The sequence below is a fragment of the Arthrobacter sp. Leaf141 genome (assembly GCF_001424565.1).
In the GTDB taxonomy this organism is placed as follows: Bacteria; Actinomycetota; Actinomycetes; order Actinomycetales; family Micrococcaceae; genus Arthrobacter.
In genome coordinates this window covers 680,506-738,176 of sequence record NZ_LMOL01000005.1, presented here as the reverse complement: position 1 = coordinate 738,176, position 57,671 = coordinate 680,506, and the positions used below count along the sequence as shown (strand labels likewise).

General features: G+C 64.3%; 42 protein-coding genes and 2 pseudogenes (1 of these 44 running past the window's edge). 20 read left to right on the top strand and 24 right to left on the bottom strand.

Annotated features, from left to right (window positions below; all coding sequences use genetic code 11):
* The 3 genes in view from ASF72_RS05905 to ASF72_RS05895 are tightly spaced (each overlapping or abutting the next) and all read right to left on the bottom strand, a layout consistent with a single transcriptional unit that may run on beyond the window.
* Window positions 1-740 carry the 5' portion of a type II secretion system F family protein gene (locus ASF72_RS05905; protein ID WP_056597209.1) on the bottom strand. It extends 202 nt beyond the left edge of the window, so 740 of the gene's 942 nt are visible here — the first part of the coding sequence; the start codon lies at window positions 738-740; its stop codon lies beyond the left edge, outside the window.
* Window positions 737-1,591, bottom strand: a complete 855-nt coding sequence (locus ASF72_RS05900; RefSeq protein ID WP_056597482.1) for a type II secretion system F family protein — start codon at window positions 1,589-1,591, stop codon at window positions 737-739. The genes ASF72_RS05905 and ASF72_RS05900 overlap by 4 nt, the downstream gene beginning before the upstream one ends.
* Window positions 1,591-2,814 (bottom strand): CpaF family protein, encoded by a 1,224-nt coding sequence (locus tag ASF72_RS05895; protein ID WP_056597207.1) that lies wholly within the window; start codon window positions 2,812-2,814, stop codon window positions 1,591-1,593. Before ASF72_RS05895 ends, ASF72_RS05900 begins: the two co-directional genes overlap by 1 nt.
* 1,161 nt (window positions 2,815-3,975) lie before the next feature.
* Here ASF72_RS05895 and ASF72_RS05885 point away from each other — a divergent pair.
* Both ASF72_RS05885 and ASF72_RS05880 read left to right on the top strand, forming a co-directional pair.
* Window positions 3,976-6,045, top strand: a complete 2,070-nt coding sequence (locus tag ASF72_RS05885; RefSeq protein ID WP_162242790.1) for an alpha/beta hydrolase — start codon at window positions 3,976-3,978, stop codon at window positions 6,043-6,045.
* A gap of 91 nt (window positions 6,046-6,136) precedes the next feature.
* Window positions 6,137-6,655 (top strand): hypothetical protein, encoded by a 519-nt coding sequence (locus ASF72_RS05880; RefSeq protein ID WP_157370899.1) that lies wholly within the window; start codon window positions 6,137-6,139, stop codon window positions 6,653-6,655.
* Between the two features lie 27 nt (window positions 6,656-6,682).
* Here the strand turns inward: ASF72_RS05880 and ASF72_RS20940 are convergent.
* Window positions 6,683-6,832 (bottom strand): annotated as a pseudogene (locus ASF72_RS20940) (CpaF family protein); the annotation flags it as partial.
* Between the two features lie 326 nt (window positions 6,833-7,158).
* On the opposite strand from ASF72_RS20940, the gene ASF72_RS05875 reads away from it, so the two are divergent.
* Window positions 7,159-10,080 (top strand): GH25 family lysozyme, encoded by a 2,922-nt coding sequence (locus tag ASF72_RS05875; protein WP_235504662.1) that lies wholly within the window; start codon window positions 7,159-7,161, stop codon window positions 10,078-10,080.
* Window positions 10,081-10,240: 160 nt separating this feature from the next.
* On the opposite strand, the gene rfbA is transcribed toward ASF72_RS05875, so the two are convergent.
* Window positions 10,241-11,110 carry a glucose-1-phosphate thymidylyltransferase RfbA gene (gene rfbA / locus ASF72_RS05870; protein WP_050685628.1) on the bottom strand — a complete coding sequence of 290 codons (870 nt, stop codon included), beginning with the start codon at window positions 11,108-11,110 and terminating at the stop codon, window positions 10,241-10,243.
* Window positions 11,111-11,165: 55 nt separating this feature from the next.
* Between rfbA and rfbB the strand changes: the two genes are divergently transcribed.
* Genes rfbB through ASF72_RS05850 form a run of 4 tightly spaced genes read left to right on the top strand, consistent with a single transcriptional unit; the run spans window position 11,166 to window position 14,705 of the window.
* Window positions 11,166-12,164, top strand: a complete 999-nt coding sequence (gene rfbB, locus ASF72_RS05865) for a dTDP-glucose 4,6-dehydratase (protein WP_050685627.1) — start codon at window positions 11,166-11,168, stop codon at window positions 12,162-12,164.
* 3 nt (window positions 12,165-12,167) lie between these two features.
* Window positions 12,168-13,592 (top strand): sugar nucleotide-binding protein, encoded by a 1,425-nt coding sequence (locus tag ASF72_RS05860; RefSeq protein WP_056597201.1) that lies wholly within the window; start codon window positions 12,168-12,170, stop codon window positions 13,590-13,592.
* A gap of 23 nt (window positions 13,593-13,615) precedes the next feature.
* Window positions 13,616-14,308: a glycosyltransferase family 2 protein gene (locus ASF72_RS05855; protein ID WP_050685661.1), complete on the top strand. Its 693-nt coding sequence runs from the start codon at window positions 13,616-13,618 to the stop codon at window positions 14,306-14,308.
* A 10-nt stretch (window positions 14,309-14,318) separates the two neighbouring features.
* Complete coding sequence (locus tag ASF72_RS05850) at window positions 14,319-14,705, top strand: DUF2304 domain-containing protein (RefSeq protein WP_050685625.1); 387 nt, start codon at window positions 14,319-14,321, stop codon at window positions 14,703-14,705.
* Window positions 14,706-14,787: 82 nt separating this feature from the next.
* Here ASF72_RS05850 and ASF72_RS05845 read toward each other — a convergent pair whose 3' ends face one another.
* The gene (locus ASF72_RS05845; protein WP_050685624.1) at window positions 14,788-15,669 is read right to left on the bottom strand and encodes a glycosyltransferase family 2 protein; all 882 of its coding nucleotides are present in this window, start codon (window positions 15,667-15,669) and stop codon (window positions 14,788-14,790) included.
* A 167-nt stretch (window positions 15,670-15,836) separates the two neighbouring features.
* On the opposite strand from ASF72_RS05845, the gene ASF72_RS05840 reads away from it, so the two are divergent.
* The 7 genes from ASF72_RS05840 to ASF72_RS05810 all read left to right on the top strand — a co-directional run bounded on the left by ASF72_RS05840 (window position 15,837) and on the right by ASF72_RS05810 (window position 24,698).
* Window positions 15,837-16,592 carry a glycosyltransferase gene (locus ASF72_RS05840; RefSeq protein WP_056597199.1) on the top strand — a complete coding sequence of 252 codons (756 nt, stop codon included), beginning with the start codon at window positions 15,837-15,839 and terminating at the stop codon, window positions 16,590-16,592.
* A gap of 20 nt (window positions 16,593-16,612) precedes the next feature.
* Window positions 16,613-17,527, top strand: coding sequence for a glycosyltransferase (locus ASF72_RS05835; RefSeq protein ID WP_235504660.1), 915 nt, complete (start codon window positions 16,613-16,615; stop codon window positions 17,525-17,527).
* A gap of 61 nt (window positions 17,528-17,588) precedes the next feature.
* On the top strand, window positions 17,589-18,632 hold the full coding sequence (locus ASF72_RS05830; protein ID WP_056597195.1) for a hypothetical protein: 1,044 nt from the start codon (window positions 17,589-17,591) through the stop codon (window positions 18,630-18,632).
* 30 nt (window positions 18,633-18,662) lie between these two features.
* Window positions 18,663-19,892 carry a lipopolysaccharide biosynthesis protein gene (locus ASF72_RS05825; protein ID WP_050685618.1) on the top strand — a complete coding sequence of 410 codons (1,230 nt, stop codon included), beginning with the start codon at window positions 18,663-18,665 and terminating at the stop codon, window positions 19,890-19,892.
* Window positions 19,889-21,859: a DUF6541 family protein gene (locus tag ASF72_RS05820; RefSeq protein WP_056597194.1), complete on the top strand. Its 1,971-nt coding sequence runs from the start codon at window positions 19,889-19,891 to the stop codon at window positions 21,857-21,859. The genes ASF72_RS05825 and ASF72_RS05820 overlap by 4 nt, the downstream gene beginning before the upstream one ends.
* A 68-nt stretch (window positions 21,860-21,927) precedes the next feature.
* Window positions 21,928-22,992, top strand: coding sequence for a substrate-binding domain-containing protein (locus ASF72_RS05815; RefSeq protein ID WP_082178293.1), 1,065 nt, complete (start codon window positions 21,928-21,930; stop codon window positions 22,990-22,992).
* The gene (locus tag ASF72_RS05810; protein WP_056597192.1) at window positions 22,989-24,698 is read left to right on the top strand and encodes a DUF2142 domain-containing protein; all 1,710 of its coding nucleotides are present in this window, start codon (window positions 22,989-22,991) and stop codon (window positions 24,696-24,698) included. Before ASF72_RS05815 ends, ASF72_RS05810 begins: the two co-directional genes overlap by 4 nt.
* Window positions 24,699-24,791: 93 nt before the next feature.
* Here ASF72_RS05810 and ASF72_RS19965 read toward each other — a convergent pair whose 3' ends face one another.
* Complete coding sequence (locus tag ASF72_RS19965) at window positions 24,792-25,268, bottom strand: GtrA family protein (RefSeq protein WP_082484048.1); 477 nt, start codon at window positions 25,266-25,268, stop codon at window positions 24,792-24,794.
* 74 nt (window positions 25,269-25,342) lie between these two features.
* Here ASF72_RS19965 and ASF72_RS05795 point away from each other — a divergent pair, with 74 nt between their 5' ends.
* Entirely contained in the window at window positions 25,343-27,013 is a 1,671-nt protein-coding gene (locus ASF72_RS05795) for a DUF2142 domain-containing protein (RefSeq protein ID WP_082484046.1), read from the top strand.
* Here the strand turns inward: ASF72_RS05795 and ASF72_RS05790 are convergent.
* The 3 genes from ASF72_RS05790 to ASF72_RS05780 form a co-directional block, all read right to left on the bottom strand.
* On the bottom strand, window positions 26,923-28,914 hold the full coding sequence (locus ASF72_RS05790; RefSeq protein WP_056597188.1) for a glycosyltransferase: 1,992 nt from the start codon (window positions 28,912-28,914) through the stop codon (window positions 26,923-26,925). The genes ASF72_RS05795 and ASF72_RS05790 overlap by 91 nt on opposite strands.
* Window positions 28,911-30,098 carry a UDP-galactopyranose mutase gene (gene glf, locus ASF72_RS05785; RefSeq protein WP_050685607.1) on the bottom strand — a complete coding sequence of 396 codons (1,188 nt, stop codon included), beginning with the start codon at window positions 30,096-30,098 and terminating at the stop codon, window positions 28,911-28,913. The genes ASF72_RS05790 and glf overlap by 4 nt, the downstream gene beginning before the upstream one ends.
* Before the next feature lie 112 nt (window positions 30,099-30,210).
* A complete protein-coding gene (locus ASF72_RS05780; RefSeq protein ID WP_050685606.1) occupies window positions 30,211-30,795 on the bottom strand; it encodes an acyltransferase in 585 nt (194 codons plus the stop codon).
* 179 nt (window positions 30,796-30,974) lie between these two features.
* Here ASF72_RS05780 and ASF72_RS20935 point away from each other — a divergent pair.
* Window positions 30,975-33,194: pseudogene (locus ASF72_RS20935) on the top strand (FtsK/SpoIIIE domain-containing protein); the annotation flags it as partial.
* 1,806 nt (window positions 33,195-35,000) lie between these two features.
* Here the strand turns inward: ASF72_RS20935 and ASF72_RS20275 are convergent.
* On the bottom strand, window positions 35,001-35,489 hold the full coding sequence (locus ASF72_RS20275) for a hypothetical protein (protein ID WP_442854152.1): 489 nt from the start codon (window positions 35,487-35,489) through the stop codon (window positions 35,001-35,003).
* 230 nt (window positions 35,490-35,719) lie between these two features.
* On the opposite strand from ASF72_RS20275, the gene ASF72_RS05770 reads away from it, so the two are divergent.
* Window positions 35,720-35,968 (top strand): WhiB family transcriptional regulator, encoded by a 249-nt coding sequence (locus tag ASF72_RS05770; protein WP_015937605.1) that lies wholly within the window; start codon window positions 35,720-35,722, stop codon window positions 35,966-35,968.
* 112 nt (window positions 35,969-36,080) lie between these two features.
* Here the strand turns inward: ASF72_RS05770 and ASF72_RS05765 are convergent, their stop codons facing one another.
* From ASF72_RS05765 to ASF72_RS05750, 4 genes are read right to left on the bottom strand one after another with little or no spacing between them, the layout of a single operon-like run.
* Complete coding sequence (locus ASF72_RS05765) at window positions 36,081-37,547, bottom strand: sensor histidine kinase (protein ID WP_050685605.1); 1,467 nt, start codon at window positions 37,545-37,547, stop codon at window positions 36,081-36,083.
* A 27-nt stretch (window positions 37,548-37,574) separates the two neighbouring features.
* Window positions 37,575-42,428 (bottom strand): NAD-glutamate dehydrogenase, encoded by a 4,854-nt coding sequence (locus tag ASF72_RS05760; protein WP_056597186.1) that lies wholly within the window; start codon window positions 42,426-42,428, stop codon window positions 37,575-37,577.
* Window positions 42,429-42,485: 57 nt separating this feature from the next.
* Entirely contained in the window at window positions 42,486-43,793 is a 1,308-nt protein-coding gene (locus tag ASF72_RS05755; RefSeq protein ID WP_056597184.1) for an AAA family ATPase, read from the bottom strand.
* Window positions 43,790-44,434, bottom strand: coding sequence for a hypothetical protein (locus tag ASF72_RS05750; protein ID WP_050685602.1), 645 nt, complete (start codon window positions 44,432-44,434; stop codon window positions 43,790-43,792). The genes ASF72_RS05755 and ASF72_RS05750 overlap by 4 nt, the downstream gene beginning before the upstream one ends.
* Before the next feature lie 149 nt (window positions 44,435-44,583).
* On the opposite strand from ASF72_RS05750, the gene ASF72_RS05745 reads away from it, so the two are divergent.
* Complete coding sequence (locus tag ASF72_RS05745; protein WP_050685601.1) at window positions 44,584-44,799, top strand: helix-turn-helix domain-containing protein; 216 nt, start codon at window positions 44,584-44,586, stop codon at window positions 44,797-44,799.
* Window positions 44,800-44,858: 59 nt separating this feature from the next.
* On the opposite strand, the gene ASF72_RS05740 is transcribed toward ASF72_RS05745, so the two are convergent.
* Window positions 44,859-45,485: a hypothetical protein gene (locus tag ASF72_RS05740; RefSeq protein ID WP_327019591.1), complete on the bottom strand. Its 627-nt coding sequence runs from the start codon at window positions 45,483-45,485 to the stop codon at window positions 44,859-44,861.
* Window positions 45,486-45,563: 78 nt separating this feature from the next.
* Here ASF72_RS05740 and ASF72_RS05735 point away from each other — a divergent pair, with 78 nt between their 5' ends.
* Both ASF72_RS05735 and ASF72_RS05730 read left to right on the top strand, forming a co-directional pair.
* The gene (locus ASF72_RS05735; protein WP_056597182.1) at window positions 45,564-46,310 is read left to right on the top strand and encodes a LysM peptidoglycan-binding domain-containing protein; all 747 of its coding nucleotides are present in this window, start codon (window positions 45,564-45,566) and stop codon (window positions 46,308-46,310) included.
* Window positions 46,311-46,370: 60 nt separating this feature from the next.
* Window positions 46,371-46,898, top strand: a complete 528-nt coding sequence (locus ASF72_RS05730; RefSeq protein ID WP_056597181.1) for an Rv3235 family protein — start codon at window positions 46,371-46,373, stop codon at window positions 46,896-46,898.
* Between the two features lie 87 nt (window positions 46,899-46,985).
* Here ASF72_RS05730 and secA read toward each other — a convergent pair whose 3' ends face one another.
* The 8 genes from secA to ASF72_RS20930 form a co-directional block, all read right to left on the bottom strand.
* The gene (gene secA / locus ASF72_RS05725; RefSeq protein ID WP_056597179.1) at window positions 46,986-49,724 is read right to left on the bottom strand and encodes a preprotein translocase subunit SecA; all 2,739 of its coding nucleotides are present in this window, start codon (window positions 49,722-49,724) and stop codon (window positions 46,986-46,988) included.
* 93 nt (window positions 49,725-49,817) lie between these two features.
* Complete coding sequence (locus ASF72_RS05720) at window positions 49,818-51,032, bottom strand: winged helix-turn-helix domain-containing protein (RefSeq protein ID WP_056597177.1); 1,215 nt, start codon at window positions 51,030-51,032, stop codon at window positions 49,818-49,820.
* Between the two features lie 32 nt (window positions 51,033-51,064).
* Entirely contained in the window at window positions 51,065-51,790 is a 726-nt protein-coding gene (hpf, locus tag ASF72_RS05715) for a ribosome hibernation-promoting factor, HPF/YfiA family (RefSeq protein ID WP_050685658.1), read from the bottom strand.
* 144 nt (window positions 51,791-51,934) lie between these two features.
* A complete protein-coding gene (locus ASF72_RS05710) occupies window positions 51,935-52,846 on the bottom strand; it encodes a ComF family protein (RefSeq protein ID WP_056597175.1) in 912 nt (303 codons plus the stop codon).
* 90 nt (window positions 52,847-52,936) lie between these two features.
* Window positions 52,937-54,655, bottom strand: coding sequence for an LpqB family beta-propeller domain-containing protein (locus ASF72_RS05705; RefSeq protein ID WP_056597172.1), 1,719 nt, complete (start codon window positions 54,653-54,655; stop codon window positions 52,937-52,939).
* Window positions 54,652-56,424: an MtrAB system histidine kinase MtrB gene (gene mtrB / locus ASF72_RS05700; RefSeq protein WP_082484095.1), complete on the bottom strand. Its 1,773-nt coding sequence runs from the start codon at window positions 56,422-56,424 to the stop codon at window positions 54,652-54,654. The genes ASF72_RS05705 and mtrB overlap by 4 nt, the downstream gene beginning before the upstream one ends.
* A 154-nt stretch (window positions 56,425-56,578) precedes the next feature.
* A complete protein-coding gene (gene mtrA, locus ASF72_RS05695) occupies window positions 56,579-57,253 on the bottom strand; it encodes an MtrAB system response regulator MtrA (RefSeq protein ID WP_050687999.1) in 675 nt (224 codons plus the stop codon).
* Window positions 57,254-57,451: 198 nt separating this feature from the next.
* A partial coding sequence (locus tag ASF72_RS20930) for a hypothetical protein (protein WP_235504659.1) occupies window positions 57,452-57,671 on the bottom strand: 220 nt, incomplete at its 5' end.

The window sequence follows — 57,671 nt, the reverse complement described above, 5'->3', positions numbered from 1 at the left end:
ACGATGATTCCGTCAACGAACCTGGCCAAAGGTGCCAGGTCCGTGCGCGCGGAAAACTCCTGCAACGCCTGGACCAAAGGATTGCCTGACCGGGTCTCGGCAAGGATCATCGCAAACTCGCGGGCCAGCTCTCCCCGGGCAGTCCTGCAAATGCGGTCCAGGCTCCCGGTGGCGCTCTCACCGGCGCTGACCGCGAGCGCCATCAGCTCTGCGAGGCTGGGAAATTCTGCCAGCATACGGACCGCCCGCCGCCGGATTTGGACTCCCAGCCAGTAGTCCCGGCCGACGAACCCACCCACGGCGCCGGCTGCGACCAGGACGGCGGCCAGCACCGGACTGAGCCGCCCGGATGCTGACCCGGGTACCATGATGGCGAGGACTGCGATGAACCCGCAGGCTGCCCACACCAGTTGTTCCACGCGGAAGTCGAGGACCGATTTGGTGATGCCCGCCTGCGCCAGGCGGCGTGCCGCGCCACCGGCAGATGGGTTCAACCGGCCCAGGGCGGCCAGCGCGTCATGCAGTACAGGCCGAAGGATACCTGCCAGCGGGCCGAACGGAGCCGGGTGGGTATCGCCGGCGAGGAGCAACCGTGATGTGAGGTTCTGCGAGCGCAGTTGCGGTTCGATCCGCTGCGCGAGAGTGGTGGCCCGCATCAGCGGTGACCTGGCAACAACAAGCCACAGGCCAATGCCCAGCGAGAGCCCTACAACGATGCCCGCGGTGAGGATGCCGTTCATCGCAGTACCCGTTCTTCCTGGGGCAAGGCGCCGATCTTCAACATTATTGAATAGCAGGTAAGGGAGACCACCAGTCCACCCAGCAGCACGGCGGCCCCCATGGGGGTGTTGTAGGCATGGACGGCTTCGGGCCTGGTGGCGAGAAGCATCAGGACAATCCAGGGGGCGGCCACGGCCAGGCGTGCGGCATTGATGGTCCACGACTGGCGCGCTTCGAGCTCGCTGCGGGTACGAGCACTTTCGCGCAGGAATTCGGCGAGAGTCCCCAGTAACCGGCCCAGATCCGTTCCGCCCACCTCGCGGGTAAGCCGCAGCGCTTCGACGATCCGGTCGGCGACAGGGTCGGCGAGCCTGTCCTTCAGCCTGGTCAGTGATCCGTCGAACTGCCCTCCGGCCCGGTAGTCAGCCCCGAAGTCCCGGAACACCGGACGCAGCTCTTCTGGGCCCTTGGTGCCCAGCTGGATCAGGGCTTCCGGAAGGGGAAGGCCGGCGCGGATGGCGGAGCGGAGATGATCCACTACATCCGGCCAGAGCTGGCGCAGCATCATGCTCCGCTTCCGCGCCTGCCACCGCAGGATGGTGATGGGAAGCCCCAGGGCGAAAAGTCCGAAGCAAGCCGCGATGGGAACGGAACGACTGACGGCGAAAACCAGTGCGCCTACCGCCGCGCCAAGGCCCAGACACGAGCCAATCAGGCCTCCGACACTCACCCTTGCGACCCCCGAGGCGGCCAAAAGGTCGGCGAGCCGGTTGGGACGGCGGGGCCTCTTCCGTGCGGCCTGCGATTCCCAGCAGGACCACCAAACAAGGAGGAGCCCTGCACCCGCCGTCATGCCTGCCAAGGCGGCCATCATCGGGGATCCAGCAGGGCGGCTACGTCGTAGCCTGCCCGGGCAAATTTTTCGGCCTCCGGCATGGAGTTTGCCCTCGGCTGCAGTACGCCGTCCACGGTGGCGAACACCAGTGACGACTCGATGATCCCGTTCTCCACCCGGCGGCCCAGCGACAGGATTTCCGTCACTTCCCGCCTGCCGTTGGCCTGCCGGCAGCAATGGACCACCAGGTCGATGCACGAGGCGACCGTTGGCACCACAAACGCACTCGAAATATTCTCGCCCGCCAGTAGGGGCAGGGTGCAGATCTTGGTGACTGCGTCATGCGCCGAGTTGGCATGGACAGTGCACATCCCCGGCAGGCCGGAATTCAGGGCAATCAGCATGTCCAGGCATTCCGCTTCCCGGACCTCTCCGACCACCAGACGGTCCGGGCGCATCCTCAGCGCCTCCTTCACCAAACGACGCAAGGGTATTTCACCGTAGCCTTCGAGGTTTGGTTGCCGGCACTGGAGCCCCACCACATCCCGCAACGGGAACTGCAGCTCGAAGATTTCCTCCACGGTGATCACGCGCTCGCGGCTGCCGATGCCAGCGGCCAGGCAGTTCAACATGGTGGTTTTTCCTGCCTGCGTGGCGCCCGAGACCAGGATGTTCAGTCCGCTGGCAACTGCTGCCCCCAGAAATCTTGCGGCCTGTGGGGTCAGCGTTCCCAGTTCCACCAGGTGTTCCAGCCGGCTGGCCTTAACCACGAATTTCCGGATGTTTACTGCCCAATGCCGGCGGGTCACATCCGGTATCACCACGTGCAGCCTCGAGCCGTCGGGCAGGGACGCGTCCACGAAGGGTGAGGACACGTCCAGGCGCCGTCCTGAGCTCTTCAGCATCCGTTCCACGAGGTCGCGGACCTGCTGGTCGGTGAGGCTCAGCGAGGTCAGTTCCGACTCCCCGTTCCGCGCCACGTAGATCTCATACGGCGTGTTGAGCCAGATTTCCTCGATGCTGGGGTCATCCAGCAGGGGTTGCAGGACGCCGAACCCTGCCACCGCGTCAAAGAGGAACCTGCGCGCAGAATCCAAGGCTCCGATGGGCGGCAGGGTACCCAGCAGCGAGCGCTCGTCGTAATCGGTGACGGCAGCCTCCACCAGTCGGCGGACCTCGACGGCTTGCCGCAACGGATCAAGCCCGCGCCTGCGGATGAGCTCGCGGACCTCGTCCTCGACTATTCCCAGAGCATCCATGCGTACCCCTGTAGAACCTGCCACCTCCGTTGGAGGCAGTGCGAATGGGTCCAGCCTAGGGACCTGAGAGTGGGGTGCCAAGGCACCCGGCAGCGAATGTGGAAAACCCCTGCTTCCGGCGGAGCCAAAAGTCGGCGGCTTTCCCGCTACGGCGCCAGCAACCTGCAGAGATCCGTGACGGTCCCCGGCCCCGTGAGGCCCCCGTCAGGGTCGACGGGCCCATCCAGCGTCCAAGCCACCTGGCCTACTGTCAGGAACACGCCGCCCGGATATCCGGTGTGCTTTGGAACCGTGATCAAGTTCCGTCCGGTGGCTTTGTAAATAAAATCAGCGGTTCCAGGGTCCCAGGCAACGCGCACCGTTCCGTTGATGGACGAGCTGAAAACCTTCAAAGCGGGCGCTGGTCCCGAAAGGGTTAGCGTGGAAGCCGCGGCGACGTTGGTAAACAGGGTGACGGGCTTGGAACCGGCAAAGTGGAGGGAGTGGGGAATCACCTTTTCAGCTCCCGTGACCTGCGCAGATATGACGAAACCGGGGCAATCGAACTGCTGAACCGAGGGATCTGTGGGAGTTGGCGGGGCGGCTGTGGCAGTAACCGTTCCCGGTCCGGCCAAAAGTCCAATGGCCATCACCAGCGGGGCTGTTCTGCGTTTCATGAGGAGTCTCCTTGGCGGTCGCAACAAGTTCCCCCCAGGGGACGGGATAAATCCCTGACAACAGCGTTCGGGCATCTTATGCCCGGGCCGCAGCACCAGCAAGATCCCTGCCGTACCGGTACTTCCCGGGCGAACACTGTTACCGCATTAAGGGCCGCAGCCCGCCTCTTCCGGTAGGCAAGGAAAAATTGGGGATCCATTAACAACTCTAAAAACCCGGCTTTCAGCTGTAGCCATTGCCGGCGCTGCCCAGCACTTATATCGGTGCCGGCATCAGCCAGGCCTGGTGGAACACAGGCGGCCAAACCGGCGCTGCAACCCTGGTGAGGGTGAGCTGAAGTTCGGCTTCCTTGCCCCTGAATAGTTTATCAATTTATTGGAATTAATCGTCCATATTGGTAATGTAGCCAAAGTCCCGTCCCTTCCTCGCGGCATGATGCAGGGGCCGGGCGCCCAGGAACCAAGTCGTTCCTGCGCCGTTTTTCCTTTGGGGGGAGTAAACACCGTGGCTTTAGCGTTTGATGATGATGCTGCCACGTCTTTGGTCGGGGTTGCCAGGGATGTGGATGGGCGGCTTCGTGATGAGGGTGTGTTGCGTCGTGGCGCGGTGGAGACGGCGCTGGAGGATTTCGCCGGCGCGTACGCCGACCTGTTCAGGGAAGCTTCCTCCAGCGAGGCTGAAGATCGTGGAAAACTCGCCGCTGTACTTGACGGTCTTGCCGGACAGATCGAAGAAGCGCAGCAGAAGGCGCGGTCGGAACGCGAGCGCCAATCCCGTTTGGCAGCGTGGCAGGTGCGGGAAGCTGAACGTGAAAGCAGGCCCGAGAACTTCATCGGAGACATCGGCACCGCAGTGGAGGGGCTCTTTGATCCGAAACCCTCTGAGACCCCCATCGCGCCACCAACCATTTCAGCGGCCTTCTCCCCCAGCCAACGCAACCGCAGCGCGGGCTCTGGGTCCTCGGACGGGAAGAGTTCGGCCGTTCCCGACCATTTACGCACCTTCGTGGCCCAAGCCAGGGCAGGTAACACAGGCATGCGGCAAGACCTCATGCAGCTTCGCAACGCTTGGGCGTCATTTACCTCTTCCTGCTCGTGGGTGCTGCTCGGATCGAACTCTTTCCCAGGGGGCTTTGAGCGGCTGTTGGGCGAAAACGAGGCTGATGCGAAGTGGATTGAACATATCGCCGATGCGTTCGCCGCGGCCGGCGGCGGATCCATTTCAAATCCCGCACTCGATGTTGCCGCTGCTGCTGTCACGCCACTAAGCAATCGGGAACTCTTAGATTTGTTCTCGACCCTGTCGGCGAAAGAACTCGCTGCCACGATTGCGGCCTCTCCTGCCCTGCGGTCTCATCTTCAGCTGATGAACCCGGGCGAAATCCACACGTGGTGGACAGGCCTGAACCCGCCAACGGGTAGCAAAACCCCGTTCTCGGAACGGCAGGACCTATTGCTGACACAGTTTCCTACGGACTTCGGAAATCTGGAAGGAGTGCCTTATACGGCCCGGAATCAGGCCAACCAAACCGCGCTCAAGGCAGCGGTCGCCGATGCGGAGACCCGGATCGCGCAAATACAGGCTTTGATCTACGACACTCCCGCGGGCTTCGGCGCGGCGTCCCCGTTGGCGGCCGGATTGGAGCAAACGCTCAACAACTTTCAAAAGCAACTCGACGGGCTGCGCAACATCCAAAAGGCGCAATTCACGCCTGAGGGGTGGGAGAAACGGCAATTAGTTTCCTTCACCGAGGACAAGCCCCCGTTGGCTGCGGTGTCGGTCGGTGATCTCGATACGGCCGGCAGTGTCACCTACGCTGTTCCGGGGATGGGCACGACCAGCAATGACATGACGGGGTGGACGAAAGCAGCCCAAAACCTGCACGACCAGCTTCCCTCGGGGAGCGCCGTGGTGTCCTGGATCGGATATGAGACACCTCCCGTGCCGGCATTGGACAACAATCTCGACGTCGGCGTTCTTGATGTGAATCGAGCAGTCGCGGGTGGGCAGAAGCTGGCGGGAGCCCTCGGCGGCCTGGCTGCAGTCCGCGGTGAGAGCGCGCCGCAGCTCAATATTGTGGCGCACTCCTACGGAACGACCACCGCTGCGGTGGCCCTCACGCAGCCTGGAATCCGGGTGGATAACTTCGTCACCCTTGGCTCCGCAGGACTACCGGACAACGTCCATACCGCCGCTGACCTCAACGTCGGACACGTATACTCCGGACATGCGCGCGACAAGATACCTGGGGAAACCGAAAGCGGAGACCAGTGGGCCTGGACCGGCCGGGAAACCAGCCGCGATCACCACGTGAACCCGATCAAACCTGAGTTCGGTTCCCACGCCTTCGGCACTGACGCTGGCGGCGACGCCGGGAGGGCCGTAACAGACCATAGCGCGCTCATTGGTGACGACGGCGAACAAGCCGGATACTTCGACAAGAGGACTGAATCCCTGAAGAACACGGTCTGGGCAATCACAGGCGAAGCGGAAAAGATGAGCCCGTATGTGCCCCTGGGTCCGACGGATCTGCAGAAAGACTTACTGGAAGGGTTGTCCAATGCCGGCCGCTAAAAAACATATGAGGACACTCACTGCGGCCCTGGTCGGACTCGTGATGGGAATGACGGTATCCGCATGCGCTGAGAAGGAGCCAAACACCACAATGTCAGAGACTACGACACCGGAACAGACGGTCAGCGCCAGAGATGGACGGGACCGTGTGGTCGAGCTCGTCATCAACACCACCAAACAGCTCGACGTCACCGGGTGGTGGCCCCGCAACGGTGTAGCCGGGGCGCAGGAATGCGCCCTCGGAAAAGGTGTGGAGGGTGCCAACTACAGCTACGACCACTGGGCACCCCAGGGAACGGAACACGTTAAAGACGCCCAACGCGTCGCCGAATACTGGGAATCCCTGGGCATGACCGTACGCACCGTAAACCCGACAACACACCCGGTGGTCTTCGCAGAGGGCGGACCCGTCCTCCGGGCTGAATTCGATACTGATGCCGCTGACCAGTCCTACAGTATCGGCGCTACCGCCCCCTGCTCGCCGGGCGACGCATGGGAGCTGAATGTTGAGGATCAGGCCGAGCGGGATCAGGGCAAGGTGCTTCCCGGGGACGAAGGAGTAATCCCGAAACCCGATCCGCGGGACACCTCCACTCCGCCGTCCAAGTAAAGCTGTGCAGAGTAAAGCTGTGCAGACGAGGGACGCGTCCACGACGCGTGAGGGCCCGTCCAGGCGCCGTCCTGAGCTTTCGAGCATCCGTTCTACGACGCCGCGGACCTGCTGATCGCTCAGCGCGGACAGTTCCGACGCCCCGTTCCGCGCCACGTAAATCTCATACGGCGTGTTGGGCGGAGGAGCGCCAAGGTGTTCCCGCACGAATGTGGAAGACCTCCGCGCGCCGGTGTCTCCACGCGCCTTTCCGCCCGTTTCCGGCGCCGACTCTGCCCCGCAAAAGATGAGGATGCCGTGTGACTTCCGGCCCCTTGCGTCTGCCTGCATAATGGTCACATTGGAATCAACTGAAACACTGGTCACATTTAGCACATGGTGCTACGTTGGCCCAGCCAGTTGTCTCTGACATTCCCCTGCGGAATCCCGGATGTGTTGTTTGTCCGGGATCAGCAGATTCTGATGGCTCGCTTCTGGGGAGCGGCCCTATCACCGGAGTTCATATGAAGTCGCGCCCGTCGCCTGTCTCACGACCCTTTCTCAGCCTGATTGGCGCGGCCGCGCTGGCAGCGTCCCTGATAGCAGGGCCGGGCATCGCCTCGGCAGTAACGCCGCAGCCCACAGTCCCGCCCGTGTCCGGATCGGCGGTGGAAACCAGCAAGCCGGCAACCGGCACCGGCGCTCAGCAGACCACACCCGCCGCACCGGCCCCGTCGCCCTCCGCCACACCGACAGCTCCCGCCCCGGCACAGACCCTACCGGCGCCTGCGCCGGCCCCCGCAGCACCGTCACCTGAGCCAACCCTTAACGAATCCATGGCAGACGTGCTGGCGGCCGGCGGGGCCGAAATGGGTCAACGGTCAGCGCGGGTGACCGCCAAGAGTTCCTCAGCACGGTTACTCCGCTCCGAATCGCTGTCCGCCGAAGGCACGTGGATGCCCACCTTTGGCGTCCAGGGCCTGGATGTCAGCGGACACCAGCCAAGCGTGGACTGGAACCAGCAGTGGAACATGGGCGCGCGCTTCGCGTACGTCAAGGCCACCGAAGGCACGTACTACACAAATCCGTCCTACTCATCCCAGTACCAGGGTTCACGCAACGTCGGGATGATCCGCGGCGCCTACCACTTCGCCATCCCCAACAGGTCCTCCGGCGCCGAGCAGGCCCGGTACTTCGTCCGCAACGGCGGCGGCTGGTCAGCCGACGGCTCAACGCTGCCGCCTGTCCTGGACTTCGAGTTCAACCCCTACGAGGGCCGGACCATCGACGGGATCTACTACGGCAACACCTGCTACGACATGTCCGCCGCGCAGCTTGGCGCCTGGGTCAGGGACTTCGGCAACACCGTCAGGTCGCTGACAGGGCGCCTGCCCGCCATTTACACCAACACCTCATGGTGGAACCAGTGCCTCGGCAACCCGACAGGGTTCGGAGACTACCCCCTCTGGGTTGCCGCCTACCCCGGCGCCCCGACAAACAACGCCGGCGCCGTTCCCACCGGCAGCTGGAACACCTACAGCATCTGGCAGTACAGCAGCACCGGACCTCTGGCCGGCGACTCAAACGTGTGGAACGGTGACCTGGCAGGGCTGAAGGCCTTCGCGTCGAACAGCAACAACGTGGCGGCCGCGGCGCCCATCAATGCGCTGCGTGCCACGCTGCCCGCCCTCGGGGCTGCCACCAGCGACATCGTCTGCGGACTCCGGGATGGCGGCTGTTACCGCGTCTACCAGGGCGGCGCCATCATGTGGTCGCCTGACCTGGGCGCACAACCGAGCCTCAACGGACCCATCAGGGACGCCTGGCAGCGGAACGGCTTCGAAAACGGATCCCTGGGCTACCCCACATCAGGGGTGGTATGCGGGCTCAAGAAGGGTGGCTGCTTCCAGAACTACCAGGGCGGCTCCATCCTCTGGTCCCCTGCAACCGGCGCATCAGTCCTCGGCTTCGGCGCCATCCGGGATTACTGGGCGGCCAGGGGCTATGAGAACGGCGCCCTGGGCTACCCCACCAGCAACGCCGTGTGCGGCCTCAAAGCAGGCGGCTGCTTCCAGTTGTTCGAGGCCGGAACGGTCCTCTGGAGCCCAGCAACGGCTGCGAAGCTGGTCAAGGCCGGCCCCCTGCTGGACGCCTGGGGCCGTGCCGGCTATGAAAACGGCCTCCTGGGCTACCCTGCGGCGGAAGCCACCTGCGCAGCCTCCACCTGCCGCCAGAATTTCACGGGCGGAGTGGTGGCCTGGACCTCAACCACAGGCGCCTGGCCCATCTACCTGGGCATGGCTGACTCATGGAAGGCGGCACTGACCCGGGGCGAACCGATCGGCTACCCCATCGGCGGGGAAGTCTGCGGCATCCGGGCCGGCGGCTGCTACCAACTGTTCCAGAAGGGAACTCTCCTGTTCTCACCTGCCACCGGGGCATTCCCGGTCACCGGCAAACTGCTCTCCTACTGGCAGAGCACCGGTTTTGAAAACGGGAGCCTGGGCTACCCCACCGGCACTGCAACCTGCTCCGATGCGCAGACCCAGTGCCGGCAGCCGTTTGAAAAAGGCGTCGCCGCCTACTCCCGCGCCACTCCCCCTGCGACCGTTCCAGCCGGACCCATGGCTGCAGGATGGGCAACATCCGGCTGGGGCACCGGTACGCTGGGGTTCCCAACCTCAGGCCAGTACTGCGGACTCAAGGACGCAGGCTGCTTCCAGATGTTTGAGAAGGGAGCCCTGATGTACTCACCAAAGACCGGCGCCCAGCCCAGCATCAACGGCCCCATCCGCGACTTCTGGCAGAAGGCCGGATTCGAGAACAGCACCCTCGGCTACCCGGCATCCGGCGTTGTTTGTGGACTGGCGGGTGGCGGTTGCTTCCAGAACTACTCGGCCGGAACCGTCATGTGGTCCAAGGCCAGCGGCGCCAACGCCGTCATGTTTGGCCCCGTCCGGGACGCCTGGGCCGGTTCCGGCTTCGAAGGTGGAAAACTTGGCTACCCGGTCAGCGGGCAAATCTGCGGCCTGCAGAAAAACGGCTGTTTCCAGAACTTCACCAAGGGAACCGTCATGTACTCGCCCTCAACCGGGGCGCACGCTCTGACCTCGGCCCCCATCCGGGCCAGGTGGGCCACCTCCGGGTATGAGACCGGGTCCCTGGGCTACCCCACCAGCGGAACGACCTGCGGCCTGCGCAGCGGAGGGTGTTTCCAGAACTTCGAAAAGGGAACCATCATGTGGTCGCCCACCAGCGGCGCCCATCCCCTCACGCCAGGCCCCATCCAGCAAGCCTGGGCAACCCAGGGGTTCGAGGCGGGCCGGCTCGGCTTCCCCACGTCAAGCCAGACGTGCACGCCCGGCAACGGTTCCTGCAGCCAGAACTTCCAGGGCGGCCGGGTCAACTGGACCGCTTCACGCGGTGTCTGGACCACAGTGTCCTAGCACGCGGCACCAGCAGAAGGAGGGCCCGGACACGGTAACGCACCGTCGCCGGGCCCTTTTGTGTTGTTGACGCAATTAACGAAAATGCTCCCCGAACGCCGGACGGAATATCCGTCGGCATCCGGGGAGCAGTCCGCCGGCTCTGGAGTGTGCGGCGCGCCTAACGTCCGTGCTCGAGCAGGTTGATCAGGTACGCACCGTAGCCGCTCTTAACAAGGGGCTCAGCCAACTTGCGGAGTTCCTCATCTGACAGGAAGCCCAGCCGCCATGCGATTTCTTCGGGTGCGCCAATCTTCAATCCCTGGCGGTTCTCCGTGGTTCGGACAAAGTTGGACGCATCGTTGAGGTCGCTGAACGTTCCGGTGTCCAGCCATGCGGTGCCCCGGGGCAGGATTTCAACCTGCAGCTTGCCCCGGTCCAGGTAGGTGCGGTTTACATCGGTAATCTCGAGCTCGCCCCGGGCCGAAGGCTTGAGGTCCCTGGCAATTTCCACCACGTCATTGTCGTAGAAATACAAGCCGGGTACCGCGTAGTGGCTTTTGGGCTTTTCGGGTTTTTCTTCGAGGGAAATAGCCTTCCCCGCGGAGTCAAATTCCACCACGCCATAAGCCTTCGGGTCCGCCACCCAATACCCAAAGACGGCCCCGCCGTCGATATTTTCGAACCGGCGCAGCTGGGTGCCCATTCCCGGGCCGTAGAAGATGTTGTCGCCGAGGACCAGGGCCACGCTGTCGTCCCCGATGTGCTCTGCGCCAAGGACAAACGCCTGCGCCAAACCATCCGGGGACGGCTGCTCTTTGTACGTGATGGAGACGCCGAAGCGGGAGCCATCCCCCAGCAGCCGCTGGAACTGCTCGCTGTCGTGGGGCGTGGTGATAATGAGGATGTCACGGATGCCGGCGAGTATCAGGGTGGAAAGCGGGTAATAGATCATTGGCTTGTCGTAAACCGGGACCAACTGCTTGCTGATTCCCAATGTGATCGGGTGAAGCCTGGAGCCGGTACCGCCGGCAAGTATTATTCCGCGCATGCCACCATCTTTCCTCCCACTAAGTGCGTCGGCAAATCCGGTATCGTTGGGGACTATGTCGCGACTCCTCGTAACCGGCGGTGCCGGGTTCATTGGTTCAAATTTTGTCCACTACGTGCTGGAGCACACTGACCACACCGTGACGGTGCTGGATAAGCTCACCTACGCGGGCAACCTGGAGTCCCTCAAGGGCCTCCCTGCAGACCGTTTCAGTTTTGTGCAGGGGGATATCGCCGATTCCGGCCTGGTGGACGGCCTCGTCGCCGAGACCGATGTTGTGGTTCATTACGCGGCCGAATCACACAATGACAACTCCCTCCACGATCCGCGCCCCTTCCTGGACACCAACATCATCGGCACCTACGTGCTGATCGAAGCGGCCCGCAAGCACAACCGGCGCTTCCACCACATTTCCACGGATGAGGTTTACGGCGACCTGGAGCTGGATGACCCGGAGCGGTTCACCGAGCAGACCCCGTACAACCCGTCGAGCCCGTACTCGTCCACCAAGGCGGGCTCCGACCTGCTGGTCCGCGCCTGGGTCCGGTCCTTCGGGCTGCAGGCCACCATCAGCAACTGCTCCAACAACTACGGCCCGTACCAGCACGTGGAGAAGTTCATTCCGCGCCAGATCACCAACGTGATCGACGGAATCCGCCCGAAGCTGTATGGCAAAGGCGAGAACGTCCGCGACTGGATCCACGCCAATGACCACTCCTCCGCGGTGCTGGCCATCATCGACAAGGGCACCATCGGTGAGACGTACCTGATCGGCGCCGACGGCGAAAAGAACAACAAAGAGGTTGTGGAGCTGATCCTCAAGCACATGGGCCAGTCCCCGGACGCTTACGACCACGTGGTGGACCGGCCGGGCCATGACCTGCGCTACGCCATTGACTCCACCAGGCTCCGTGACGAGCTCGGCTGGGAACCCCAGTTCTCCAACTTTGACCTCGGCATCGAGGACACCATCGCCTGGTACCGCGACAACCAGGACTGGTGGCGCCCGCAGAAGGCCGCCACGGAAGCCAAGTACAAAGAGCAGGGCCAGTAGCCCATGGCCATCGAGTTCGGCAAAAAGCTGACGGCCACGGAAACACCCATTCCGGGCGTTGTCCTTTACGATCTGCCCGTCCACGGCGACAACCGCGGCTGGTTCAAGGAAAACTGGCAGCGGGAAAAGATGGTGGCCCTGGGCCTGCCGGATTTCCAGCCTGTCCAGAACAACATTTCCTTCAACGAGAAGGCGGGCACCACCCGCGGCATCCACGCGGAGCCGTGGGACAAATTCATCTCCGTGGCCACCGGCCGGATTTTCGGCGCGTGGGTTGACCTGCGCGAAGGCCCGTCGTTCGGCGCCGTCTTCACCGCCGAAATGGACGCCAGCCAGGCGATCTTCATTCCCCGCGGCGTGGGCAACGCGTTCCAGACCCTCGAGGACAACACCGCGTACACGTACCTGGTCAACGACCACTGGTCAGCGGACGCGCAGGGCCAGTACACGTTCCTCAACCTTGCGGATGAGGTTTCAGCGATCCAGTGGCCCATTTCCCTGGCGCAGGCGGAGCTGTCCGACAAGGACAAGGCGCACCCGCGCCTGGCTGACGTGATCCCCATGCCCGCGAAAAAGACCCTGGTGGTGGGTGCCGACGGCCAGTTGGGCAAGGCCCTCCGCGGGTTGTACGACGGCGACCCTTCCGTTGAGTTCGCCGGCCGCGCCGGGTTCGACCTCGGCAGCGACGAAGCCTTCGCCGGCCGGAACTGGAAGAACTACTCCACGATCATCAACGCGGCCGCCTACACCGCCGTGGACACCGCGGAGACCCCCGAAGGCCGCGAGGCCGCCTGGGCCGTCAACGTCGCCGCCGTATCGCGTTTGGCGCGGACCGCCGTCGAACATGACCTCACGCTGGTGCACGTCTCCTCCGATTACGTGTTCGACGGCGGCCTGGCAGTCCACCACGAAACGGAACCGCTGACGCCGCTCGGCGTCTATGGCCAAACGAAAGCCGCCGGCGACGCGATCGTCAGCGTGGTTCCGCGCCACTACATCGTGCGGACCAGCTGGGTGATCGGCGAAGGCAACAACTTCGTCCGGACCATGGCCTCGCTGGCGGACCGCGGCATTGAACCGTCGGTGGTCAACGACCAGGTGGGACGCCTCAGCTTCACCAGCGACATCGCGGCCGGCATCAGGCATCTGCTGACGTCAGGTGCAGCGTACGGGACCTACAACCTCAGCAACGACGGCGAGCCGCAGTCGTGGGCTGACATTGCAGCGGACGTTTACGAGCTGTCCGGCAAACCGCGCGGGTCGGTGACCGGGGTGAGTACCGAGGAGTACTTCAAGGGCAAGTCCGCAGCCCCCCGCCCTCTGAACAGCGCACTGGACCTGGCCAAGATCAAAGCTTCCGGGCTGGAGCTTCCGCTCGTTTCAACGCGCCTCAAGAGCTACGTCGAGAATGTGGACCGCGCGAAGTGACACGGTCCGACACTCTGGTCATCATGCCTGCATGGAACGAATCAGAATCCGTTGGGAAAACCATCACGGAGGTCTTTGAATTCGGGCCTTCCTGCGACGTGCTGGTGGTGGACGACGGGTCGCGGGACAACACCGCGGACGTGGCCCGGGCCGCCGGGGCCATCGTGCTGCAACTGCCGTTCAACATGGGGGTGGGCGGCGCCATGCGGACGGGCTTCAAATACGCCAAGACCCACGGGTACAGCCAGGTGATCCAGGTGGACGCAGACGGACAGCACGATCCCAGGGACATCAAAGCCGTCCTGGACGGCCTCGAACACGCGGACATTGCCATCGGCGCCAGATTCGCGGACAAAGGCAACTACGAGGTCCGCGGCCCCCGCAAGTGGGCCATGAACGTCCTGGCCTGGACCATCTCCCGGTTGGCCGGAACAAAACTCACCGACGTCACCTCAGGATTCCGGGCGGCGAACTCCAAGGCCATCCGCCAGTACGTGGATCACTACCCTGCCGAGTACCTCGGGGACACCATCGATTCCCTGGTCGTCGCGATCCGCTCAGGCTGTACAGTCCAGCAGGTCGGCGTGTCCATGCGGGAGCGGCAGGGTGGCACGCCGAGCCACAACCCTGTCAAGGCAGCGATGTACCTTGGACGCTCCGGATTGGCGCTCCTGTTCGCGCTGACCCGGAAAAAAACCGAGCCGTCTACCAACTAGGAAATCCAACATGTCGCTCCTGATGGGCTCCATTGTCGTCCTGGCAATACTCTTTTTTGTTTTCGAAATGCTCCGCCGCCAGAAACTACGGGAAAAGTACGCCATCCTCTGGATTGTGGTGGGCATCGGCACCCTCCTGCTGTCGGCCTTCCCCTCCCTGCTGGAAAAAGCCAGCGGGCTGCTGGGCATCCAGGTCCCGGCTAACCTGCTGTTCATCATGACGCTTGTGCTGCTGGTGGGCGTCTGCCTCCACCTGTCCCGGGAACAGTCCCAGGCCGAGGACGAGGTCAGGATCCTGTGCGAGGAAGTGGCAATCCTCAAATCCGAGCTGAAAGTCCTGCAGCACCGTTTCGAGTCCGGCACCCGGAACGCCGGTGCAGCGGACCCGGAGGGCTGACGGTCCCGTTAACGCGATCGGGTCCCCAACAGTGTTCTGTTGGGGACCCGACGGCGTTAAGCCCACTCCGTTACGGGGCTTCCTAACGCACGATGTGCTTCGCCAGCCTGGGCAGCGAGTCGAACTTGCCTTTGCCGACGGACTTCAGGATCAACGACGCGGCGTTGAGCCTGGACGTCGTATGGAAGTTCGCGGCCCTCGCGGCGCCCTTCCAACCCATGGCCGCGAAACGTTCCGCCTGCTGCTGGAAGAAGCGTCGTTCCTCATCAAAACGGCGGCCGTCAAGCGCGCGAACCGACGAGTCAGACGCCGAGTGCCGGCGGTACAGGAACGCCAGGACCGGGTCAACAATCATCGAACCATGCTCGGCGGCGATGTCCAGCAGGAGAGCAAGATCCTGGACCACATCCAGGCCCTCGGTGAAGCCGATGCGCTTCACAGTCTCCGAGCGCCAGGCAAGGGACGGGAAGTAAGCCCAGTCGGCACGCACCAGGCTGGTGGCCATCACTTCGCCCTTCAGTTCGATCCGCTCGCTGGTCTTGGGAGCGTAGATCTTTTTCACCGCATCCACGAGCGGCGTGCAGGCGATTCCCTGCTCGTCGATCACCTGGACACCCGGCTGGATCACGTCCGCCTTCGGGTATTCCGCGAACGCGCTCGTTACGAGGTCAAGGTAGTTGGGCAGCATAACGTCGTCTGCGCCCATGATGACAACATACGGTGCCTCGACGAGGGTCAGGGCCTTACGGTAATTTCCGTTGGCACCCAGGTTCTGCTCGTTCTTGAGGTACGTGACCCGGGGATCCGTGATCGTGGAAAACCAGCGCTCAGGCTCGGGATCCGGGTAGCCGTCGTCGATAACCACGAGCCGCCAGTCCTGGTTTTCCTGATTCATCACGCTGCGGGCTGCGAGCTTCATTTGATGGACATCGCCGTAGTACGGCAACATTACGTCAACGGTCATGGACCTGAGGTTCCTTCCGTGGATTCCGCGCGAAGAGCTCGCCGGCAGTGTTCCACCAATTATAGTTGACCGGCACCGCGTCCCTCCCTGCAGGCCCGGCTTGCTAGACTGCTGGGGACCCTGCCCGCCCCGCTGGCACCGCCCGGAGGCCCGAGGAGAAAAAACTTATGGAGCCCGCAACTGCCCCTTCGCCGCGCATCAGCGTGTGCATGGCGGCATACAATGGCGCCCGCCACATCGAAGAACAAATCGCTTCGATCCTGCCGGAAATCGGACCCCACGACGAACTGGTGGTGGTCAACGACTGCTCCACCGACGCGACGTCCGACCTGGTCGCAGGCATGAACGACCCCCGGATCCGGCTGATCAACGCCGACCGCAACGTGGGCTACGTCCGTACTTTCGAACGGGCCCTGGGTGAAGCCCGCGGCGAATACGTGTTCCTTTCGGACCAGGATGATGTCTGGCTGCCGGGCCGGGTGGAACGGATGATCTCCGCCCTTGACGGCCGAAACATGGTGGTCAGCAACTGCCGGCACGTTGAGGGGCCCTCAGGGCGCTTCCACGACATCCGTCTGAAAGCGGCCGATTCGGACCACACCGTCCGGAACCTTGCGGGCATCGTGGTGGGGTACCGGCTGCACTGGGGCTGTGCCATGGCATTCCGGCGTGTGCTCCTGGCCCAGATCCTGCCGTTTCCCGCCTATATGGACGAATCCCACGACCAGTGGATAGCAACTGTGGGCAACGTCAACCGTTCGATCGTTTACCTGGAAGAAGACACCATCCTGCATCGGCTCCACGGCGAGAACCTGACCCCCAGCGGCATCCGCTCGGCCTCCAAGATCCTGCGCGCGAGGCTGGCATTTGTCCGCAATCTTGCCACGGCGCTCCGGCGCTTCCACCAGGTGGGGGCCGTCTGATGGGCGCGGAAGAACCGGCAGTGACCAGCCGTGCCCGCAACGTGTGCGGTGTGGTTTCGGCATTCAACCCCGGCCCCGAGAACGTGGCAAACATCGAATGGCTCCTGCAGTATGTGGAGCACGTGGTGGTGGTTGACGACGGATCGCCGGCGGATGTCACCGAATCGCTGCGGGCCATGGAAGACGCCGGCGCTGTGGTGGTCCGCCTTGGCACCAATTCCGGCATTGCCCGGGCCCTCAACCTGGGCGTCAACGAAGCAATCAGCCGCTGGGACCCGGAATGGGTGGTCACCATGGACCAGGATTCCCGCTTCACCGGCGACTACGTAGCTTCGGCCCTGGCAACGGCTGCCTCCTCCTCCGAACCGGCCACCGTGGGCATGGTCTGCGCCGAGTCGCACAACAACATCCCGTTGCCGTCCTGGGGAAGCCCGGAGGAACCGCAGATCTTTGACCCCATGACCAGCGGCAGCCTGGTCCGCACCAGTACCTTCAGCGCTGTGGGGTCCTTTGATGAGGGATTCTTCATTGATTGCGTGGATTCGGAATTCAATGCCCGGCTCCGCGAAAAGGGGCTCCGTGCCCTTGCCGGGCGGGGCTGCAACCTTGAGCACAGCCTGGGCAATGCGCGTCCCATGACGATCCTCGGGTGGCATGCCCACGTCGGCGCGAAAAAGCTTTTTGTGTACTACCACGCACCTTTCCGGGTCTACTACATCACCAGGAACTCCCTGGTCCTCGCCCGCCGGTACGCTTTCAAGCAGCCCAAATGGGTGCTGCGCCGGATTTACATGGAGATCCAAAGCCATGTGGTCCGGTTTGGTTTTGGTCCCAACCGGCGCAAGCACCTTGTGGCCGCCCTGGCCGGCGTCCGTGACGCCCAGCGCCTGAAGATGGGAAAGATCGACGACGCCCTGGCCGCCCGCCTGCGCTGAGCAGGAATTCCATCATGCAGCGCCGGCGCCCCACTGCGCGGCCGAAATCGAAGGACCACCCATGACCGATCACTCAGGAACCATCTTCGTCCTGTACCACAAAGGACTAAGGACCGGCGGCCCGGAAGCACTGCATCAGCTTGTCGACATGCTGCGCGAACTGGGCCGCGACGCCTACCTCGTTCCGCACCCGCACACGGTGCACAACGACAGGGTTGAGCAGTACAACATCTACAACGCGCCGGAGGCCCCGGCGATCATTGACGCCCCCGGAAACGTTGTGGTGTATCCGGAAACCTACGTCTACGAGATGTCAGGCGTAAAACTGGCCCGCCGCATGTGCTGGTGGTTGAGCATCGATAACTCCCTCACGTTTATGGCGGAGCGGATGTGGCACCGAAGTGATGCCGGCCCCTTTGAGAAGGCCAAAGAAGCTGCCGTCCCCTTCGCCCGGATGTGGAAAAACAAGGTGGCCCCCGCGTTCCTCCGCAACGACCGCGACGTGGTCCACCTCGTCCAGTCCTCTTACGCGTGGGCCTTCGTGGCGACACGCTTTGATGTTGTGCCGTCCCTGATCTCCGACTACACACCCAACAGCGAATTCCAGGCCCATCCGGAAACCAGCCGCAACGTGAACCTGGTGACGTACAACCCGGCCAAGGGCGGCCACATCATCGAGGCCGTGAAGAAACTGTGCCCGCCCTCGATCGAATGGCAGCCGATCGTTGGCATGACCCGGGCAGAAGTGGTGGGCACCCTGCAGGGCTGCGGGGTCTACCTTGACCTGGGCCACCATCCCGGAAAAGACCGGATGCCCCGCGAGGCGGCACTGTCCGGCGCGCTCAGCATCGTGGCCCGCCGGGGCTCCGGAGCTTTTTACGCCGACGTCCCCGTCCCCTGGGAACACAAAATCACGCCGGGCAAGGACGAGGTATCGGCTGCCGCAGCCATGCTCCCGCAGCTCATTGGCAACTTTGACGCCGAGGTTGCCAAACAGGACCGCTACCGCGCCGCCATCCTGAACGAAAAGTCCAGGTTCAGGAGCGAAGTGGAAGACGTCTTTGTAAAAGGCCAGCTCGGCAAGGACGCTTATGACTATATGTAAGGCCGCTGCCGGCACCGGGGAGACGGCAGCATGATCAAAAGGATCGCAGCGTTCGCCGGGCTGCCGCTTCTGGCGTCCCTGTCCTCCTTCATCCTGCTGCCCATCATCGCCAACGTTGGCGGCGCTCCTGCCTGGAACTCACTCGCTGTGGGACAGGCCGTCGGTGCCATCGCTGCCATCCTCATCGGGCTCGGCTGGCCCCTGACCGGCCCGGCCGCGGTCGCCGCGTCCGGTGATGAGACCGTGCGGCGGCGCTTTTACGCCGTCAGCTTCGTCACCCGCTCGTTCATGTTTGTCTGTGCCGTGCCGCTGATGGCGCTCACACTGGCCTTCACCACAGGCGCCAGCCAGTTCTGGCTTGCCTTCCTGATGGCCTGCGCCCAGGCCGCTGCCGGGTTGACCCCGGCCTGGTACTGCATCGCGACCGGACATGCCGGGCGCATTGCCAAATACGACGTCCTCCCCCGGATGGTGGCAACACTGGGCGTCATTCCCCTGCTGTTTGCAACGGGTGAGATCTCCTTCTACCCGCTTGCCCTGATAGTGCTGGGGCTGGCGGGAACCCTCTGGTTCAACAAGGACCACTCGAACCGAAGTGATTTCAGCGGACTCGGCCTTACCGCCATCCTGAAGGAAATCTGGGCGCTGCGTGCGGGTGCCGGCATTACCGCTGCGGCCGGGGCCTACGCGTCCACACCTGTGCTTGTGGTGCAGTTTGCCGCGTCAACGGCCGGACTCGCATCCTTCGTAACGGCCGAAAAGTTCTACCGGATCGGGCTCCTCGCCACGGCTGCCCTGGGTAACAGCCTTCAGGGCTGGGTCAGCGAACACGGCGGCGACCATACCCGCAGACGGGTGTTTTCACTCCGGGCCCTCACCGGCCTCGGCCTTGCAGGCTGGGCGCTCCTGGCGCTCCTGGGGCCGTGGGTCAGCTTCATGCTGTTCCCGAAGGTGCCTGCCGATTTCTGGACCTGCTTCTGGTTTGGCCTGTCATTCTTCCTGGTTTGCGTCACAACCTCCACCGGGGCGCACTGGCTTGTACCGGCCAAGAAGATGCGCGTTGTGTTCTACAGCACCATTGTTGGGGCAGTGCTGGGTCTGCCGGCCATGATTATCCTGTCGGGCCTTATGGGCGGCCAAGGCGGCGCCCTCGGCCTGGTGATCGGCGAAGTGGCAGTTACCGTCATCCAACTGCTGGCCATCCTGCGCCTGGTCAGGGGCGAGGCCCCGACCCGCGAAGTTGACGGGGCCGCATTGTGAGCTGGCTTGGCGCCGTACCTGCGATAGCCGTGGCAGTGCTGCTCCTGTATATACCGGGCGCTTTGATCGGTGCGTGCCTGAAGTTCCGCGCCGGAGCCATCCTTGGCCTGGCGCCCCTGCTGTCCACTGCGTCCGCCGGCCTGGCAGGGGTACTCGGCGGGGCCATTGGCGTGCCGTGGAGCATCCTGCCTTACCTTTTGGTCAGTGCCCTGCTGGCCGCAGCAGCGTTGGCAGTAACGCGCGGAGTCAGGTGGCGTCTTACAGGGGCGCCGCCCCTCCGCCAATGGCTGCCCTTCGCGGCGTTGGCTTTGGCGACAATCCCAACAGCCATCAGGTTTGCGCAGCTGGTGGGCTCGCCGGCAGACCCTTCGCAGGTGTTCGACAATGTCTTCCACCTGAACGCCATCCGGTTCATCCTGGATACCGGCAACGCGTCCTCGCTCAATCTCGCTGCGTTGCAGGGGGTATCGGGCCTGGACGCCGTCTATCCCGCGGCATGGCACTCCTTCGCCGCGCTCCTGGTCCAGGTGGCCGCCGTCGACATCGCCACGGCGCAGAACGCCCTGAACCTGGTTATCGCCGCTGTCCTCTGGCCCGCGTCCTGCCTGTTCCTGGTGGCCAAAACCATCTCGCGCCGGCCCGCAGCCCTGGTGGTCACAGGGATCATTGCAGCGGCCCAGGTTGCCTTCCCGTATCTCATGATCGTTTGGGGTCCGTTGTTCCCCTACGCGTTGGCCGTCAGCATGATGCCGGCGCTGATCACCTGCCTCGCGGCCGTTGTCCGGCTCGGGCGGACCCGCACGGACCCCCTGCGCAGCTGGATTTTTGCCTTGATACTCGGGCTGGGCGGCCTTGCCTTCGCCCACACGAGCTCGGTCAACACCACCATAGCGATGGGCCTGCCCCTGGCTGGACTGCTCTGGTGGCGCATCGCGAGGCGCTCCGGCCTCCGGGCCGGCGCGCTCCGGTCCGTCCTGTTCAGTGCCGCCAGCCTGGCCGTGCTCCTGGTTGCGGCCCTGCTGTGGTTCAAGCTGCGTCCAGCCCCGTACGACAGTTGGGGCCCGGCAGTTAAGCCGGGCGCCGCCGTCGGTGAAATCCTCACGGTCAGCACCATGCAATCCACGATCCCGGCCGTTATTGTCGCCGCCCTCTCAGTGGCCGGATTGCTCACCGTTTTCCGGCAACGAAAGCACCGCTGGATGGCATTCTCATACGCTGTCCTGGGCGGCCTTTACGTTGTGGCCGCGTCGTTCCCCAAGGGTGCCGTCCGGGACGCACTGATAGGCACCTGGTACGGCGACACCTACAGGCTCGCAGCGCTCCTGCCGCTGTTCGCCACACCCCTTGCCGTGCTCGGTGCATTGGCTCTCTGGGACTGGTGGCAGTCGTCAGCCATGGCGGCCAGGCTGCAGGGGACACTTGAAGGCCGGGCACAACTCCGCGGCCGCGGTCCCGCCCTCGTCGCCGCGGCGGCAACCATCGTCCTGCTGGCCCTGGCCAGTACCGCCGGGCCGCTCACACACTACATCCGCGGCGCATCAGGGGTGTACAAGTTGAGTGCCGATTCCGACTTGTTGACCCCGGCTGAACTGGCCCTGTTGAAACGCCTGCCGGACCACGTTCCAGCTGACGCCGTGATTGCCGACAATCCCTGGAACGGCAGCTCACTCGCCTACGCGTACACGGGACGGCGAGTGCTGACCGCGCACCTGTTTGCAGAAGCCGGTCCGGACGCAAAGCTGATCAACGAAAGCCTCAAGGACGGGCCCGACGTGAGCGGGCTGTGTCCCGCCCTTCGCAACCAGAACGTCCAGTACGTCCTGGATTTCGGTTCCGACTACCTCATCGATTTGCCTGGCTCCGAGACCTATCCGGGTGTCACGGATATTGGCCAGGCCAGGGGGCTTACCCTCGTTGATTCAGAAGGCGACGCAGCGCGGCTGTACCGGATCTCGGGTTGCGGGTGAGGATGTCCGGGCGTCCCGCGGGAGGCGGCCTGCCCGTCGCCGCCGGGTGTGGGCATTAGGCTTGACACGTGATTCACCTTTCCAACCGCAATAAAATACGCACTTCAGGACTGCTGGTGGGCCTCCTGTCGTTGGCTGCCTGTTCAACCACTCCCCCGGGTACCATCCAGGGTGCTTTGACCGGAATCGGCAGCAATGCCGCCCAGGGGTCAGTCAGTGCCTGGGGCCTGGCCTGGGGCGAAGCCGTCAAGGGCGCCTCGGTAAGCTACTCCCCGGACGGCACAGCCCCCGGCCTCAAGGCTTTCCAGGACGGGCAGGCCCATTTTGCTGTTGGCTCATCCCCGCTTCCGGACGATGTGGCCGCATCCGTGCGCGGGATGTGCACGGCCGACGGTGCCGTCTCCTTCGCTGCAGGAGTCCTGCCGGTGGGTGTAGCCATCAAGATCAAGGACGTCAGTGACGTGGTGCTGGATGCGCCGGTCCTTGCCGGCATCCTTGAAGGCCGGATCACACGCTGGAACGACCCGCGCCTGCTCGAGTTGAACCCCGAAACAGACCTGCCGGATCTCGGGATCACGGTGCTGGTCCCGGAAGGTCCATCGGACACTGTCCGACCGGTCAACGACTATCTCGGCCGGGATGCCGGCGTGGATTGGACGCCTGCCACCCCTGATTCCTTGCCGTCAACGGTCCTGGGACAGGTATCCTCACCGCCGCTGGACCTTGCGAACAAGCTCGACGACACTGACGGCGGGCTGTCGATCCTGGACGGCAGCATCATCGGCAACAGATTTACTGCCGCGCAACTGGTCTTCGACGGCAAGCCCCGGCGGCTGCAGGCCACTTCGGTTGTCGACGCCGTCAGCACAGGCACAGTCCAGTCCTCGGCAAGGTCCGTGGTGCAGGGCCTCGACGGCCGATCCGGCTACGCGCTCGCGACAGTCATTTATGTCTACGTCTGCCGGCAGTACGAGGAACCCGAGCTGGGCAGGCTGACCCAGTCGATGGCTGAAAGCGTCCTGAGTGAAGAGGCGCAGAAGAACGCCAATGCGTTCGCGTTCGTGATGTCTCCGGGTAAAAAAGCCATTGCCGACGCCCGCAGGCTCATCAGCACCGTTGGAGGCGGACAATGACCATCCTTACGAAAAACACCGGACGCCGCAGCCTTCCCCGGCCGCTGCCGACGTTCGCTCTCCTCACCGCCATCTTCTCCCTCCTGTTCGGTCTGTGGTCCTTGGCTACCCCGCTGATGGGTGCTCCCGATGAACCGGCACACACCATCAAGGCCGCTGCCGTGGTCCGGGGCCAGGTCCTGGTCGAGGAAGGCACTTCGTTCGGCCATGGTGTCCATGTCCGGGTTCCCAATTACATCGCCAGCCTGCACGCGCAAAGCTGCTACAAGTTCAACCGCACCCAAGCGGCTGACTGCACGGCCCCCATCTATTCGGACGATACGTTCACCAACATCGGGGTGACGTCCGCGGGGTCCTACAACCCCATGTACTACTGGGTGGTTGGCCTGCCCACTTTGTTCATGTCCGGCGCGCCGGCCCTCTACGCAATGCGCCTGGTCAGCGCGCTGCTGTGTGCGGTGTTCTTTGCCGCCGGCTTCACAGCCCTTACTGAACTGAGGCGCCCCAAATTCCCGGTGCTGATTGCTGCACTGAGTGTCACGCCAATGGTCCTGTTCCTGGGCGGTGGCATCAATCCGAACTCCCTGGAAATCGCTGCGACCATGGCCGCTTTCGCGGGATTCGTTGTGGTGCTGGACAACTGGCGCAATACCAAAAGGGTGATTCCGGCCCTGGCGACGGTTGCTGCGGCAACGGTGGTCCTTGCCAACGCCCGGCAAATATCACTGATCTGGCTGCTCTGCGCCCTGGTAGTCGGTGTCTGTTCATTCCGCTTCCGCCGCACGGTTGCCGTCTTCAGTGACAAGCGCGTCCTGATAGCCGCAGGGCTGGCAGTCCCCGGCGCCGTGCTGGGCCTGGTGTGGATGTACCTGGCATCCAACGGGCCCGCAAACGTGGGCGTGGCGCCGGAAGGCATTGCAAGCCCGCATCCCGATGCACCGCTGTACCGCGGATTCATCATCATGCTTGACCGCACCTACGACTTCTTCCCGCAGTACATCGGCACCATGGGCTGGCTCGACACACCGGCGCCGGAACTGGTCCAGCTTGTCTGGGGCGGGTTGATGGTGGCAGCACTGATTGTCCCCTTCTGCGTCCGGCCGCTTCGGCACTGGACCGGTTACTGGGTGGCCCTGGCCATGCTGTACCTGGTGCCGGCGCTGCTGCAGACCGCCCTGTGGCGGGGGATGGGATTCATCTGGCAGGGCCGGTACACCCTGCCCCTCGTTATGGTCCTGTTCATCAGCGTGGGACTCGGATTACGCAAACTCCGCTTCCCCGCCAGCCCGGCTGCCGTCAGGGTCTCACGGGTCGTTTTCTGGGTAATGGTTTTCTGCCACACCCTGACCTTCGTCTACGTGCTGCGGCGCTACGTTGTTGGTATCAGCGAAATAGCCAACTGGCAGACCCTCTTCTCGTCCCCCCACTGGCAGCCGCCACTTGGTTGGTTTGTCCTCAGCGTCGCCTATCTGTTGGTCACCGCGGCAGGAGGCCTGATTCTCTTCCGGTACCTGCATGGCGGACAGCAGCTTCCCGTGTGGCGTCCCGAGGGCAAGAGCCCGGTCCGGACCGGGAAGCCCAGCCCGGCCCTTCCGTCCACCGGGCCCAGCGGGCTGCCCAGCGCTCCTGTGCCGGGTTCGCCGGTGGGTGCGGGAACACGAATGCCTCCGGGCGGCATCCGGGCTGAGACCGGCCCTACGGACTGAAACGACGAAGTCCCCATCCCTTCCGGGACGGGGACTTCGTCGTGTCGGCACAACCCATGCAAGCCAGAGGGCACAACCGGCCCGTTGGATAGTTCAGGAACCGCTGTACTCTTCAGGAACGCGCTTGAAAATCCAGTGCCGGTAGAGGAAGTAATTCCAAACTGTCGTCAGCGCTGTTGCCGACGCCTTTCCAAAAATATATGACCAGCCCGCCGCGTCAAAGCCGGTGACAATCAAATCGCTGACCAAGACATTAACAATCACCAGCAGCACGTATTTTGCCGCGCTGACGCTTCCATTGTTATTCGCCTGGAAAGTGAAAATCCGCTGCAACAGAAAATTGAATACCAGGCTGATGAGGAATGCGATGGGCGTGGCAATCCACAGCGGCACCCCGAATACCTCATGGAATATCGCCAAAAGCCCCAGGTCAAGCGCAAAAGACAACCCGCCCACCAGCAGGAACCGGACTATCGGATGCCGGTAAAGGACCACCGCAACGTTTGACGGGGCAGGGTCTGCTGCGGTCGCCGCTGAGGCGGACGACTCCCTGGGAGCAGATTTTCGCATGATGGGTGGCCTCTCCAGTGGTACGGAGTGTTCAGCCAGCGAACGGCACAGCTCCAAGTACCATTTAAACTATCATGCAGATTTTCAAGAGGCAGGCTCTGGCGCCCAAAAACAGTCGTTCATCCAGCCTCAACCAGCTACCTTCCCCGGTCCTCGTCCTGGTCACCGCTTGGTTGCTGTTTGGCTGCCTGGGGTCGATCTGGAGCTTCGCTTCTCCCCTTATGTCGGTCCCCGACGAGCCCGCCCACGCCATCAAAGCCGCAGCCGTGGCTAGGGGACAATTCAGCGGCAGCAGCTCCGGCATTCAGGGTGAGCCGCTCACCGTTAATGTCCCGGGCTACATTGCGCACCTTGGCGAGTACAGCTGCTTTGCCCAAAAGTCGGATGTCACCCCGGACTGCTCACAGCAAATTGATGCCGGCGACAGGACCTGGATTCCCGCCAAGACGTCGGCCGGCAATTACAATCCTGTCTACTATGCAATTGTTGGCCTCGGCAGCCGGGGCCTCAGCGGCGAGCCGGCCATTTATGCGATGCGGCTTATCAACACCTGGCTTGTTTCATTTTTTCTTGCGTCAATCTTTTGTGCGGCTGCTTCCCTTCGCCGCTTTCAAAGGCCTGTTATTGCCGGCGCCATCGCCCTGACGCCGTCCGTATTTTTCCTCACCGGCGCCATTAATCCCAACGCCCTGGAAATCGCTGCATCAGGTGCGGTATTCATGAGCCTCTGCGCCATCCTTGAACAGTCCGCCCGTAAAACAAAAATCAGCAGCCTGTTGCTTGTCATTTTTGCGCTGGCTGGTGCGCTGCTGGCCCATACCCGGCCCCTTTCCCTGCTCTGGCTTGCCATTGCCGCCCTTTCCGCCATGCTCTGTCACAGCGCCCCTGCACTCTTCCGGGCGCTGCGGGACAGGCGGGCCCAGGCCGCCGTCCTGGCCGTGGGACTGTCATGCTCATTCGCACTTTGGTGGGTTGTCTCGGCAAAGAGCTTCGAAAGCCTCCTGGCCGGCAGTGAATCCATCCCGGCAGACGTGGCGGCTGTGGAAATGGTGGATAAAACAGTCGCCTTCATGGCCCAGTACGTGGGTGTCCTCGGTTGGCTCGACACACAACCGCCCGTCGCCGCCACCTACGCCTGGGTCCTCGGCTTCGGGGCCATGCTGCTTCACGCCTATACGTCCCGTCCGGTCCGTGGGCGGTGGGCAATGGTGCTGCTCACGCTGACCGTGCTCGTGATTCCTGTTGTCCTGCAGGCAAGTTCCAGTGAGCAGCTGGGCTGGATCTGGCAGGGCCGGTACGCCCTGGCGATGGTTGTGACGATGATTCTGGCGGCCGGCGTCACCGTCCGCTTCCGCCCGTACAAAGTGACACCCTGGGGCTCGTCGCTGCTCCGGTGGAGCATCGTCCTCGCCATCCTGGCGCACACGTACGTTTTCCTTGAAGGAATGCGCCGTTACACGTTGGGGATCCAGGACCACGTCAACTGGACAGAGATGTTCGAGCCGCTCTGGCAGCCCCCGGGAACCTGGCAGGGCCTGACGGCCATGTACCTGCTGGTACTCGCTGTCAGCGGCCTTTGCCTGCACCGCTGGCTGACCATCCGGCCCAGCGCGCCCCGGCCGGCTGCAGCCGACCGGCAGCCGCGCCAGGACGGCTATTCAGAGGCAGCGGCCGACTTGCCTGCATCATCAAAGGTTTTCCGCCAGGATTCCATCGATACGAGGTCCGGCAGGGCCGAGCGGTAGGTTTCTGCGAGGGAGTTCCAGTTCCTGAACAGCCTGGCATGCTGCACGGCGGAGAGCTTGAGCATGGCTTTCAGTTTGCGGGGATCGCGCTTGTACCAGGACGCAGCGGTGCCCTCGGCATTTGAAACAACCACCGAATCGAAATTCGCAATGCGGAACCAGCGGTTATCAAGGTGCGCAAGATAGGCCTGGGGACGCTCCAGTGACTCCGCTGAAGGCTGTTTGAGCAACTGCCGTGCCACCGTGGCCACACCCCATCTGACCATGTCCTTCTTCGCCGGCATCCTGCTGTCGGATCCCGCCGACAGTCCTGCCCCCAAGGCGGGCGCCGGAAAGTCGTCTACGTCCTCCACCATTTGTGCATCAGTGTAGGAATTGCGGGCCTCGTTGATGCGGGCCAGTTGGGTGCCAAGTGTCGGGTGCAGGCGGCCAGGTCCCGCGAGCAGGTCGTCCCGGCCTTGAAGGCGGTTTTGTGCCGTAAAGTACTGGAGCGAAACAAGGTGTTTCACATCTTCCTGGAACGACCTGGCAAGAACATCCCCACCCTTGGGATGCGGGCTGTGCAGGAGCGCAGTAATCAGTCTGTTGCGGTTGTGGAAGTAGGCCTGCCAGCCCACAAGGTCGTCCTTGTCCAGCCATGAAATGTGCCAGAGGGCCGCGCCGGGCAGCGAAACTGTGCGGTATCCGGCAGCCCGTGCGCGAAGCCCGTATTCCGAGTCGTCCCACTTGATGAAAAGCGGCAGCGGCAAACCGATATCGCGGATGATCGACGTGGGGACCATACACATCCACCAGCCGTTGTAATCAACGTCGAAGCGCCGGTGGAGCCAAGGAGTCTGACGAAGGTTTGACACACTGAAGTCGTGCCGCATCTGCATGTCCTCGTGCGGCTGGCTCGGCGAGAAGGTCCGCGCGTCGATGGTCTCACCCATCGAATACAGGGTGCTCCGGCTGTAAAGGTCGAACATGTGCCCGCCCACGATCGTGGGGTTCTTGCAGCGGCCCGAGAATGCCATCATCCTCAGGATGCTTTCGGGCTCGATGACCACATCATCATCAAGCAGCAGGACATAGTCGCTGCCGTTGTTGACGCCCTCGTACATGCCCCTGGCGAAGCCGCCGGAGCCGCCCAGGTTGGCCTGGTTGATGATGCGAAGCTTGGATCCCAGCCGCGCAGCGACATCAGCGAAGCCTGGCTCGGCGACGACTTTCCGGGAGCCCTGATCGACAACAATGACTTCCCTTGCGAGTTCAAGCGCTTCGGGGTGGTCGGCCAGTGTCCGGATGTTGGCCAGGCAGAAGTCCGGCTTGTCCATGGTGGTGATTTGGATGGTGGCCTGCTCCCCGGCGCGAAGTGCCGGCGGTCCCTCCCAGCGGGCTTCCTTCAGGACAAGGTCCCCGGCGCCCGATGCCAGGTCGAACCAGTACCAGCCGCCATCACCGAACGGTTTGATGGACAGCAGGAACTCTGTCCGGCTGTCGCCGTCCACCCTCGCGCCGTCCACCCGCTGAACGGTGCCGCGGGCATTGGACTTGTAGACCGCGACGGAGCCGTGTCCTGCCGTCTCAACCACAAGCCGGATGTCGCGCAACTGGGTCCAGCGTCGCCAGTAGCTTGCAGGGAAGGCATTAAAATACGTTCCCAGGGAGAGCTGCTCGCCCGCCCGAACCCGGATGGAGTGGCGCGACAGCAGATCATCGAAATGAACGTCGCGTGAGCTTGAACCTACAAGGTGGAGTTTTTCCTCGACAGGCTTGGGGTTCCTGGCGAACTCATCGCTCTCCTTGAACCGTGCCCCGGTGGCCGGGCCGGCGTCCGCATAGAGCGACATGGTGTCCACCCCGGACTCCGGCGGGAAAATCACCCGCTGAAGGGTGGCCCAGCCCGGAGCTTCGTTCATGCGTCGACGCCTCCGCTTTCCAGCTTGGCGCCACTCTCGAAATGCGGCCGGATCTTGTTATCGAACATTGCCAGGGCAGAGCCGATGGCCATGTGCATGTCCAGGTATTTGTAGGTACCCAGGCGCCCGCCGAACAGGACGTCCTTTTCCGCCGCTGCAAGATCGCGGTACTTGAGCAAACGGTCGCGGTCCACCGGCGTGTTGATGGGGTAATAGGGTTCGTCGCCCTTTTCGGCCGCACGTGAGAACTCGCGCATGATGACGGTTTTCTCAGTCTGGTACTCCCGCTCGGGGTGGAAGTGCCGTGGTTCGATGACGCGGGTGTACGCAGTGTCGGCGTCGTTGTAGTTCACCACTGACGTGCCTTGGAAATCGCCGACGTCGAGGACTTCCTCTTCGAAGTCGATGGTCCGCCAGGAAAGGTCGCCCTCTGAGAAATCGAAGTAGCGGTCGACAGGCCCGGTGTAGATGACGGGTATGGTGCCAACCACCTTTTCCTTGCTGTACTCGTGGCTTTCGTCGAAGAAGTCGGTGTTGAGCCTGACCTCGATATTCGGGTGTTCGGCCATTTTTTCGATCCAGGCCGTGTAACCGTTGGTGGGCAGGCCCTCATACTTGTCGTTGAAGTACCGGTTGTCATAGTTGTAGCGCACCGGGAGCCGGGAAATGATGCCGGCCGGCAGGTCCTTGGGGTCCGTCTGCCACTGTTTACCGGTGTAGTGCTTGATGAAGGCCTCATAGAGGGGCCGGCCGATCAGCTGGATTCCCTTGTCATTGAGGTTCTGCGGATCGGTTCCCGCCAGTTCGCCTGCCTGTTCCTGAATCAGGTCCTTGGCCTGGCCCGGGGTGAGGTTGGCCCGGAAGAACTGGTTGATGGTGGCCAGGTTGATGGGGAGTGAGTAGACCTCGCCCTTGTGGACGCCGTAAACCTTGTGCACATAGTTTGTGAAAGTGGTGAAGCGGTTGACGTACTCCCAGACCCGCTCATTTGAGGTGTGGAAGAGATGCGCGCCGTAGCGGTGGATCTCGATTCCCGTCTGCTCTTCTTTTTCACTGTATGCGTTTCCACCAATGTGGTGGCGGCGGTCGAGGACAACGACCTTGAGCCCGAGCTCCGTTGCGGCTTGCTCTGCAATTGTCAGGCCAAAAAAGCCGGACCCTACGATAACGAGGTCAGCGGTCACAAAATCTCCTGGATAGAAAGCGGGCAGCACCCTGTTGTGCAGGGTCTGCGGCTCTAGCGTACCTGAGGGGGTATGAAGCCAACCAATATCGGCGGCACGCACGGCCCATGGATCAGGCCTCCCGCAGGGTCCCGTCGTGTTCCCGGTAATGCGCTCCGGTGATCGGGCAAACCCAGTCCTGTCCCTCCAGCCGCAGCGGCTGCCCGGCTTTCCCTACCCACCCGATCCGGCGTGCCGGGACCCCTGCGACCAAGGCAAAGTCCGGCACATCTTTGGTGACAACGGCGCCTGCTGCCACAGTGGCCCAAGCCCCGATGGTCACCGGGGCGATGCAGACGGCGCGGGCACCCACAGCGGCGCCTTCCAGGATGGTGACGCCGACCTTGTGCCAGTCGTCCTCAGTCTTCAGGCCGCCGTCGGGGTTTACTGCGCGGGGGAAAACATCATTTGTCAGCACAACTGCCGGGCCGATGAAAACACCGGCCGCCAGCACTGCCGGTTCGTAGACCAGGGCGTAGTTCTGGACCTTGCAGTTATTGCCCAGCACCACTCCGGGGCCGATGTAGGCCCCCCGGCCCACAACGCAGTTCTCCCCCACACGTGCAGCCTCCCGGACCTGGGCCAGATGCCAGACTTTTGTCCCGGCACCGATCAGGGCATCCGCGGAGACGTCTGCGCTGGCGGCTACGGTGCTCACGGGAGGCGCCTGCTTTCCAAACGGACGGAGGTGATGGTGTAGCGATCCTAACCGAGGCGGCTGCCACCGGCGAGACCGGACGCCCGCTGACATCCGCACTTTTCCACATGGAAACCCGCAGCCGCGACGGCGGGAAGCCTGCTGGCTAGCGTGGTGGCAACGAGGTAAGGACCACAACCATGACACTGCATTTCACCTTGGTGGGCCGCCCCGGCTCAGCGGTGTCAACGGAACCGTTGGAGCTGACCGTTGCAGCCCCTTCGGGGACTCCCGGCAGTGACCTGCTCCCAGTCCTCGCGGCGTCCTATGCCGTGGTTGGGGTGACGGTGGCGGGACAGGACCTGGGCTCCCTGGCCGTTGGAACGCCACCCCTGGTCAATGGGGCGGTGCTCGTGGCCTGCGGAGCAAGGTACCGCACGGACCGCCAGCAGGGCCGGGGTGCCCAGCGGCCCGGCAGCCATGGCCTGCCACCGGCGTCACTGACACTCGCAGTGCACAGCGGACCCGGCGCCGGCACCCTGATACCCCTGCGGCGGGGAACCTACACCATCGGCCGCGACCATGCGCGGATCTCCATCCCGGACCCTGACCTTTCCCGCGAACATGCCCGGCTGGTTGTCACGGACACAGACATCGTTCTTGTCGACCTGGACAGTGCCAACGGCACCGAGGTTGACGGTGTGCAGGTCAACCGGGCGACGGTGTCCACCTCGTCGGGCATCCGGTGCGGCAACACCACCATGTCCCTCGTTTTCGTCGATGTGCCACAGGCGCCGCTGTCGGATGCCGGGCTTTCCGTGCAGATGCCCTTGGTGGTCCCCGGCCGGAGCGAACCGTTCAGCAGGGCCCTGCTGCTGCCTGCCCTCCTGCCACTTGTGGTGGGGGTCGGCCTCTCGGCTTTCACCGGGATGTGGCTGTTTTTGGCGTTTTCTGCTGTGTCCGCGGTCTCCGTCGCCCTTCCGGTGGCAGCTTCCCGCCGCTACAGGCGCGAACTTTCTGCGGCCGTCCGGTCGGCCGTGGAACAGGACCGGCAGCGGCGGGTGCAGTCCGCTCCGGCCCTGTCCCTGGTGGCACTGGCAGCGCGGCAGGCTGCCGGGACCTCTGACGATCCGCCGCCGGACGGCCTGTGGCTCCGGCTGGGCCTGGCCCGGCGGCCGGCAAATGTCCTGATCGAACCGCCTGTTCCCGGTGCCCGCATCCCGTCAGCGGGGACTGTCCCCGTGTCGCTGGACCCGGGTATCCGGCATGCAACCATCCGCGGGCCCGGAGACCTCGTCCTGGGGATGTGCCGGTCGTTCCTGATGCAGCTGACGGGGTACCCGCGGGGCCGCAATGCCCGGGTGCTTGTCCACGGTCCCGCTTCGCTGCTGCCCCTGGCCGCGCGGTATCTGCCACAGGTGGCCCTGACCGCCACCACGCCTGCATGCCTGGATGCGTTGTCCCGGAATGGCGGCGCCGGCGTTTTCCTGGTCCTTGGTTCACCGGCAGACCCAGCCGAAGACAGCACCGGCGATGGACTGCCTGGTGAGGCTCTGCGCCGGGGCTGGCGCGTCCTGCAGTTCTTTCCGGCAGGAGGCCCGGACGATTCCACTGTGATCCTCTCCGGGCGGGGATCCACCGTGCAGTCAGGCCCGCGGCGGCTGCAATTTGTCCCGGACCTGGCCTCAGAGTCTGTTTTCAGCCGCTTCTGCCGTCAGTCAGCAGCGGCTCCGATGCGTCCGGATCCGGGCACGCAGCCAACACCGGCGGCCTGCCCACTCAGTGCGCTGGTTCCGACCTCCGCCGGCCAAACGGCCTTCCGCTGGAAATCCGGTGCCGGGCAGGCCGGGCTTCCAGTTCCGCTGGGGCTGGGACCGGAAGGATCGTGCGGGTTTGACCTGGAAGCGGACGGCCCCCACCTGTTGGTGGCCGGGACCACGGGATCAGGCAAGTCGGAGCTGCTGCGGACGCTGGCCCTGGCGTTAGCCCTCACGTATCCGCCGGATCGGGTCACTTTTCTTTTTATTGATTTCAAGGGCGGATCCGGCCTGGGTCCCCTGGCCGGGCTGGTTCACTGCGTGGGTCTGCTGACCGACCTCTCGAGCCACGAACTGGATCGGACGCTGGCCTCCCTGCGTGCCGAAGTCCGGTTCCGTGAGCGGGTCCTCGCCGCTGCGGGCGTCCCGGACCTCGGCGCCTTCCTGCCCGCACCGGGGGATCCGCCGCTCCCCCACCTGGTGATTATCATCGACGAGTTCCGGATGCTGGTCGACGATGCACCCGAGGTACTCCGTGAACTGATGCGGATCGCTGCCGTTGGCAGGTCGCTGGGCCTGCACCTGGTGATGGCCACCCAGCGGCCCCAGGGTGCGCTCACTGCGGACATCCGGGCCAATGTCACGTCCAGCATCGCCCTTCGTGTCCAGTCGGAGATGGAATCGATGGAGATCATCAGATCCCCGGCGGCCGCCGCCATCGGCATCGGCTTACCGGGCCGGGCATTCCTGGCCCGGGGCAGTGAATGCATCCAGGAGTTTCAAACCGCAACCAGCGCTACGGGTCGGGCAACGCCGCCGTTATGGGTGCGGCGGGCGGTGGATCAGTTGGAACATCCCGGCGCCGGCTCCGGTGAACCTGACGCTGCGCCCACCCCTGCCCGCGCAGCAGCTCCACTGGTGGCCCTGGTCAGGGACCTGTGGGCCAGCTGGAACGGGGCGCCCCCAAGGCGGCCGGTAGCAGCGCCATTGCCGTTGTTGGTCCAGGAGCCCGTAATCGACAATCAGCGGCCTGTCGGCCCGCCGTGGCGTGGCGGCCGGGGACCTGCAGGCGCCGGATCCGAATCCGGCGTGCAGTCCCGGCCCGTTGGCCTGGGACTGTTGGACCTGCCGGCGGAACAGCAGGTCATTCCTTTGGTGTGGGATCCGGCCCTGGACAGCCATCTGGCCCTGCTGGGCGGAGCCGGTTCCGGAGCGTTGGATGCGTTGGAACTTGCAGTGATAGGGCTTGCCTCGCACCCTCAGGAGAGCCACCTGTACTACCTCGACGCCGTTGGCGCCTTCCGCCACCGGGCCGGCGATCACCGGACGGGTGCCCACGCCGGCCTGCATGAGGCACGCCATGCCGTCCGGGTCCTCGAGTTGCTGCACCAGGAGATGGCCCGCAGGCTCGGCGGAGAAGAATCCGGCACGCCACTGGTGTTGGTCATTACCGGCTGGGGATCCTGGGTTTCGGCGTTCCGTGCCGGTCCGCTGGCGTGGGCCGAAGAGCTGGTTCACGACCTGGTCCGGGATGGCTCGCAGGCAGCGATCACCATCATTGTTTCCGGCGGCCGGGAACTGGTGACTGCAAGGTTTTTCGGGGCGCTGCCCAACAGGCTGTTTTTCCCTGCCGGTTCCACGGAGGAAGGCCGCCTGGCCTGGCCGCGACTGCCCGCCGTCGCGGCCGCCAGGGGGCGGGCTGTGGCTTTCGGGCCCGTGGCCGGCAGCAACGCTGCGGTATGCCAGGTATTTGTTGGGTCGCCCGGAACGCCGGTGGCGCCACAGGTCGAACGGCGTCCCTTCAAGGTGGAACCGTTGCCTGCCGTGGTGACGGTCAGTCAGGTTCGGACCCGGTTTCCTGGGCCGCACCCGTACGCTGCAGCTGCCGGCACGGCGGCCGCAGGCCCATCACTGGTGTTTGGAATCGGCGGCGACGAACTGGCTCCCGCTTCTCTGCCGCTCCCGCCCGGCGGCGTGCTGGCGGTATTGGGCGGGCAGGGAAGCGGCAAGTCAGCGGTCCTGGCTGCCATCCAGGCACTGAATCCGGCCCCGGACCGGTGGTTGCAGCTGGCCGCTGATGCCGACGCAACTCCAAGGCTCCAGCGCGCCCTGGCGGAGGCGGGCACGGGCCGGCTTCCCCGCAGTACCGTGCTGTTGGCCGATGACGCAGACCTGCTGCCGGCCGCTGCGCTGGCGGATCTGGCAGCCTTGCACAACCTGGGCTACGCAGTGGTTTTTACGGCCCGGTTCAGCCCCCTGCTGATGCACCGGTTTCCGCTCGCCACGGACGTCCGGGCCGCTGGAACCGCGTTGCTGTTGTCGCCGCGGAGCCTGGCGGACGGGGATCTTTTGGGAATCCGTTTCGAACTCGAGGACAGGCCCCCGCCAGGACGGGCGGTCCTGGTGTCCAACGGACGTTCCCGCCCTGTCCAGGTGGCCTGGGCAGGACCGTCAGGACCGGCAGGACCGTCAGAGGGTGGGCGCCGGGTTCCCGGTCCGGGTCGCGAAGCCAATGACTTTGCTGCTGAAAAGGAGCAAGGTGGCAATGATCGCCGGGATAACCATCAACAGGCCGGGGATCACTACCCCACCACTGATGCTCGGAAATCCGATGACCAGGACAAATAGCTGTGCCACCAGGGCGGCGGCCCGGGTCCAGCGGTAGCCGCGGCTCAGGAAAACCGCCGTGGCGTAAAGCCATGCCGAAAAAGCCAGCATCAGCCCCAGCGTGAACACGGCTCCCCAGAAAGAAAGCACGGGGCTGCCGGAGAACAGTTGGTAGCCGTACCAGGCTGCGGCCACCAGCAGTGCGGTGGCCTCGGCGGCCACGATACCGGCCACCACAAGGACGGCCCGGGGGCGGTGGAGGGTTATGTCTCCCACAGCGGAATCCGGGCGGCTGTCCGGTTCCTCCGCGGGGACGGCGGGCTCTGGTGGCGGTGCGGGGGGTCTTGACACACTGGCACCCTACCGGACATAGTCGGACAGTGGTGCGGGCCTGCCCCCACAGTGTGATGTATCGCTCAGCGTTCCCGGGATATCAAGCGTTATTACCCCTTGTTTACACAGCGTTAACATGACAGGCTGGATTCAGATGACCAACGGGGCCCTGCCGGGCCCTTTTCCTTTGTAGCGCTTAGTGAATAATTTCACAAGAGCTTTTCCCAGAATTGGAGCGACTGATCAGCATGGATTGGCGTAACCGCGCAGCGTGCCTCGAAAAGGACCCGGAACTTTTTTTCCCCGTGGGAAACACGGGACCTGCCCTCCTGCAGATCGAGGAGGCCAAGAGCGTGTGTCGTCGCTGCCCGGTGGTGGACACCTGCCTGCAATGGGCCCTTGAGTCCGGCCAGGACGCCGGCGTGTGGGGCGGCATGAGTGAAGACGAGCGCCGTGCCCTTAAGCGCCGCGCAGCCAGGGCCCGCCGCGCCTCCTGATCCCGCGGGGCTCGGTCCCCAACCATGGCTTTAGCCGGAAGCCCCGGTGGCAACCTCACAAGGTTGCCACCGGGGCTTCTGCGTTCCCGCCGCCGCGGGTAACGCGAGGGGCTTATTTGCCTTCGAGGCTCAACAGGATCTGGACCGCGGTTCCGCCGCCGTCGCGGGGAAGCCACGCGATGCTGCCACCCAGTTCGCTGGTCACCAGGGTGCGCACAATCTGCAGTCCCAGTCCCTCAACGTGCGGCGTCTCGGGAAGTCCCACCCCGTCGTCGGCGATGGTCACCGTGATTTCTTCGCCGTTGTCCCCGTCCGTCCGGTCCGCAATCAGCCAAACCGTCCCAGCCTTGCCGGCCAGCCCATGTTCCACTGCGTTGGTTACGAGTTCGTTGATGACCAGGGCAAGCGGCGTTGCAAGATCGCTGGGCAGTTCTCCGAACGTTCCGGAGCGCTCGGTTTTGACCTGTTGGGATGGGGAGGCAACCTCCGCCGAGAGGCGGAATTGGCGGCCGATCAGTTCGTCGAAGTCGACGCTCTGCGTCAGGCCCTGGGACAGCGTCTCATGGACCAGGGCGATGGTGGCAACCCGGCGCATGGCCTGCTCCAGGCCCTGCTTCGCCTCATCGCTGACCATCCGCCGGGACTGCATCCGCAACAGTGCCGCCACGGTCTGCAGGTTGTTTTTGACCCGGTGGTGGATTTCCCGGATGGTGGCGTCCTTGGTGACAAGCTCCATTTCGCGGCGCCGCAACTCGGACACGTCGCGGCAAAGGACCAGGGCGCCGAACCGCTGCTGCTCATCGCGCAGCGGGATGGCCCGGAGGGACAGGCTTACGCCGCGGGACTCGATTTCGCTGCGCCAGGGCATCCTGCCCGTTACCACCAGGGGCAGGGTCTCGTCCACCATGCGCCGGTCCTTCAGCAGGCTCGCGGTCACCTCCGCCAGCGACCGGCCTTCCAGCGATTCGCCGTCACCCAGCCGCCGGAAAGCCGATACGCCGTTGGGACTGGCGTACTGAACGATGCCCTCGGCGTCGAGCCTGATCAGTCCGTCGCCAACGCGCGGCGCACCGCGGCGGGAGCCGGTAGGTGAGGCGAAATCAGGCCACAGGCCCAGCGTCCCCATCCGGAGCAGGTCATAGGCGCACTGGCGGTAGGTCAGCTCCAGGCGGGACGGCATGCGCGAGCTGGACAGGTCCATGTGCGTGGTGACGACGGCGAGGGTCCGCCCATTGCGCACCATTGGAACCGCTTCGACGCGCAACGCCATGTCGCTGCTCCAGTTGGTTTCGCTGGAACGCTCGATGGTGCGGCTGTGCCAGGCTTTGTCCACCAGGGGCTGCAGGTCAGACCGGATCCCCTCGCCCACGAAGTCCCCATGGAACACCGTGTGCGTGGTGGAGGGCCGGACGTGCGCCAAAGCGACATAGCCGTGGTCAGGGTGGGGGAACCAGAGTGCCAGGTCGGCGAACGCCAGGTCCGCCACCATCTGCCAGTCCCCCACCAGGAGGTGCAGCCACTCCGCATCCCCCGGCCCGAAATCAGCATGTTCCCTGATGGGGTCCGTAAAGATTGCCACTGCACCTCCAGTTGCGACGCCTGCTTATCAGCGTCGGACGATTGACCTCAAGAGCCTCAATGCTACCGACAGTGAAGCCATATCATCGGCCTCGAGCGAGTTGACCTCGTCGAACATGCTCTTTGCCCGGCCCAGCTGTTCGGCATTCTGTGTCTCCCAGTCCGTCAGCCGCGCTTCCGGTTTCCCACCCGCGGGGGTGGCGTCCAGCACCGCCGTCGTCATGTCCGAGACTGTGGAGTACAGGTCATCGCGCAAAGCTGCCCGGGCCAGGGCCTGCCACCGGTCCTGGCGCGGAAGGCTGCTGATCCGTTCCAGCAGCGAGTCCGCGTGGAAGCGGTTGAAGACCGTGTAGTAGACCGCGGCAATGTCCGCCACCGAATCTTCACGGAGCCTTGCGATCTTGGCGATGTCCAGCAGCACGAAGCTTTCGAACAGTTCGGCCCACCGCAGCGCGAGACCTTCGGGGAGGTCCCACTCGCGGGCTTTGTCCAGCCAACCGGAAACCCGGTCGCGGTCGCTGCCTTGGAGGTAGTCCAGCAGGTGTGCCCGCATGGGCTCCACGAGGGGCTTGAACTCGGCTATGACATCAGCGATGGACTGTGACACCCCGCCCTGGCTCAGCAGCCACCGGACGGCGCGGTCCAGGAGCCGCCGCACGTCGAGGTGCACGGCGCTCCAGTGCTCGGTTGGGAACGAGGCCGGCAGGCTGTTCAGTTCCGCCACCATGGCGTCCAGCCCGTAAACCTCACGGAGTGCTACGAAGGCCTTTGCTACGGCGACCTCGCTGGCCGACGTCTCCTCCATGGCCCGGAACGCGAAGGTGATGCCGCCGAGGTTGATGATGTCGTTGGCTACAACCGTAGCGATGATTTCCCGGCGCAGGGGGTGTGTATCCAGTTCATCGTCGAAGCGTTCCCGCAGTTGCTGCGGGAAATAGGCCCGCAGGGTCTGCCGGAACCACGGATCATCCGCCAGGTCGCTCTCGCGCAGGGCGGAGGCGAGTTCGATCTTGGCGTACGCGGCCAGGACCGACAGCTCAGGTGAGGTCAGGCCCTGCCCCTGCTGCAGCCGTTCCCGCAGTGTTGCCGTCGTGGGAAGGGCCTCAAGGTCACGCTTAAGTTCAGCCCGCACCTCCAGCCAATCCATCAGCCGTTCGTAGCTGGGGCTCCACTCCGCCACCCGGGTGCGGTCGTTGAGCAGCAGGATGTTCTGGTCGATGTTGTCCTCGAGCACCAGGCGGCCAACTTCGTCCGTCATCGAGGCGAGGAATCCGGCCCGTTCTTCACGGGAAAGCTTCCCTGCGGCCACCATACGGTCCACGAAGATCTTGATGTTCACTTCATGGTCGGAGCAATCAACGCCGGCAGAGTTGTCGATCGCGTCGGTGTTCAGAATGACGCCCTGCAGGGCCGCCTCGATTCGGCCACGCTGGGTCATGCCCAGGTTTCCGCCTTCGCCCACCACCTTGACCCGCAGGTCCCCGCCGTCCACGCGGATGGCGTCGTTGGCTTTGTCGCCTACGGAGGCGTTGGTTTCGCCGGCCGCCTTAACGTAGGTGCCGATCCCGCCGTTGTAGAGCAGGTCTGCCGGCGCCAGGAGGATGGCGCGGAGGAGTTCCGGCGGGCTGAGTTCGGAGGTTGCGGCCGGAAGGCCCAGCGCTGTCCGGACTTCCGGGGAAAGCGGAATGGATTTTGCGTGGCGGGGGAAGACTCCGCCGCCGGCGCTGATGAGCGACTTGTCGTAGTCGTCCCAGGACGAGCGGGGCAGCTCAAAGAGCCGCTGCCGCTCAACGAACGACGATTCCTCATCCGGGGTGGGGTCCAGGAAGATATGGCGGTGGTCGAACGCCGCCAGGAGCCGGATATGGCGGGACAGCAGCATCCCGTTGCCAAAGACGTCCCCTGACATGTCGCCCACGCCCACCACTGTGAAGGGCTGGGACTGCGTGTCCAGGTCCAGCTCGCTGAAGTGGCGCTTGACGGATTCCCAGGCGCCGCGGGCCGTGATGCCCATGGCCTTATGGTCGTAGCCCACCGAACCACCGGAGGCGAAGGCGTCGCCGAGCCAGAATCCGTACTCGGCGGCCAGCCCGTTAGCGATATCGGAGAACGTGGCGGTTCCCTTGTCCGCAGCCACCACCAGGTAGGAATCGTCGTCGTCATGGCGGATGACGTCCGACGGCGGCACGAGCCTTTCGTTTTCGCCTTCGGTGACGAGGTTGTCGGTAAGGTCCAGCAGGCCACGGATGAAGGTTTTGTAGCTCTCCACACCTTCCGCCATCCACGCTGCACGGTCTGCTGCAGGGTCCGGCAGCTGCTTGGCGAAGAAACCACCCTTCGCGCCGGTGGGCACGATCACTGCATTTTTGACGGTTTGTGCCTTGACCAGGCCCAGCACCTCGGTGCGGAAATCCTCGCGGCGGTCAGACCAGCGCAGCCCGCCGCGGGCCACCTTGCCGAAGCGCAGGTGGACGCCTTCCACCCGGGGTGAGTAAACCCAGATCTCGAACATGGGCCGCGGGAAGGGCAGGCCTTCGATCTGCGAAGGGTCAAGCTTGAAGCTGAGGTGCGGCTTGTGCTGGAAGTAGTTGGTGCGGAGCGTGGCCTCGATGAGGTTAACGAAGGTGCGGAGCACCCTGTCGGCGTCGAGCGTTGCCACCTTCTCGATGGAGGCTGACAGGTCCTGCCGCACGGCGTCCTGCGCTTCGGTGCGCTTGTTGTTCCCGCCTGCCGGATCAAACCTGGCCGCGAACAGGTTCAGGAGCCCGTGGGTCACGTCTGGATTGGCCAGCAGGGTGTCGGCCATAAAACCGAACGAACTGGTGTTGCCCATCTGGCGCATGTAACGGGCGTAGGCGCGGAGCACCGTCACCTGGCGCCAATGGACACCTTCGCGCAGCACCAGCCTGTCGAAGCTGTCCGTTTCAGTGGCCCCGCCAACAGCGGCGCCGAAGGAGTCTGCCAGCAGCTCCCCTGTGGCCAGCGGATCCACACCGGCGGGGTATTTCAGGCCAAGGTCGTACAGGAAGAAGTCGCGGTTATCGGCAGTTTCAATTTCGAAGGGCCGCTCGTCGAGGACTTCAAGGCCCAGGTTGTGGAAGAAGGGCAGGATTTGGCTCAGGCTCTTGGGCTCGAGCATGTAGAGCTTTACGCGGGCGTCTTCTTCCAGGGTTGCCCCGGCACCCTCAGGCAGGTACACGTGGACACCTGGCCGTTCCTGCCGGGCACCCTCAATGCGTTCGGCTGCGGCGCCGTACTTTTCAAAACGGCGGATGTCTTCAAGGGCATCCTCCACCTCGTAGTCCACCCGGTACCCTGCCGGGAACGCCTCGGACCAGATGGCTGCGAGCATCTTGGCATCGTCCACATCAGGCGTTTCCCGCAGGACCTCCGCGACGCCTTCACTCCACGAACGGGCAGCACGGACCAGCCGCTTCTCCAGCTCCTCGGCGTTGATGTCCACCACATCGGCGTCCTTGGGCAGGCGGATGCGGAAGAAAAGCCGGGCCAGCGCGGACTCCGTCATCCGGGCCTCGTAGTCGATGGACACGGCCTGGAACGTTTCCCGCAGTTCCTGCTCGATGCGGAGCCTCACGTTGGTGGTGTACCGGTCCCTGGGGAGGTAGACCAGGGCCGACATGAACCGGCCGTAGATGTCGGGCCGCAGGAAGAGCCGCGTACGGCGCCGCTCCTGCAGTTTCTGGATGCCCAGCGCCGTGGCTGCAAGGTCCTCGGCCTCGATCTGGAACAGTTCGTCCCGCGGGTAGGTCTCCAGGATCCCCAGCAGGTCCTTGCCGGAGTGGGAGTCGGCGGGGAACCCCGCGCTACGGAGGACAGCGTCGACTTTTTCCCGGACGATGGGGATATCCAATACTGAACCGGCATACGCGCTGGTCGCGAACAAGCCAATGAACCGGCGTTCGCCATTGACGTTGCCCGCGGCGTCGAAGCTTTTGACGCCGATGTAGTCCAGGTATGCGGAACGGTGGACGGTGGAGCGGGAGTTTGCCTTGGTGATCACCAGGGCCCGCTTCTCGCGGGCCTTCTTCCGCCCGGCGTCGGTGAGGTGCTGGACGTGTGGGGAGTCGGCTGAATCCCGAAGCAGGCCCAGCCCGCTGTCGTCACGCAGTTCGAGCACGTCTTCGCCCCCAACGTCCACCAAATCGTATTCGCGGTAGCCGAGGAAAGTGAAGTTGCCGTTATCCAGCCAGCGCAGAAGGTCCTGGGCCTGGCGGAGCTCAACGATCTGGGAGGGGTTGGCCACCTGGTCCAGGCTGTCGGCGATGCGCAGGGCTTTCTGGCGCATCTTGGGCCAGTCCTCCACCGAGGCGCGGACATCATTCAGGACCCGCCGAAGGCCCGTAAACAGCGCCTCCTTCGCATCCTCGGGAATGCGGTTGATTTCGACGGCGATCCAGGACTCCATGTGCGAAGCGTTCTCGCCCGTAGCGATCAGGTGGGACAGGCTGGGCATCGCCGCGGTGTCGCCGCTGGAGATGCCGAGGGAGGCGGGCACCTTGTTGACCCTCGCGAGCTCGCCGCTCTCCCGGTTGCGGGTGGCAACAAACAGCGGGTGGATGACGAGTTTAATGGCTGCATGCTGCCGGACAATCTCGGCATTGACGGAATCCACCAGGAACGGCATGTCATCCGTGACGACAAAAACCACGCTGCTGTCTTCTTCGTCGGAGATTGAGACGATGGCCTGGCCCGGAAGCCGCTTGGCCCCCACTCCGCGATGGTGCTGTGCCCTGGCCGCGAGCGTTTCGCCGGCATAGCCACGGGCGTCCTCCTCGGCAAGGTGTTGGTAGTAGTCCCCAAGGAAGCCTTCAAGGCCTTCCGTGGAAAGGGGCTGATCCTCCACGCTGGATCCAGACGACATCGACACACGCCTCCATCACAAGATTTTTACTGCACCGTTGCAGCTCTTATGCCGAGCCTAGCCGTTTGGTCTGCGACGCGGTGTGGAAGAAAAAACAGAGGATTTTCGTTTTCGTTGTTCAACTGCACAAACGATTCCGCGGATGGCTCTGCGCAGCGCCGACTCGGGCGCCGCCTCCATCAGGAGCTCCCCGGCGAGCAACGCCGCGTCGGCTGCGGCGCGGTCGTACGGCAGGAGGATCCCAAGATCCAGCGCAGGTCCGTACCGCTCCCAGGCTTCGCGCAACTGCCGTTCCGGCCCACGCCCCACAGCCGACGCCCGCACCTTGTTCATCACCACCACCGGGGAGGCCTGGGGCACCGTTGCCTCCAGCTCGGTAAGACCGCGCACCAGGCGCGGCACCCCCACGGCGTCGCCGGCTCCAACGGCGTAGACAGTGTCAGCAAGTTCCAACGTGCGCAGGGTAGCCGCGTTCCGGCGCGGAGCCATGGAGTCGAAGCTGAGCTCCTCGTCCGATTCCAGGCAGAACCCGGTGTCCACGACCACCACCTCGTACTGCTGCCGGGCGCGTTCAAGGACAATGGTCAGGGCTGACGCGCGCACCTCCGTCCAACGGTCCGCGCGTGTAAGGCCGGTGAGGACCTGGAAGGTCCCTGGGCGTGCCGCAACGGTGCTGGCTGCCCGCCGGAGCGCCTCCGCGTCCAGCACCCCCTGGTCAGCAAGCCTGCAGGCCTGGGCCAGCCCGGCTGATTCGTCGAGCAGACCCAAGACCGCCGCAGTGCTCGCACCGTAGGTGTCGGCGTCGACCAACAGGACTTTTTTGCCCTCGCCGGCGAGTTCGCCGGCGATGTTGGTGGCGACGATGGTCCGTCCGGGAGCGCCTGCCGGCCCCCACACCGCGAGGACACGTCCCGATGCCGAAGGCTCACGGGATGCAGCCGGCCGCTCCGGCAGGCGTCGCAGGGCAGGACCTGCGTCTGCCGTCCAGCTGGCGCCCGGATGGCGTGCGTCTGACCGGGTCAGCATCGCCACGGCCTCGGCGATCCTGCCGGACAGGTCCTCAGGCCCCACCCCGGCGGGTGCAGATGCTACCCCGAGTCCCAGGAGCCTGGCCGCTTCCGACTGGCTGTCGGTGATGGCCAGGACAGCCACTCCGACTGCACTGAGCCGGTCCACCAGGGTTGCCGTCAATCCTTCGGAGCCTTCCGCTACGATGGCTGCCCGGGCCAGTCCACTCTGGCAGGCCGCCAGCAGCTCAGGCAATCCGTCGCATCTCCTGACGACGGTGACCGGTCCATGCAGCCGTTCCAGTCCACCGACCAGGTCATCTCCGGCCCGCCCCACGGTGACGACGGGAATACTCATGACGGACCGGCGCCCGGATTCCAGACCACGGCGATGCGGGCGTCATTGGCTTGGGCACCCAGCAGCGCCGGCATCCGGCTATCCGGAACCAACACCATCAGGACTGTTGTCCGGGTGGAGCCCAACGTGCTCGAACCTGTGGTTACTTCCGCTATTTCCGCCGCGTTCAAGAGGAGTGTCGGTTCACCGAAGCCGTTCCTTGCGTCAGGCTGTGCCACCCAGACGTCCACCCGGGCCCCTGCCACAGCCTGGGACGGGAGTGCATCCTGGATGGTGAGAGCCACCGGTTTGCGGTCAAGGCGGTCCACGGCGCCGAGGCTCCCCCGCGGAATCAGCTGGTCCTTGCCGATCCGCTGGATGGCTACAACTCCCGCCGGCAGGCCTTCTTCCACGGTGAGGTACTGCTTTTCAGTTTCACCGAGGCGGACCTTGGCCCGCACCACGTTGGCGGCAGTCAGCGCTTCACCCACGGCGATGCCGTCCCTGGCGGCGTAAACCTCGGTGGTCCGGTCTGCACTGCCCACCAGGAAAACCACTCCGGCAACGGATACCAGGACAAGCAACAGGCCCACCAGCAACCGGGGGTCCTTCCAAGAGGGACGTTTCAACCTGGCCACGGGAACAGGCGGATCAGCAACCATACTGTGCCTCCCTCGGTGCGCTTGCGTGCCGCAGTCTTCAGACTCCTCATTGTTGCCGCAAGGTCCTCCGGGCGAAAGGGATCCGGCCAAACACTGCGGATCTGTGGATAACAGCAGCAAACCTGTCCACCCGATGGCAAAATGGTTCCATGCCCAGGTTCCTAACTCTTGCCGACGTCGCCGAGCAGCTCCAGATAAATTCGCCGGCGGCCTATGCCCTGGTCCGCAGCGGAGAGCTCAAAGCCATTCAGGTGGGCGGTCGCGGCCAATGGCGGGTGGAGGAAAAAATGCTTGAGCAGTACATCGAAGAACGCTACGCCGAGGCCAGCCGGATGATCCGTGAAGCCAAGGCCAAGCAGGCCTGAGGCTTCGGCCGCGCAGCTCTGAGCACCGTCCCTGCAGGCTGACCCGCCATGCCCGGTTCTTAGCCGTCCCCTCGGGGCGACCGGACCATCGCCACCGCAGCAAACGGGATGGTGGAAAACTCAGTGACCCGCCCGCTCCGGCGCGCCTCCCCCGGGGCCACGGCTGCAAGGTCAAGGAAATCCTTTCCTACCCTGTCGATCACGCCGGCAAGCCGCATCGCACCCTCACCCGCCGACAGGACAACCACCAGTTCCTCCCGGTCCCGCGCCAGGCTCCGTAATGCGTGGGCCAGCCCGATTTTCCTGCGGACCGTCGATTCCTCCGCGGCCGAGTGCCGGCCAATGCCCACGTACCTGCCGACCGCGGCGTAAGGGATGAGCATCTGATACCCGCCCGCTACCAGCAGCAGGGCATCGGCGCCGGCATGCTGCAGGGTTCCCTGCACTGCTTCGCCGCAGGTGAGGTGTGCCGCAACCACACAGCCCAGCGAGCCGCGGAGCCTGTCTGCCAAGGCGATGTTTACCATCTCGGCCCGCACCCGGTCGCTGATTTCAGCATCGAGTGCGAGCCGGCCGGGTTCGGCCAACTGGCCTTCAAGGTCCTCGAAGAGTGCATCCCACCGCATGCGCAAAGCGTAGGACGGGGCCAGCGGGAGGTCAATGCCGGGTCCCGTCAGTTCGGACACTGGACAAAAGTACTTCATCAGGTTCAAACTGCATTTAACGCTATCAAACAGCATCAAACTGCATTGGATGGGCTTTCAATGATGATTTCGCCACGGCAACAACAGCTTTCAGACACCGCCGCCGCAGCCACTCTTCTGTTGCTGGGGATTCTCCTCGTTGTGATTGGTGCGGGCCTGGCCGGTCAGTGGGTGGATTCAGCTTCGCGGCACCAGGAACCTGGATCCGAGGACATCCTGGGAGTCGCAGCGGCTGCCGTGGGCAGCCTGCTGGTGGCCTGGTGGCTGCTTGCCTTCGTTCTGGCGGCCGGCAGCGCCCTCTTGGAACGAACCGGCAGGCCCACGGCGGCTGCAGCGGTCGGCTGGCTCTCCCCGGCTTTTATGCGCCGCCTCGCAGTTGCCGCCCTGTCCGCCCAACTCGCGTCCGTGACCGCAGCAAATGCGGCCGTACCCGGACCACCCTGGCAGCCTGCCGAAAGCCGCACATCAATCCCCGGCATCAGCGCCCCCGCCCCGCCGTTGCCGGGAGCACTCCATCCCGGCTGGCAACCTGCCGCCCAACATCAAGGCCCGGGCCTGCTGGCCGGTAGCCCCGGCCGCCCCGGCAACCTGCCGGGGCAGGACCTGGCACCGGCAGGCCCTGCCGTGACAGTGCTCGCCGGCGACAGCCTCTGGGACATCGCCGCAGATCACCTGGGGCCGGAGGCCAGTGACGCTGACATTGCCGTCGAATGGCCCCGCTGGTATCAGGCCAATCGGGCAGTAATCGGTCCCGACCCCGACCACCTGCTGCCCGGGCAGGTGCTGGTGCATCCCGGACCGGCTTAGGGACTCCGACGACCTGCCTGCACCAGACCGGCTCCTCCGTTACCAACCTAGGGAAATCCAATGACCGCCAGCATCCCCATCCGAGCCGCTATCGGAACAACTGCCCAGGCTCTCAGCGCCCAGCGACACGGGCTGCAGCAGAACTCCGCGTCCGGGCAAGTCGCCAAGACCCTGCCCCCTGGATCCTGGCCGGACGCCCGGAGCCGGGCGGAAGCGCCCCCGTTGCGGTTTGCCGATGAGGCAGCCGAGGTGCGGGCCATCGCCCGGGGCACTGTCCAGGCCGCCATGGAGGTGCTGGCTGGGATCCGGCCCGTCCACCAACTGGCCCGCAGGCTCGACCCGAAGTGCCTGTCCACTCTGCAGCACCGCGCGGCCCTGATCCGGCATGAGCTGGTCCGGACCGGCAATCCAGACCTGGCCCGGCTGCACCGGAACTCGATGGTCCGCTCCATCCGGGTCTGCGGGGTCGGCGACGGAATCTACGAGGCAAGCGCGGTGGTCATCGACGATGTCCGGGTCCGTGCCGTGGCCGTCAGGCTTGAGCGCAGCAAGCAGGTGTGGCGGGTCACCGAACTTTTGGTGGGCTGAGTGGGCCCCGCTAACGGAGGCAGGGCCGGACATGATGTCCGACCCTGCCTCACGTGGTCACTTAAGGGTGCACATGTCCCTTGCGGTTCAGCGCTTTTTCTTCTTCGCGGTCCGCTTGACGGCGTCCTGGTTGGCAGCCTTTGCCGGGTTCCCCGAGCGGCCTGACGTCCGGGTTTCGACGCGGGTCTCGGTGCCGCCGCTTTCGCCGGGAGCCGTGTACTGCAACTGGGCCGGCTTCTCGGGGGCTTCCAGTCCGGCCGCCCGGACCTGGGGTTCCACGTGCTCGGTGTGGGCTCCTGAATCATCCTGCACCACAACGTCCTGGGCGGGTGTGACTTCAACTTCGAGGTTGAAGAGGAATCCGACACTTTCCTCGCGGATGGCTTCCATCATGCTCTGGAAGAGGAGGAACCCTTCCCGCTGGTATTCCACCAGCGGATCCCTCTGGGCCATGGCGCGCAGGCCAATGCCTTCCTTGAGGTAGTCCATCTCGTAGAGGTGCTCCTGCCACTTCCTGCCAATGACGGAAAGGACCACGCGGCGTTCAAGTTCGCGCATGCTTTCGGCACCGATGGTCTCTTCACGCGTCTGGTACACCACACGTGCGTCGGAGAGGAGTTCCTCCTTGAGCATCTCAACGGTCAGCCTCGACCGGCCGCCGGCTTCCTCGATGATGTCGTCGGCCGTGACGCTTACGGGGTAGAGCGTTTTCAGGTTGGTCCACAGCTGGGCATAATCCCAGTCGTCGCCGTTGCCTTCAGCGGTTGCCGCGTCGATGAGCGAAACTATGGTGTCCTCCACGAAGAACTGCACCTTTTCGTGCAGGTCGTCCCCTTCGAGGATTCGGCGGCGGTCGCTGTAGATGGCCTCGCGCTGGCGGTTGAGGACGTCGTCGTATTTGAGGACGTTTTTGCGCTGCTCGGCGTTGCGGCCTTCCACCTGACCCTGCGCGGAGGCAATGGCCCGGGAAACCAGCTTGGACTCCAGCGCCACATCGTCCGGGACGGAACTGTTCATCAGTCGCTCCGCGGCACCGGAGTTGAAGAGCCGCATCAGGTCGTCCTTCAGGGACAGGTAGAAGCGCGACTCCCCCGGGTCACCCTGGCGGCCGGAGCGGCCCCGAAGCTGGTTGTCGATGCGGCGCGATTCGTGCCGTTCCGTGCCCAGGACGTAGAGCCCGCCCAGGTTGAGGACTTCCTCGTGCTCGTCCTTGACCGACTGTTTGGCAGCTTCGAGCGCGCCTGGCCAGGCTGCCTCGTATTCCTCGGAGTTCTCTTCCGGGTCAAGGCCACGCTTGGCCAGTTCGGCGACGGCGGTGAATTCGGCGTTGCCACCGAGCATGATGTCCGTGCCTCGGCCGGCCATGTTGGTTGCCACGGTGACAGCGGCTTTGCGGCCGGCCTGGGCAACAATGGCAGCTTCCCGGGCGTGGTTCTTCGCGTTCAGGACTTCGTGGCGGATGCCTTCCTTCGCCAGCAGGCGGGAAAGGTACTCGCTCTTTTCGACGCTGGTGGTACCCACCAGGACGGGCTGGCCCTTTTCGTGCCGTTCGGCAATGTCTTTCACCACTGCATCGAACTTGACGGTTTCGTTCTTGAAAACAAGATCGGCCTGGTCCATGCGCTGCATGTCCCGGTTCGTGGGAATGGCCACCACACCCAGCTTGTAGGTGCTCATGAATTCGGCGGCTTCAGTCTCAGCTGTGCCGGTCATGCCGGAGAGCTTGCTGTACATGCGGAAGTAGTTCTGCAGGGTCACCGTGGCGAGGGTCTGGTTCTCCGCCTTGATCTCGACGCCTTCTTTGGCCTCGATCGCCTGGTGCATTCCCTCGTTGTAGCGCCGACCGGCGAGGATACGCCCGGTGTGCTCGTCAACGATCAGGACTTCGCCGTCCAGGATGACGTAATCCTTGTCGCGCTTGAAGAGTTCCTTGGCCTTGATGGCGTTGTTCAGGAATCCAATCAACGGAGTGTTGGCTGACTCATACAGGTTGGTGATGCCGAGGTAATCCTCGACTTTTTCGATCCCGCCCTCGAGCACGCCTACGGTGCGCTTCTTCTCGTCGACCTCGTAGTCCTTCTCGGGCTCCAGCCGCAGGACAACCTTGGCGAACTCGCTGTACCACCGGTTGGTGTCGCCCTGGGCAGGACCGGAGATGATGAGCGGGGTTCTTGCCTCGTCGATGAGGATGGAGTCCACTTCATCCACCACGGCAAAGTGGTGCCCGCGCTGGACCAGTTCGTTCCTGTCCCACGCCATGTTGTCACGGAGGTAGTCGAAGCCGAATTCGTTGTTGGTGCCGTAGGTGATGTCGGCTGCGTACTGTTCTCGGCGGACCGCCGGATCCTGGTTCGAAAGGATGCAGCCACTGGTGAGGCCGAGGAAGCGGTAGACGCGGCCCATGAGGTCCGACTGGTACTCGGCAAGGTAGTCGTTCACGGTAATGACGTGGACGCCGTTGCCAGCCAGGGCGTTGAGGTAGGCAGGCGCGGTGGCAACGAGGGTCTTGCCCTCACCGGTCTTCATTTCCGCGATGTTGCCCAGGTGCAGCGCAGCGCCACCCATCAGCTGGACATCGAAGTGCCGCATCCCCAGGGTCCTCGACGATGCCTCACGGACCGCCGCAAAAGCCTCGGGCAGGAGGTCGTCCAGTTTCTCGCCATCCTGATGGCGTTCACGCAGCCGGTCAGTTTCCTCGCGGAGTTCAGCATCCGTGAAGGTCTTGAACGAGTCCTCGAGGGCATTGATGGAGTCGGCATAGTTCCTCAGCTGCCGGAGTGTCTTTTTGTCACCCGTGCGGAGAAGTTTTTCGATAAGTGATGCCACGTGAAGATGCTCCCAGTCTGCTGCCGGCCGAATTCTGGCGTTTTTAGTCTACGTGAGAGACACCACCGCGGTGCCTTTTCTCCTCAGAGCGGATCAGCGCACCATCCTGGCGACGGCGATCAGCAGGGCCGGCGCCAGATCACCCACCGGCTGGACCTCCACATCCCCCAGCCCCAGCCATTGGGCCATAAGGCCCAGTTCAGCGGCGAGTTCGATGGCGGTATCCGGCGGCGCGCCTGGTTCGGCGAAGGCGGATCGGACCAGCAGCCGGCCGCCGGCGCGGTCGGCTTTCAGGTCCACACGGGCGACCATGGCGTCGCGAAGGAGGAAAGGAAGGACGTAGTAGCCAAAGCGCCTTTTGGGCGCCGGAGTGTAAATCTCAATCCGGTAGTGGAAGCCGAACAGCTCTTCCAGGCGCCGGCGTTCGAACACCATCGAATCGAAAGGGCTGAGGAGGGCACGGCCCGCCGCCTTCCGGGGCATGGCTGCATCCACGTGCCGGTACAGCAGCCGCGGCCATCCGGTAACAGTGACGGGTTCCAGCCTGCCATTCGCCACAAGCCGCTGTACCGCCAAGGCTGTGGGCTTGATGGGTGTACGGAAGTAGTCCGCGAAGCATTTGACGGAACCGATTCCGTGGGCCTGCGCTGCGGCTTCCGTCAGCCGGCACAGGGCTGCGTCCGGATCATCGACCGCTTTGCCGCCGTCGCGCGGGAGGACCCTGGACGTCAGTGTGTACTTGCGTTCAAACTGGTCGGTTCTGGCCGCGGCCGAAACCAGCCCCGCCTCAAAGAGGTGTTCCAGGACCCGTTTCACGGCATTCCAGTTCCAGCCCCAGTTATCCGTCGATTTTTCCTCGACGTGGCCGATCCTGGCCGTCAGTTCGGCAGCAGTCATTGGCCGGCCCGGTGCCAGCGCCGACAAGATCCGGCCAGACACATCACCGCGCAGTTCCGCGTCCATGGCGGCAGCACCAACCCAGGCACGCTTCTGCCACAGGAGAAGATCCGGATAGTGCTCGGGCCGGATATAGCTGGCTTCGTGGGCCCAATATTCCATCATCCGACGGGGGTGTGTACCTGACATCCTGTGCAGGATTGAGCGGTCGTAGTCCCCCAGCCGGGAAAAGAACGGAAGGTAATGGCTCCGGGAGAGCACGTTTACGGAATCAATCTGGACCAGCTGCAGCCGGGCAAAGGTGCGGCCCACCGCCCGTGAAGACACGGGCCCGGTGGGCCGCCCTTTCGAAAGTCCCTGTGCTGCCAGCGCAATCCGCCGTGCCTGGTTCAGGCTCAGCGCAGCCGGCACATCAGTCCTTTCCGGCAGTCAAAACACCCACGCTAGGCGTTGGCTGCGACGTCGTCCGAACGGTAGGCGAGGATCTTCTCTTCCACCACCGAGTCGCCGGGCTCGCAGTCGCTGTCCAGCGTGATGACACCGTAGGTCCAACCACGGCGGCGGTACACGACCGACGGCGTGTTGGTCTCTTTGTCCACAAACAGGTAGAAGTCGTGACCCACCAACTCCATGTTGTCCACTGCATCGTCAAGGGTCAGTGATGCTGCCGGGAAGACCTTGCGCCGGATCAGGACCGGTGAGTCACCGGCAGGAATGTCGTTGTCCACCTCATAAGGTGATTTGTCCGCTGACGGGGCCACGGCATCGGACCGGTGGCTGGCTTCAAGGTAAAGCGGTTCGCTGGCGCTGGCCGGTTCAAGCGAGGCGGTGGCTTCGCGGACGGCTTTGGGCGTGTGCCGGCCGTGGTGGACTTTCTTGCGGTCCTTGGCGCGGCGGAGCCGTTCAAGCAACTTGTTGTAAGCGAGATCGAAGGCAGCGAATTTGTCGGCGGCGCTGGCTTCGGCACGGATTACGGGTCCGCGCCCCAGGACTGTCACTTCTACGGTGAGCTGGTCCCCGGTCTGCCGGGCGTTCGTTTCCTTGGAAACCTTCGCGTCCACGCGCTGGACCTTGTCGCCGAGAGACTCGATCTTCGAGATCTTCTCACCGGCGTATTCGCGGAATCGGTCTGAGACCGTCAGATTTCGTCCGCTGATCATAAACTCCATGGTGCCCTCCAAATGACTTCGGTGACACGACGACGGCACGTCCTAGGGCCGATCTGCTTGACAGTCGAGCCCCTCTCCGAGCCGCCATCGAAAGGTACATTCTGTTCTTTGTACCCACAACCGACGTTAGTTCATCGACGCAGGTTATTCACCTTTTTCCGGTTTATTTTTTTCTAAGACGGGGTGGCTTCCTTGCGCCCCGGCGGGTATTGCGCTGGCGTCGGCCGCCCCTGGCGGGCGTGTCGCGGCCAGGACCACCGCACCCCTGACGAAGGCCCCTGCGAGGTGCAAAGCGCGGGCCGCCTCGGCGAGCGTGGCGCCCGTGGTAAGGACGTCGTCGACAATGATGCAAGCCTTGCCGGCCACTGTGGCAGCCGCTCCGCGCCGGACCCGCATGGATCCCCGGACCCGGCGCGCCCGGTCCCCCCGATCCAGCCCCTTCTGCCCTCCGGGCACTTGCGGGTGACCGTTTCCCGTCCTGGCCAGCACATCCGCCACGGCAACGCCCGGCACCTGCCGGGCGGCCAACCCCAGCAGCGAGTGGACCGGGCTGAATCCCCGGGCCGCAAACGCAGCCGTGCTGGTGGGCACGGGGACGCAGATCATGGCGGCACCGTCCGGCGCCGCGCCGCGGAGGGCCCCCGCGAGCGCCTGTGCCAAGGAGTGCCGCACCTGGTACTGGCCATGCCGTTTGAAGGACAGGAGCGCCTGGGCCAGTTCTTCCCGGTAGACGCCGGCTGCAACCACAGGCAGCAGCACCCTCCCTGAGACATCCATCAGCGCAGGGGCGCCGCCTTCGGCGCGGAAGGGCAGCGTGGAAAGTCGCCGCACCCGGCGGCTGCAGCCAGCGCACAGGGCCCGGTCCTCTGCTCCGCAGCAGACGCAGTCCACGGGAACGGCGGCAGCGAGGAGCTCCATGGCCGCTGCGCCCAGCTGGTCAGCGAAGCGCAGGAAAGCGCTGCCGTACGGTGATCGATGGCGGGCGGGCCAGGGCTCGGCGGGCGTCAGGTCCGGGTCGGACGCTGGGTTGGCAGGCGGAAAGAGTTCAATGCCCATACCCCAAAAAATGCCATCTGAGGGGCCAGGACGGAACAGGCCGGACCCCGCATGTGGGTAACTGCCGGGCTGGAACCGGCGCAGTCCACCTCAGCCGGGGAAGGACATCTCAGTTGGGCCCTTGATCTGGGGTGACCAGCCGTTGCCCAGCCGTTGGAAGATACCCTCGGCCGACTGCGCGAAGATCTCGTCCGGCCCGTTTCCACCGCTCAGCGACAGGAGGCCGGGCCACGGAGCCAGTTGCTGCGGCGCCCCCGAGGTCAGCGACAGGATCTCAGGTGTGACGTTGGACGCCGTGGAGCTTTTCATAACGGCCACGGTGGTGTCATTGACCCAGACACCCTGGTCAGGGTTGCTGCCGGTGACAAGGGTTACCGGCGCCGTCAGCTCCCGGGGTGTCCCATCTGCGGCGCGGATGATGCCGGCCACCTGGACGCGGGTAACGCCGTTCTGTTCCGAAATGACGAGGGCGCGCACCCCTTCGCGGGAAATCCGGAATTCCTTTACGGTCCGGCCTGCGAGCCATGCCGGGGACAGGGAGACCGAGGGCAGTGCAGCCCCTTCTGCCACACCGGCGGGGCGGAATGCTACGACTTCGGTCTCCCCCGCCGCTCCCGGCCCGGCAGTCCAGACCCAGTCGTTGAGGCTGAAGGAAGGCCTGGTCAGGGTGGACCTGGTAGTCAGGGCGCGTGCCGGCTGCCCCGGGACGATGCTGTACAGCGTGGTGCGGCCCTCGTTGAGGAAGGCTGCGCTTTGGGACACCGGGGATTCGGCCGGGAAACGCGGGCCGAGGGCGGACACGGACTGCATGTCCGGCAGCGGCGAAATCCTGTTGTTCTCGTACCGGACCAGTTCATTGCCGCTGATGGCGATCTGGCGCGAGGGAACGCTCTTGTCCTGGACCGGCGGCAGGACCGCGCCGGTGTCCTCCACCCGCACCAGGTCCTGGTTGGCTCGCAATTCCACATTCACCACGTCCGGTTGGCTCCGGAAGGTCAGCGTCAGCTGCATCTGCATGCGCAGCCGGTCTTCGGGCGAGGTTTCAGTGAGCTCCTTGGCGCTCAAGTCCACCTGGGCGGCCCCGGAAACCACCGGCACCGACTCCCTTGCCAGTTTGATGCCGGAAGGGAAAGCACTTGCCACCGCGCCACGCAGGTACGGTGCAGGACCGGCCAGCAGGGCACTGGTCATGGCCTTGACTGTTTTGTTCCTGATGAACCAGCGGACATCAGGGACGGCGAACGTAAAAGTGGGATCGTAGAAGTAGATGGGAAAAGCCCCGTAGATGACCTTGAAGGTTTCCTCTGCGATGGCCGTGCCGTCCGGTATCGCCGAGATCCGCCACTCACCGTCCACCTGGGTAAGGGTAACCGGGATCTTCTCCACGGTCCCTTCAGGCGACTGGGTAGCAATGCCGTCTGCATTGACCGTGTAGGACACGTCCAGTTCGTAGTTATAGACGTTCTCCGTCTCCGTGGCCACCACCCTGGCTTCGCGGTACACCAGGGCCCGCTGATCCGGCTTCCAACTCACGGAGGATGCCTGCGTCAGGTATTGGCGGGCCACGGCGTAATCGTCCTCGTAGCCACTGCCGGCACGGTAGAAGTAGTCAATGATGGTCTCCGGCGACGCTCCGGGCTGCGGGGCGGCCGGCAGGAACACCGGGGCACTGAGGTTTCCCGCACTGCCCTCGCTGCTTTTGCCAACAGGGCCGGCCGTGGGAATCCGGGCGCAGCCTGCCAGGACAGCAAGCAGCATCGCCAGTATGATGGCCGCCAGCCTGGTTGCACCCCTGCTACGGCCCGTCATGGTGTCTCCTTGGAGGTGATTGCCGGTGCCAGGTGTGAGGCACCGGCTTCGAGGATCAGCATGTTGCGTTGGTCGGCCTCCCTGGGAATGCTCCCCGGCTGACCCTGCACCATGGTGTCATCAGGTTCAAGTGGAACGGGTGAGGCGTCGATGCCTTCACCCTGGCGCAGCGGCACCGTGAGCCGGAAGTTGGCGCCGCTGCCTTTGCGGCCCCAGGCCTGCAGCCAGCCGTTGTGCAGTTTGGTGTCTTCCATGGCGATCGACAGGCCCAGACCGCTGCCTCCGGTGGTGCGGGCGCGGGCGGGATCGGCGCGCCAGAACCGGTCAAAAACGCGGGCGGCTTCGGCCGGTTCCATCCCCATGCCGTGATCGCGGACGGAAATCCCAACGGCGGTCTGGCTGGCGGCGACGGTGATGGCCACCGGTTTCCCTTCGCCGTGTTCCACGGCGTTCAGGATGAGGTTCCGCAGGATACGGTCGATCCTGCGGGCGTCCATGTCCACGATGACGGGCTCGGCCGGTGCGCTGAGAATGAGTTCGGAGCCGTATTCGGCTGCCACGGGGGCGGCGCCTTCGATGACGTGCGCCACGACGTGCCGGATGTCTTCCGCTTCCGCGTCCAGTTCGGCGACGCCGGCGTCGAAGCGCGAAATCTCCAGGAGGTCGGACAGCAAGGACTGGAACCGCTCCACCTGGTTGTACAGCAGTTCGGCGGAACGCTTATTGATGGGGTCGAAGTCGTCGCGGGCGTCGTAGAGCACTTCGGCTGCCATCCGCACGGTTGTCAGCGGGGTCCGCAGTTCGTGGGAGACGTCGGAGACGAACCGCTGCTGCATTTGGGACAAGGTGGCAAGCTGGGTGATCTGTTCCTGCAGGCTCGCCGCCATATGGTTGAAGGAGGCCCCCAACCGGGCAACCTCATCCTCGCCGCGGACAACCATGCGTTCCTGCAGCTGTCCCGCTGCGAGTTTCTCCGACACCATGGCGGCATGGCTGACAGGGCTCACCACGTTCCGCGTGACGTACCAGGCAACGGCTCCGATCAGCAGCACCATCACGGCTCCACCTGCCCAGAGCACACCCTGGATCTCGTCCAGGGTCTGCTGGGCGGTGTTCAGGTCGTAAATCAGGTACAGCTCGTAGACGGTCCCGTTAAAGGTCACGAGGTTTCCGACGGCGATGCCCGGCCGGTCCTCCGTGCCCACCGGGATCACGGTGGAGGCCCAGTACTGGTCCTTGCCGGACGACTGGACAGCTTTCCGAAGGTCCGGCGGGATGACGCTGACGGTCAGCTGGTCCGAGGCACGCGATTCCACCCACCGGTTCCTGGGTTTGGTCTGTTCGGGCTTGGCCTCGAAGACGTACCGACGCTGGATGACCGAGCCGCGACCCTCCACGGCGTTAAGTGTGTCGTACACCAGGGTGATGACGCTGGACTGGTCGGTGACCTGGGCGCCGTCGAACGTCTCCTGGACCTGCTTGACGTTGTAACGCGTCTCGGATTCCGCCTGGGTAAGGCGTTCCTGGAAGAGGTTGTTGGCGATCTGGTTGGACAGGTACGCACCCACCACGGCGAACGAGGTCACCGCCAGCATCAGCGTGGTCAGGACCGTGCGGAACTGCAGGGAGCGGCGCCACCGACGCTGCAGGGCGCGGGCGATGAACCTCAACGCGGGCAGGAAGCGCCGAACTCCCGTGCCCACGAGCCGTGCCACGCGCCAGCCGACAATAAGGGCGCGGCGGCGCCAGATCCTGGTGCGGAACGTCACCTGCCGGAACCCGGGAGTGAGGGCATCCGTATGCTCCGGCGCATGGCCCGGGGGGCCGTCGTGTCCGGCGGGGACGGCCGGGGCGCCGGTTACGGGCGGCGCACCGTCGAGGCCGCGTTCCCCGTCCTCCGGAGTGGAATCCTGCGGCGTGGGATCAGGCCCCTGCTTTGTAGCCGACACCACGCACCGTCAATACAACTTCCGGGGCTTCCGGGTCTTGTTCGATCTTGGAGCGCAGGCGCTGGACGTGGACGTTGACCAGGCGCGTATCGGCGGCGTGGCGGTAACCCCAGACCTGTTCCAGCAGCAGTTCCCGGGTGAAAACCTGCCAGGGTTTACGGGCCAGCGCCACCAGCAGGTCAAACTCGAGCGGCGTCAGGGAGATCCGCTCGCTGCCCCTGCTGACGGTGTGGCCGGCGACATCGATGGTGATGTCGGCGATGCGGAGCGTCTCCGGGGCTTTTTGGTCGCCCGGGCGGAGCCTGGCCCTGACCCTTGCCACCAACTCTGCGGGCTTGAACGGTTTGGGGACGTAGTCGTCCGCACCGGATTCCAGGCCGCGGACAACATCCGAAGTATCCGCCTTTGCCGTGAGCATCACGATCGGCACATCGGACTCGGACCGGATCTGCCGGCACACCTCGATACCGTCGACGCCAGGGAGCATGAGGTCAAGCAGCACGAGGTCGGGCCGCGATGACCGGAAGATATCCAGCGCCTGGGCGCCGTCCGCGCAGAAAACGGGTTCAAATCCGTCATTGCGCAGCACAATTCCAATCATTTCGGCCAGCGCTTCGTCATCGTCTACCACCAGAATGCGTGCCTTCATAGTTATATATTCCCTTATCAGGCGGGGTTTGTCGTGTTCAGCCGGCTACGGCATGGCGGGATGCTAGGCCGCCCGACGCCGGAACTATAGGCTGGGGTCATGCCCGCCGTTCCGGGGCGCCAGGCGCAGGCCGCGGCAGCTTCTCCGGGCGGCGTTGGATTTACGCGTTGGGGAGGGAACACGGTGTCACCACAGGATTCAGGCCCGCAGGAGCCGGCCGGCAGCGACGGGGAGGCGCCCGAACAGCAGCCAGGCCAGCAACAGGGGCAACGGCCGGCCGCCGGACAACCCGGCCAGCCGCGGTGGCCGTCCGAGGCACCCTCCGGACAGTGGCAAGGGCAGCAGGGCCAGCAACAATCCGGACAATGGCCGGGGCAACAGGGCCAGCAACCATGGGGCCAACCACCCGCCCAGCAAT

What these genes read in the sequence shown, in the direction of transcription:
- ASF72_RS05900 (WP_056597482.1), bottom strand. Translation starts at nt 1,591, where the DNA reads ATGGCCGCCTTGGCAGGCATGACGGCGGGTGCAGGGCTCCTCCTTGTT.
- ASF72_RS05895 (WP_056597207.1), bottom strand. Translation starts at nt 2,814, where the DNA reads ATGGATGCTCTGGGAATAGTCGAGGACGAGGTCCGCGAGCTCATCCGC.
- ASF72_RS05880 (WP_157370899.1), top strand. Translation starts at nt 6,137, where the DNA reads ATGTCAGAGACTACGACACCGGAACAGACGGTCAGCGCCAGAGATGGA.
- ASF72_RS05875 (WP_235504662.1), top strand. Translation starts at nt 7,159, where the DNA reads ATGAAGTCGCGCCCGTCGCCTGTCTCACGACCCTTTCTCAGCCTGATT.
- rfbA (WP_050685628.1), bottom strand. Translation starts at nt 11,110, where the DNA reads ATGCGCGGAATAATACTTGCCGGCGGTACCGGCTCCAGGCTTCACCCG.
- rfbB (WP_050685627.1), top strand. Translation starts at nt 11,166, where the DNA reads ATGTCGCGACTCCTCGTAACCGGCGGTGCCGGGTTCATTGGTTCAAAT.
- ASF72_RS05860 (WP_056597201.1), top strand. Translation starts at nt 12,168, where the DNA reads ATGGCCATCGAGTTCGGCAAAAAGCTGACGGCCACGGAAACACCCATT.
- ASF72_RS05855 (WP_050685661.1), top strand. Translation starts at nt 13,616, where the DNA reads ATGCCTGCATGGAACGAATCAGAATCCGTTGGGAAAACCATCACGGAG.
- ASF72_RS05850 (WP_050685625.1), top strand. Translation starts at nt 14,319, where the DNA reads ATGTCGCTCCTGATGGGCTCCATTGTCGTCCTGGCAATACTCTTTTTT.
- ASF72_RS05845 (WP_050685624.1), bottom strand. Translation starts at nt 15,669, where the DNA reads ATGACCGTTGACGTAATGTTGCCGTACTACGGCGATGTCCATCAAATG.
- ASF72_RS05840 (WP_056597199.1), top strand. Translation starts at nt 15,837, where the DNA reads ATGGAGCCCGCAACTGCCCCTTCGCCGCGCATCAGCGTGTGCATGGCG.
- ASF72_RS05830 (WP_056597195.1), top strand. Translation starts at nt 17,589, where the DNA reads ATGACCGATCACTCAGGAACCATCTTCGTCCTGTACCACAAAGGACTA.
- ASF72_RS05825 (WP_050685618.1), top strand. Translation starts at nt 18,663, where the DNA reads ATGATCAAAAGGATCGCAGCGTTCGCCGGGCTGCCGCTTCTGGCGTCC.
- ASF72_RS05810 (WP_056597192.1), top strand. Translation starts at nt 22,989, where the DNA reads ATGACCATCCTTACGAAAAACACCGGACGCCGCAGCCTTCCCCGGCCG.
- ASF72_RS19965 (WP_082484048.1), bottom strand. Translation starts at nt 25,268, where the DNA reads ATGCGAAAATCTGCTCCCAGGGAGTCGTCCGCCTCAGCGGCGACCGCA.
- ASF72_RS05795 (WP_082484046.1), top strand. Translation starts at nt 25,343, where the DNA reads ATGCAGATTTTCAAGAGGCAGGCTCTGGCGCCCAAAAACAGTCGTTCA.
- ASF72_RS05790 (WP_056597188.1), bottom strand. Translation starts at nt 28,914, where the DNA reads ATGAACGAAGCTCCGGGCTGGGCCACCCTTCAGCGGGTGATTTTCCCG.
- ASF72_RS05770 (WP_015937605.1), top strand. Translation starts at nt 35,720, where the DNA reads ATGGATTGGCGTAACCGCGCAGCGTGCCTCGAAAAGGACCCGGAACTT.
- ASF72_RS05760 (WP_056597186.1), bottom strand. Translation starts at nt 42,428, where the DNA reads ATGTCGTCTGGATCCAGCGTGGAGGATCAGCCCCTTTCCACGGAAGGC.
- ASF72_RS05755 (WP_056597184.1), bottom strand. Translation starts at nt 43,793, where the DNA reads ATGAGTATTCCCGTCGTCACCGTGGGGCGGGCCGGAGATGACCTGGTC.
- ASF72_RS05750 (WP_050685602.1), bottom strand. Translation starts at nt 44,434, where the DNA reads ATGGTTGCTGATCCGCCTGTTCCCGTGGCCAGGTTGAAACGTCCCTCT.
- ASF72_RS05745 (WP_050685601.1), top strand. Translation starts at nt 44,584, where the DNA reads ATGCCCAGGTTCCTAACTCTTGCCGACGTCGCCGAGCAGCTCCAGATA.
- ASF72_RS05735 (WP_056597182.1), top strand. Translation starts at nt 45,564, where the DNA reads ATGATGATTTCGCCACGGCAACAACAGCTTTCAGACACCGCCGCCGCA.
- ASF72_RS05730 (WP_056597181.1), top strand. Translation starts at nt 46,371, where the DNA reads ATGACCGCCAGCATCCCCATCCGAGCCGCTATCGGAACAACTGCCCAG.
- hpf (WP_050685658.1), bottom strand. Translation starts at nt 51,790, where the DNA reads ATGGAGTTTATGATCAGCGGACGAAATCTGACGGTCTCAGACCGATTC.
- ASF72_RS05710 (WP_056597175.1), bottom strand. Translation starts at nt 52,846, where the DNA reads ATGGGCATTGAACTCTTTCCGCCTGCCAACCCAGCGTCCGACCCGGAC.
- ASF72_RS05705 (WP_056597172.1), bottom strand. Translation starts at nt 54,655, where the DNA reads ATGACGGGCCGTAGCAGGGGTGCAACCAGGCTGGCGGCCATCATACTG.
- mtrA (WP_050687999.1), bottom strand. Translation starts at nt 57,253, where the DNA reads ATGAAGGCACGCATTCTGGTGGTAGACGATGACGAAGCGCTGGCCGAA.